The organism is Trueperella sp. (assembly GCF_043424875.1).
Taxonomy (GTDB): Bacteria; Actinomycetota; Actinomycetes; order Actinomycetales; family Actinomycetaceae; genus Trueperella.
Genome location: NZ_JBHWPL010000074.1, coordinates 1 through 57,174 on the forward strand (window position 1 = coordinate 1; position 57,174 = coordinate 57,174).

Annotated in this window: 58 protein-coding genes (1 of these 58 only partly in view); 9 read left to right on the plus strand and 49 right to left on the minus strand. The window is 63.5% G+C overall.

Features of this window, described 5'->3' with window-relative positions; all coding sequences use genetic code 11:
* Positions 1-239: hypothetical protein (locus ACHFFR_RS06670; protein WP_394263485.1), on the plus strand; the 239-nt coding region annotated here is incomplete at its 5' end.
* Positions 240-513: 274 nt separating this feature from the next.
* Here ACHFFR_RS06670 and tyrS read toward each other — a convergent pair.
* The 3 genes from tyrS to argH form a co-directional block, all read right to left on the minus strand.
* The gene (gene tyrS, locus ACHFFR_RS06675; protein ID WP_394263486.1) at positions 514-1,773 is read right to left on the minus strand and encodes a tyrosine--tRNA ligase; all 1,260 of its coding nucleotides are present in this window, start codon (positions 1,771-1,773) and stop codon (positions 514-516) included.
* Positions 1,774-1,849: 76 nt separating this feature from the next.
* The gene (locus ACHFFR_RS06680; protein ID WP_394263487.1) at positions 1,850-2,293 is read right to left on the minus strand and encodes a hypothetical protein; all 444 of its coding nucleotides are present in this window, start codon (positions 2,291-2,293) and stop codon (positions 1,850-1,852) included.
* Positions 2,294-2,301: 8 nt separating this feature from the next.
* The gene (gene argH / locus ACHFFR_RS06685) at positions 2,302-3,723 is read right to left on the minus strand and encodes an argininosuccinate lyase (RefSeq protein WP_394263488.1); all 1,422 of its coding nucleotides are present in this window, start codon (positions 3,721-3,723) and stop codon (positions 2,302-2,304) included.
* A gap of 84 nt (positions 3,724-3,807) precedes the next feature.
* On the opposite strand from argH, the gene galE reads away from it, so the two are divergent.
* The 3 genes from galE (at position 3,808) to ACHFFR_RS06700 (ending at position 7,208) form a co-directional block, all read left to right on the plus strand.
* Positions 3,808-4,860, plus strand: coding sequence for a UDP-glucose 4-epimerase GalE (gene galE, locus ACHFFR_RS06690; protein WP_394263489.1), 1,053 nt, complete (start codon positions 3,808-3,810; stop codon positions 4,858-4,860).
* Between the two features lie 73 nt (positions 4,861-4,933).
* Positions 4,934-5,935 carry an ornithine carbamoyltransferase gene (gene argF, locus ACHFFR_RS06695; protein WP_394263490.1) on the plus strand — a complete coding sequence of 334 codons (1,002 nt, stop codon included), beginning with the start codon at positions 4,934-4,936 and terminating at the stop codon, positions 5,933-5,935.
* A 1-nt stretch (position 5,936) separates the two neighbouring features.
* Positions 5,937-7,208, plus strand: coding sequence for an MFS transporter (locus ACHFFR_RS06700; protein WP_394263491.1), 1,272 nt, complete (start codon positions 5,937-5,939; stop codon positions 7,206-7,208).
* Between the two features lie 9 nt (positions 7,209-7,217).
* Here ACHFFR_RS06700 and ACHFFR_RS06705 read toward each other — a convergent pair whose 3' ends face one another.
* The 7 genes from ACHFFR_RS06705 to argC are packed head-to-tail and all read right to left on the minus strand — an operon-like array spanning position 7,218 to position 13,600.
* The gene (locus ACHFFR_RS06705; protein WP_394263492.1) at positions 7,218-7,523 is read right to left on the minus strand and encodes a hypothetical protein; all 306 of its coding nucleotides are present in this window, start codon (positions 7,521-7,523) and stop codon (positions 7,218-7,220) included.
* Positions 7,524-7,528: 5 nt separating this feature from the next.
* Positions 7,529-8,764, minus strand: coding sequence for an argininosuccinate synthase (locus ACHFFR_RS06710; protein ID WP_394263493.1), 1,236 nt, complete (start codon positions 8,762-8,764; stop codon positions 7,529-7,531).
* 10 nt (positions 8,765-8,774) lie between these two features.
* Positions 8,775-9,278, minus strand: a complete 504-nt coding sequence (locus tag ACHFFR_RS06715) for an arginine repressor (protein WP_394263494.1) — start codon at positions 9,276-9,278, stop codon at positions 8,775-8,777.
* Positions 9,275-10,417, minus strand: coding sequence for an acetylornithine transaminase (locus tag ACHFFR_RS06720; RefSeq protein ID WP_394263495.1), 1,143 nt, complete (start codon positions 10,415-10,417; stop codon positions 9,275-9,277). Before ACHFFR_RS06720 ends, ACHFFR_RS06715 begins: the two co-directional genes overlap by 4 nt.
* Positions 10,414-11,370 (minus strand): acetylglutamate kinase, encoded by a 957-nt coding sequence (gene argB, locus ACHFFR_RS06725; protein WP_394263496.1) that lies wholly within the window; start codon positions 11,368-11,370, stop codon positions 10,414-10,416. Before argB ends, ACHFFR_RS06720 begins: the two co-directional genes overlap by 4 nt.
* On the minus strand, positions 11,367-12,554 hold the full coding sequence (argJ, locus tag ACHFFR_RS06730; protein ID WP_394263497.1) for a bifunctional glutamate N-acetyltransferase/amino-acid acetyltransferase ArgJ: 1,188 nt from the start codon (positions 12,552-12,554) through the stop codon (positions 11,367-11,369). Before argJ ends, argB begins: the two co-directional genes overlap by 4 nt.
* Positions 12,554-13,600 carry an N-acetyl-gamma-glutamyl-phosphate reductase gene (argC, locus tag ACHFFR_RS06735; protein WP_394263498.1) on the minus strand — a complete coding sequence of 349 codons (1,047 nt, stop codon included), beginning with the start codon at positions 13,598-13,600 and terminating at the stop codon, positions 12,554-12,556. The genes argJ and argC overlap by 1 nt, the downstream gene beginning before the upstream one ends.
* A 189-nt stretch (positions 13,601-13,789) precedes the next feature.
* On the opposite strand from argC, the gene ACHFFR_RS06740 reads away from it, so the two are divergent.
* Both ACHFFR_RS06740 and ACHFFR_RS06745 read left to right on the plus strand, forming a co-directional pair.
* On the plus strand, positions 13,790-14,737 hold the full coding sequence (locus ACHFFR_RS06740) for a sugar-binding transcriptional regulator (RefSeq protein WP_394263499.1): 948 nt from the start codon (positions 13,790-13,792) through the stop codon (positions 14,735-14,737).
* The gene (locus ACHFFR_RS06745) at positions 14,737-15,798 is read left to right on the plus strand and encodes a 2-dehydropantoate 2-reductase N-terminal domain-containing protein (protein ID WP_394263500.1); all 1,062 of its coding nucleotides are present in this window, start codon (positions 14,737-14,739) and stop codon (positions 15,796-15,798) included. The genes ACHFFR_RS06740 and ACHFFR_RS06745 overlap by 1 nt, the downstream gene beginning before the upstream one ends.
* Before the next feature lie 103 nt (positions 15,799-15,901).
* On the opposite strand, the gene pheT is transcribed toward ACHFFR_RS06745, so the two are convergent.
* From pheT to hrcA, 35 genes are all read right to left on the minus strand, one after another.
* A complete protein-coding gene (gene pheT, locus ACHFFR_RS06750; RefSeq protein WP_394263501.1) occupies positions 15,902-18,487 on the minus strand; it encodes a phenylalanine--tRNA ligase subunit beta in 2,586 nt (861 codons plus the stop codon).
* Positions 18,487-19,572: a phenylalanine--tRNA ligase subunit alpha gene (pheS, locus tag ACHFFR_RS06755; RefSeq protein WP_394263502.1), complete on the minus strand. Its 1,086-nt coding sequence runs from the start codon at positions 19,570-19,572 to the stop codon at positions 18,487-18,489. The genes pheT and pheS overlap by 1 nt, the downstream gene beginning before the upstream one ends.
* Positions 19,573-19,718: 146 nt before the next feature.
* Positions 19,719-20,546 (minus strand): SGNH/GDSL hydrolase family protein, encoded by an 828-nt coding sequence (locus tag ACHFFR_RS06760; protein WP_394263503.1) that lies wholly within the window; start codon positions 20,544-20,546, stop codon positions 19,719-19,721.
* Positions 20,547-20,568: 22 nt separating this feature from the next.
* Positions 20,569-21,666 (minus strand): NADH:flavin oxidoreductase/NADH oxidase, encoded by a 1,098-nt coding sequence (locus ACHFFR_RS06765; RefSeq protein ID WP_394263504.1) that lies wholly within the window; start codon positions 21,664-21,666, stop codon positions 20,569-20,571.
* Positions 21,667-21,669: 3 nt separating this feature from the next.
* Complete coding sequence (locus ACHFFR_RS06770; protein WP_394263505.1) at positions 21,670-23,328, minus strand: NAD(P)-binding protein; 1,659 nt, start codon at positions 23,326-23,328, stop codon at positions 21,670-21,672.
* Positions 23,325-24,407: a thiamine pyrophosphate-dependent enzyme gene (locus ACHFFR_RS06775; RefSeq protein ID WP_394263506.1), complete on the minus strand. Its 1,083-nt coding sequence runs from the start codon at positions 24,405-24,407 to the stop codon at positions 23,325-23,327. Before ACHFFR_RS06775 ends, ACHFFR_RS06770 begins: the two co-directional genes overlap by 4 nt.
* Positions 24,408-25,667 (minus strand): pyruvate ferredoxin oxidoreductase, encoded by a 1,260-nt coding sequence (porA, locus tag ACHFFR_RS06780; protein ID WP_394263507.1) that lies wholly within the window; start codon positions 25,665-25,667, stop codon positions 24,408-24,410.
* Positions 25,660-26,238 (minus strand): 2-oxoacid:acceptor oxidoreductase family protein, encoded by a 579-nt coding sequence (locus tag ACHFFR_RS06785; protein WP_394263508.1) that lies wholly within the window; start codon positions 26,236-26,238, stop codon positions 25,660-25,662. Before ACHFFR_RS06785 ends, porA begins: the two co-directional genes overlap by 8 nt.
* Before the next feature lie 168 nt (positions 26,239-26,406).
* The gene (locus ACHFFR_RS06790) at positions 26,407-27,267 is read right to left on the minus strand and encodes a TrmH family RNA methyltransferase (protein WP_394263509.1); all 861 of its coding nucleotides are present in this window, start codon (positions 27,265-27,267) and stop codon (positions 26,407-26,409) included.
* 32 nt (positions 27,268-27,299) lie between these two features.
* Entirely contained in the window at positions 27,300-27,848 is a 549-nt protein-coding gene (locus ACHFFR_RS06795) for a dTDP-4-dehydrorhamnose 3,5-epimerase family protein (RefSeq protein WP_394263510.1), read from the minus strand.
* 111 nt (positions 27,849-27,959) lie between these two features.
* The gene (rplT, locus tag ACHFFR_RS06800; RefSeq protein WP_394263511.1) at positions 27,960-28,340 is read right to left on the minus strand and encodes a 50S ribosomal protein L20; all 381 of its coding nucleotides are present in this window, start codon (positions 28,338-28,340) and stop codon (positions 27,960-27,962) included.
* Between the two features lie 19 nt (positions 28,341-28,359).
* On the minus strand, positions 28,360-28,554 hold the full coding sequence (rpmI, locus tag ACHFFR_RS06805; RefSeq protein ID WP_394263512.1) for a 50S ribosomal protein L35: 195 nt from the start codon (positions 28,552-28,554) through the stop codon (positions 28,360-28,362).
* A 62-nt stretch (positions 28,555-28,616) separates the two neighbouring features.
* Entirely contained in the window at positions 28,617-29,252 is a 636-nt protein-coding gene (gene infC / locus ACHFFR_RS06810; RefSeq protein WP_394263555.1) for a translation initiation factor IF-3, read from the minus strand.
* Positions 29,253-29,520: 268 nt separating this feature from the next.
* The gene (locus ACHFFR_RS06815; RefSeq protein ID WP_394263513.1) at positions 29,521-29,766 is read right to left on the minus strand and encodes a hypothetical protein; all 246 of its coding nucleotides are present in this window, start codon (positions 29,764-29,766) and stop codon (positions 29,521-29,523) included.
* Positions 29,767-29,854: 88 nt separating this feature from the next.
* Positions 29,855-30,586, minus strand: coding sequence for an SseB family protein (locus ACHFFR_RS06820; RefSeq protein WP_394263514.1), 732 nt, complete (start codon positions 30,584-30,586; stop codon positions 29,855-29,857).
* Positions 30,576-31,316, minus strand: a complete 741-nt coding sequence (priA, locus tag ACHFFR_RS06825; protein ID WP_394263515.1) for a bifunctional 1-(5-phosphoribosyl)-5-((5-phosphoribosylamino)methylideneamino)imidazole-4-carboxamide isomerase/phosphoribosylanthranilate isomerase PriA — start codon at positions 31,314-31,316, stop codon at positions 30,576-30,578. The genes ACHFFR_RS06820 and priA overlap by 11 nt, the downstream gene beginning before the upstream one ends.
* A gap of 16 nt (positions 31,317-31,332) precedes the next feature.
* Positions 31,333-31,956, minus strand: a complete 624-nt coding sequence (hisH, locus tag ACHFFR_RS06830) for an imidazole glycerol phosphate synthase subunit HisH (RefSeq protein ID WP_394263516.1) — start codon at positions 31,954-31,956, stop codon at positions 31,333-31,335.
* Positions 31,953-32,477 carry a hypothetical protein gene (locus tag ACHFFR_RS06835; RefSeq protein WP_394263517.1) on the minus strand — a complete coding sequence of 175 codons (525 nt, stop codon included), beginning with the start codon at positions 32,475-32,477 and terminating at the stop codon, positions 31,953-31,955. The genes hisH and ACHFFR_RS06835 overlap by 4 nt, the downstream gene beginning before the upstream one ends.
* Complete coding sequence (gene hisB / locus ACHFFR_RS06840; protein ID WP_394263518.1) at positions 32,474-33,073, minus strand: imidazoleglycerol-phosphate dehydratase HisB; 600 nt, start codon at positions 33,071-33,073, stop codon at positions 32,474-32,476. Before hisB ends, ACHFFR_RS06835 begins: the two co-directional genes overlap by 4 nt.
* Positions 33,070-34,182 carry a histidinol-phosphate transaminase gene (locus tag ACHFFR_RS06845; RefSeq protein ID WP_394263519.1) on the minus strand — a complete coding sequence of 371 codons (1,113 nt, stop codon included), beginning with the start codon at positions 34,180-34,182 and terminating at the stop codon, positions 33,070-33,072. Before ACHFFR_RS06845 ends, hisB begins: the two co-directional genes overlap by 4 nt.
* Entirely contained in the window at positions 34,179-35,564 is a 1,386-nt protein-coding gene (gene hisD, locus ACHFFR_RS06850; protein WP_394263520.1) for a histidinol dehydrogenase, read from the minus strand. Before hisD ends, ACHFFR_RS06845 begins: the two co-directional genes overlap by 4 nt.
* 46 nt (positions 35,565-35,610) lie before the next feature.
* Positions 35,611-36,372 (minus strand): polyprenyl diphosphate synthase, encoded by a 762-nt coding sequence (gene uppS, locus ACHFFR_RS06855; protein ID WP_394263521.1) that lies wholly within the window; start codon positions 36,370-36,372, stop codon positions 35,611-35,613.
* Positions 36,369-37,106: a DNA repair protein RecO gene (recO, locus tag ACHFFR_RS06860; protein WP_394263522.1), complete on the minus strand. Its 738-nt coding sequence runs from the start codon at positions 37,104-37,106 to the stop codon at positions 36,369-36,371. Before recO ends, uppS begins: the two co-directional genes overlap by 4 nt.
* Positions 37,107-37,190: 84 nt before the next feature.
* The gene (gene leuA / locus ACHFFR_RS06865) at positions 37,191-38,921 is read right to left on the minus strand and encodes a 2-isopropylmalate synthase (protein WP_394263523.1); all 1,731 of its coding nucleotides are present in this window, start codon (positions 38,919-38,921) and stop codon (positions 37,191-37,193) included.
* 279 nt (positions 38,922-39,200) lie between these two features.
* The gene (locus tag ACHFFR_RS06870; protein WP_394263524.1) at positions 39,201-40,826 is read right to left on the minus strand and encodes a serine/threonine-protein kinase; all 1,626 of its coding nucleotides are present in this window, start codon (positions 40,824-40,826) and stop codon (positions 39,201-39,203) included.
* A complete protein-coding gene (locus ACHFFR_RS06875; RefSeq protein ID WP_394263525.1) occupies positions 40,826-41,527 on the minus strand; it encodes a hypothetical protein in 702 nt (233 codons plus the stop codon). Before ACHFFR_RS06875 ends, ACHFFR_RS06870 begins: the two co-directional genes overlap by 1 nt.
* Position 41,528: 1 nt before the next feature.
* The gene (locus ACHFFR_RS06880) at positions 41,529-42,290 is read right to left on the minus strand and encodes a PP2C family protein-serine/threonine phosphatase (protein ID WP_394263526.1); all 762 of its coding nucleotides are present in this window, start codon (positions 42,288-42,290) and stop codon (positions 41,529-41,531) included.
* 68 nt (positions 42,291-42,358) lie between these two features.
* Positions 42,359-43,864: an alpha/beta hydrolase family protein gene (locus tag ACHFFR_RS06885; protein ID WP_394263527.1), complete on the minus strand. Its 1,506-nt coding sequence runs from the start codon at positions 43,862-43,864 to the stop codon at positions 42,359-42,361.
* Positions 43,861-44,778 (minus strand): GTPase Era, encoded by a 918-nt coding sequence (era, locus tag ACHFFR_RS06890; protein ID WP_394263528.1) that lies wholly within the window; start codon positions 44,776-44,778, stop codon positions 43,861-43,863. The genes ACHFFR_RS06885 and era overlap by 4 nt, the downstream gene beginning before the upstream one ends.
* Complete coding sequence (locus ACHFFR_RS06895) at positions 44,771-46,039, minus strand: hemolysin family protein (RefSeq protein WP_394263529.1); 1,269 nt, start codon at positions 46,037-46,039, stop codon at positions 44,771-44,773. The genes era and ACHFFR_RS06895 overlap by 8 nt, the downstream gene beginning before the upstream one ends.
* Positions 46,036-46,548: an rRNA maturation RNase YbeY gene (gene ybeY / locus ACHFFR_RS06900; RefSeq protein WP_394263530.1), complete on the minus strand. Its 513-nt coding sequence runs from the start codon at positions 46,546-46,548 to the stop codon at positions 46,036-46,038. The genes ACHFFR_RS06895 and ybeY overlap by 4 nt, the downstream gene beginning before the upstream one ends.
* A gap of 9 nt (positions 46,549-46,557) precedes the next feature.
* Positions 46,558-47,511 carry a PhoH family protein gene (locus tag ACHFFR_RS06905; RefSeq protein ID WP_394263531.1) on the minus strand — a complete coding sequence of 318 codons (954 nt, stop codon included), beginning with the start codon at positions 47,509-47,511 and terminating at the stop codon, positions 46,558-46,560.
* A gap of 10 nt (positions 47,512-47,521) precedes the next feature.
* On the minus strand, positions 47,522-48,250 hold the full coding sequence (locus tag ACHFFR_RS06910) for a 16S rRNA (uracil(1498)-N(3))-methyltransferase (RefSeq protein ID WP_394263532.1): 729 nt from the start codon (positions 48,248-48,250) through the stop codon (positions 47,522-47,524).
* Entirely contained in the window at positions 48,247-49,359 is a 1,113-nt protein-coding gene (gene dnaJ, locus ACHFFR_RS06915) for a molecular chaperone DnaJ (RefSeq protein WP_394263533.1), read from the minus strand. The genes ACHFFR_RS06910 and dnaJ overlap by 4 nt, the downstream gene beginning before the upstream one ends.
* An 8-nt stretch (positions 49,360-49,367) precedes the next feature.
* Entirely contained in the window at positions 49,368-50,384 is a 1,017-nt protein-coding gene (gene hrcA, locus ACHFFR_RS06920) for a heat-inducible transcriptional repressor HrcA (RefSeq protein ID WP_394263534.1), read from the minus strand.
* Positions 50,385-50,490: 106 nt separating this feature from the next.
* Between hrcA and ACHFFR_RS06925 the strand changes: the two genes are divergently transcribed.
* A complete protein-coding gene (locus ACHFFR_RS06925; protein ID WP_394263535.1) occupies positions 50,491-51,357 on the plus strand; it encodes a DUF3097 family protein in 867 nt (288 codons plus the stop codon).
* A 3-nt stretch (positions 51,358-51,360) separates the two neighbouring features.
* Here ACHFFR_RS06925 and ACHFFR_RS06930 read toward each other — a convergent pair whose 3' ends face one another.
* From ACHFFR_RS06930 to lepA, 4 genes are read right to left on the minus strand one after another with little or no spacing between them, the layout of a single operon-like run.
* The gene (locus ACHFFR_RS06930; RefSeq protein ID WP_394263536.1) at positions 51,361-51,963 is read right to left on the minus strand and encodes a hypothetical protein; all 603 of its coding nucleotides are present in this window, start codon (positions 51,961-51,963) and stop codon (positions 51,361-51,363) included.
* 42 nt (positions 51,964-52,005) lie between these two features.
* Positions 52,006-53,172, minus strand: coding sequence for a radical SAM family heme chaperone HemW (gene hemW, locus ACHFFR_RS06935; protein WP_394263537.1), 1,167 nt, complete (start codon positions 53,170-53,172; stop codon positions 52,006-52,008).
* Entirely contained in the window at positions 53,165-53,941 is a 777-nt protein-coding gene (gene trmB, locus ACHFFR_RS06940) for a tRNA (guanosine(46)-N7)-methyltransferase TrmB (RefSeq protein WP_394263538.1), read from the minus strand. The genes hemW and trmB overlap by 8 nt, the downstream gene beginning before the upstream one ends.
* Positions 53,938-55,797, minus strand: a complete 1,860-nt coding sequence (gene lepA, locus ACHFFR_RS06945; RefSeq protein WP_394263539.1) for a translation elongation factor 4 — start codon at positions 55,795-55,797, stop codon at positions 53,938-53,940. The genes trmB and lepA overlap by 4 nt, the downstream gene beginning before the upstream one ends.
* Before the next feature lie 105 nt (positions 55,798-55,902).
* Here lepA and ACHFFR_RS06950 point away from each other — a divergent pair, with 105 nt between their 5' ends.
* Both ACHFFR_RS06950 and ACHFFR_RS06955 read left to right on the plus strand, forming a co-directional pair.
* A complete protein-coding gene (locus tag ACHFFR_RS06950; RefSeq protein ID WP_394263540.1) occupies positions 55,903-56,523 on the plus strand; it encodes an HAD-IA family hydrolase in 621 nt (206 codons plus the stop codon).
* Between the two features lie 12 nt (positions 56,524-56,535).
* Positions 56,536-57,174: the 5' portion of a hypothetical protein gene (locus tag ACHFFR_RS06955; protein ID WP_394263541.1), read on the plus strand. It continues 6 nt past the right edge of the window; the window shows 639 of its 645 coding nt (coding positions 1-639); the start codon lies at positions 56,536-56,538; the stop codon falls past the right edge of the window.

Genomic DNA, 57,174 nt, shown 5'->3' on the forward strand with positions numbered 1-57,174 from the left:
GATCAAACTCTCCACAAAAAAATAGAACCACCAAACAAAAGCCCGGCAGCCCCACAATCAATAGAGAACCTGAAAAACAAGCTCTTCAAAAACCAGAACAAACTGGCAACCACAACCAACACCCCACCCAAAGGCAGAACACCAGCCATGGCCATAAAAAGATCCAACCAACCCCCCAAAAAAAGGAAAGCCAGCCAAACCAGAAAAAAATACAACATAAAAAGCTGACACACTATTGAGATATCAAACAACACACCCACATTCGAAAGAACCCGACTTTCTCGGGTCAATCCGAAAGGGAGGGACTCTCAATCTTAGAGTCCGTATTGCCAATTGTCAAAGGTCGAAATCGACCTTTTCAGAGCGCACGATATCGAAGAAATAATTTCTAGGATCTCGTTGGCACTCCTTGGCAACGGATATTTACTTTACGCAGTTCGCCCACCGACGTCAAACTATTCAGCGGTGTCGCTGGTCACAGCCACTTTTCGGCGGAATTCCGCCGGTCTCTCGTTAGCTCACGTGCACGACAGTCAGGTTTTTGCGGCCCTTGCGGATCAAGATAACGCCGCCGGCCAGCACGTCGCTTTCTTCAAGCACGCGATCCTCGTCGTCGACCTTCACGTTGTTGATGTAGACGCCGCCGGACGCGATGGTTCGCCTTGCCGCTCCCCTGCCCTTTTCCAGGCCGAGCTCGACGAGCACGTCTTGGATGTCGCTGCCAAGCGTTGCCTGGGCGGACGGAAGCTCCGCCGTCGCGTCCAGAAGCGTTCGCTCGTCCAACCCGGTGGGCTCGGCGCGCCCGAACAGCACAGCCGAGGCCTGCTTAACCCGCTCGGTGTTCTCGGCGCCGTGTACCCAGGTCGTCACTTCTTCTGCGAGCAGGCGCTGGGCTTGGCGCGCCTGCGGGCGCTCGTGAACCATCGTCTCGAGCTCGTCGATCTCTTCCTTACTCAGGAAGGTGAAGACCTTGAGCATGTTCACGACGTCCTCGTCCGCCGTGTTGAGCCAGAACTGGTAGAACTTGTACGGGCTAAGCATGTCGGGGTTGAGCCAGATCGCGCCGCCCTCGGACTTGCCGAACTTCGATCCGTCGGACTTGGTGATGAGCGGATTGGTCAGCACATGGACGGACGTGCCCTCAACCTTGTGGATGAGGTCCATGCCGCCCACGAGGTTGCCCCACTGGTCGTTGCCACCCACTTCGAGCGTGCAGTTATAGCGCCGGTATAACTCGAGGTAGTCGTTGGCCTGAAGGATTTGATAGGAGAACTCCGTGTAGGAGATGCCCTCGTCGGATTCCAGCCTGCGCTTGACGATGTCCTTGCTCAGCATCGTTCCCATGCGGAAGTGCTTGCCGAGATCGCGCAGCAGGTCGATGGCTGACAGCTCGGACGTCCAGTCGAGATTATTGACGGTCCGCGCGGGGTTCTCGCCCTCAAAGTCGAGCAGCGATTCGAGCTGACTCTTGAGCGAGAGCGCCCACTGGGCCACCGTGTCCTTGGTGTTGAGTGTGCGTTCGCCCTTGTCGCGTGGATCCCCGATGAGCCCGGTTGCTCCGCCCACGAGCACGAGTGGATTGTGGCCGGCAAGCTGAAGATGACGCATGACCTTCACGGCAACGAGGTGGCCGTGGTGAAGAGAGGGAGCGGTGGGATCGAAGCCGCAATAGAACGTGATCGGACCCTCGGCAAGATCTGCGCGCAACTTGTCAATATCCGAGTGCTGGGCAATGAGCCCGCGCCATTCAAGTTCGTCGAGGACGTCGCTCACGTCGTTTCCCTTCTATCTTCTTTCGCTCACGTCGAGCACGGTCACATTCTGCCTCATCGTTTCGGCAAATCCGAATCTATTCAGCCTCCGAGACCTCCCGCAGCAAGGCCTCCACCCGGCTGGCAGGTAGCGCGGTTGCCGATTGGCGCGGAGTCCAGTTCACGTCGGGAATGTTCCACTGCAGGACCTCGAGGGGTACAGGTTCGTCGATGGGCCAGAGCTCAGTGAGTTCAAGATCGACGTAGCCGGTTTCCGGCGTCTTCGCGAGCGGATTCCAATGAGGTCCGACGACGACGGTGCTCGCCACACGCCCAGCGCCCACCAGGCCGCGGGGTTCCACTCCGACTTTTACGATGACGGCAAGGTCGCCGATCTCCATGCCGTGGCGGCGGTTTCCCGTGTTCCACGTCGTCGTCGCTGTTTTTCCACGCTCGAGCGCGGGGATCCACCTCGCCCAATCCGGATACGGATCGTAGGCGAGCGTCGGGTTCACCAAAAACAGGAACGCGCCTGCGCTCATGCTCGCGGCTATCGCGCCTCGACGCGGGAGTCGGTGAAGGCGCGCAGATCCGTGATTCGCGTGCGCGCTTCGGCCTTCTGCTCGCGCACGCGATCGGGCGCAGTTCCGCCTCGCCCAGCCCGAGCGGCCACCGAGCCGTCAACTGTGAGCACATCTCGAACCTCGGGCGTCAGGCGCTGATCGATTGCCGTGAACTCGGCGTCGGTCAGGTCCCAAAGCTCCTTGTCTTGCTTCTCGCACTCCGCCACGCAGGCGCCCGAGACCTCGTGCGCCTCACGGAAAGGAACGCCCTGGCGCACGAGCCATTCGGCAATGTCCGTCGCGAGCGAGAATCCCTGAGGGGCGAGCTCGGCCATGCGCTCGTAGTTGAGCACCATCGTGTCGATCATGCCGGAGACCGCGGGCAGCAGGACGTCCAGGGTGTCGATCTGGTCGAAGACCGGCTCCTTATCCTCTTGCAAATCGCGGTCGTACGCGAGCGGGAGACCCTTGAGCATGGCCAGCAGCCCGGTGAGGTCGCCGATGAGCCGGCCGGCCTTGCCACGCGCCAGCTCCGCCACGTCGGGGTTCTTCTTCTGCGGCATGATCGAGGATCCCGTCGAAAACGCGTCGTCGAGGGTGACGAAGGAGAATTCCTTCGTGTTCCAGATGATGATCTCCTCCGAGATCCGGGACAGATCAATACCGATCTGAGCCATCACCCAGGCGAATTCGGCGGCCAGATCGCGAGCCGAGGTCCCATCGATCGAGTTCCACACCGACGTCGTGAAGCCAAGATCCTCGGCAACCGCCTGCGGATCCATCCCGAGGGTGTTGCCTGCCAGTGCGCCGGAGCCGTAGGGACTCTCGGACAGGCGCGCGTCAAGATCGACGAGCCGATCGACGTCGCGGATCATCGGCCACACGTGCGCGAGCAGATGGTGGGCCACGAGGATGGGCTGGGCGTGCTGGAGGTGGGTGCGCCCGGGCATGATTGCCTCCCCCGCGCGCTCGGCTTGCGACAGCAGGGCGTCGGCGACGTCGAGCAGCTTGCCTCCGATGATGCGCGACTGGTCGCGCAGGTACATGCGAATGAGAGTGGCGATCTGATCATTGCGGGAGCGGCCGGCGCGAATCTTTCCGCCCAGCGCCTGACCGGCTCGCTCGAGGAGTCCGCGTTCGAGGGCGGTGTGAACGTCCTCGTCGTCGGGCTGAGGAACGAAGGCTCCCGAGACGACGTCGTCGTCAAGCTGCGCGAGCGCCGTGAGCATGTCGGAAAGCTCGCCGTCCGTGAGCAAATCGGCGGCGTTCAGGGCTCGCGCGTGTGCCCGTGAACCGGCGATGTCGTAACGGGCGAGCCGCCAGTCGAAGTGGGTTGAGCGTGAGAGTTCCGTCAGTGCGTCGGCGGGTTCGCCGCTAAAGCGTCCGCCCCAAAGTGCCACATGTTCCATGCCCTCGATTGTGCCAAAGTATTGGCCTACGCGGAAAACGAGTCCACCCCTGTATACTTTCTTCAAAACGAGCGAGGAGTGTTCATGAAGGTATTGGTTGCTGGCGGCGCAGGGTACATCGGCTCTCACACGGTGGTTGAGTTGGTGAAGGCAGGCCACGAACCGGTCATTGTTGATAACTTTTCGAACTCGAAAGAAACGGTCATTGACCGCCTCGAGGAGATCACCGGCACTCACCTCACGTGGTACAGGGCAGACCTCGCCGATCAGAGCCTCACGCGCGCGATCTTCGAGAAGGAAACGCCAGATGCCGTCATTCATTTTGCGGGATACAAGGCCGTCGGCGAATCCGTCGAACAGCCACTGGACTACTACGAGAACAACCTCAACACGACCTTCTCGATCGCCCGCGCGATGATCGCCTCGGGATGCGACACGATCGTCTTCTCCTCCTCGGCCACCGTTTATGGCGACGCCGAACTCCCCCTCACCGAGTCCGAGCCGCACCTCGATTCCCTCTCCCCGTACGGGTACACGAAGGTGGCCGGCGAACGCATCCTCACGGACATCGCGCAGGCGCATGACCTCAAGCTTGGCCTACTGCGGTACTTCAATCCCGTCGGGGCGGATGCCTCGGGCCGTATCGGCGAGAATCCGCTTGGCCGGCCGAACAATCTCATGCCGGCGGTCGCGAAGGTGGCCGCTGGGCGTCAGGACAAGCTCCTCATCTTCGGCGATGACTACCCCACACGCGATGGTTCGGCGATCCGCGACTACCTGCACGTGACCGACCTCGCCAAGGCGCACGTCGTCGCGCTGGAAAAGCTGGGCGGCTTCGACTCGAGCGTGAAGATCTGGAACCTCGGAACCGGCAAAGGAACGTCGGTCTTCGAACTCGTGGCCGCGTTCGAACAGGCGTGCGGCTTCGAGCTGGCCAAAGAGGTGGCGCCGCGCAGAGCGGGCGATCGCGCGGAAATCTACGCCACGCCAACGCTCGCGCTGGAGGAACTTGGCTGGCAGACCGAATTGACGATCGAGGATATGTGCACCGATACGTGGCGGTGGCAGTCGAATAATCCGGACGGCTATCCCGACGGCGAGGCGCAGTCCACGCCGTCGTCGGTCAATGCCAGCTGACGCGGTGCACGCGCCCGCGTCCTTAACGCGAAACGCCTATTCCGGCGCGGGTGGTCAGGGCTACAATTCCCACATGAATGAACTTGTTGGACGCTCATTACTCAAAGAAGCTGACTTCACGCCCACGCAGTGGGAAGGTCTCATCGATCTGGCTGCGTGCCTGAAGCGCGACCGCAGGGAAGGCCGCGAGGTCCAGTACCTCGCGGGCAAGACGATCGCGCTGATTTTTGAAAAGACGTCCACCCGCACCCGCACGGCGTTTGAAGTCGCCGCCTACCACCAGGGCGCGCACGTCACGGTGCTCGACGGATCGACGTCGCAGATGGGCCACAAGGAATCGTATGCGGATACCGCGGCCGTGCTCGGCCGGTTCTACGACGCGATTCAGTTCCGCGGCTCGTTGCAGGCCGATGTTGAGACGCTCGCGCAGTGGGCCGGAGTGCCGGTATACAACGGTTTGACCGACGACTGGCATCCCACTCAGACCCTCGCCGATGCGTTGACGATCAAGGAGCATGTGGCTAAGCCGCTGTCCGATGTGGTGAACGTCTACGTGGGCGACGCTCGGTTCAACGTGGGGCGCTCCTTCCTCGTATCCTCCGCGATGCTTGGCATGGACGTGCGGATCATCGCTCCTACGGCGTATCAGCCCGACGACGAGGCGCTCGAGATCGCCGAGGCGTTCGCGGATGAAACCGGCGCGAGGATTACCATCACTGAGGATCTAGGCGCGGTCGACGGCGCTGACTCGGTATCGACGGATGTGTGGGTATCAATGGGCGAATCGAAGGACGTGTGGAACGAGCGCGTCGAAGCGCTACGGCCCTATCAGGTCAATGCCGATCTCATGGCAGCCACCGGCAACGAGAGCGCCATCTTTATGCACTGCCTGCCAGCCTTCCACGATCTCAACACCACCGTGGGGCGCGAGGTGTACGAAGCGACGGGCATGGACGCGCTCGAGGTCACCGACGAGGTGTTCTCCTCGGCGCAATCCGTGGTCTTCGACCAGGCCGAGAACCGAATGCACACGATCAAGGCCGTCATGGTGGCCACATTGAGCGAAGATCTCTAGTTTGGCGGCCCGTTTCCTCGAGAAAAACCCAATCACTCGACTCATCCTGCCGATCTACCTACCCGCGCTGATTTTTGCGATCGGTGGCGGTGCGGTGCTACCGGTGCTCGTGCTTGCGGCACTGAGCGTGGGCTTTGACGAGGCCGGATCGTCGGCCGCGGTAGGAATCTTCGGGTTCATCGCGATCCTCATCTCCCCGATCATCGGCCGGGTGATCTCGCGAATCGGCGATCGTTCGGCGCTCATCGGCGGCTCCGTCATCGCCTTCGTTGCGCTGGGTGGCTTCCTGTGGACGTTGCAGTTCCCGGGTACGCCGACGGCGCAGATAGTTTTCGTTCTCTCGATCGTGTTGCTAGCGATCGGCGCGAACACGTGGTCGCTGGCGCGCCAGGCGTACGTCGCCGAATCCGTGCCGGCAATATGGCGAGCCCGGAGCCTATCCACGCTCGGCGGAATGATGCGGATCGGCCAGCTCATCGGGCCGCTGGTCGCCACTGCGCTGCTGGCGGTCTGGGCGTTGCAGTCCGTCTTCGTGATCAACGTTGTGCTCGTGGCGCTCGCGCTCGCCCTGATCATTGCCTACGTTCTACCCGAACCGGTGGGAGCGCGAGAATCCGACCGCGGTCCCGCCCGTCGTCCAACGCCACGCGACGAGCGCGGCACCTCCGAACGCGCCGTAGAGCACAGGTCAAAACTCTCGACGTTCATCCTCGGTTTCGCCCTCAACTGCCTGAACGTCATGCGGGCAAATCGCAACGTCATCGTTCCCCTGTGGGGCACGTTCCAGGGATACGAACCCACCTTCGTCACGGCAACATTCGCGGTGACCGCACTGTTCGACACCGTCATGTTCGTGGTCTCGGGATCGCTTATGGATCAGCGCGGCCGGCACTGGGCTCTCTTGCCGTCGCTCATTTTTATGCCGATCGGCATCATCGTGATGATTGTGTTCACGACGCCGGTGGGTTTCGTTATCGGAGCAGCCATCCTCGGATTTGGAAACGGCTTTGGCGCGGGCATCGTCATGACGATTGGAGCGGACCTGTCCCCTACCACAAACCGCGCGAGCTTCCTCGGAATCTGGCAGTCAATCGTGGCTATCGGAACGGCCGCCGGCCCGTTCGTTATTTCGGGCATGACGCGGCTCGTCGATTTACGCGCGGGCCTGTGGGCGACGGTCGCGATCGGAGTTCTTGGCCTCATCTGGTCAGCGGCGCTGCTCCCGCTCGCCTACCGACGACTCGGCACTGACCTGCGTGGCAATCGGCTGTAGTGCCAGCTGCTATCTCAAGCCGCCGGCACTCACCGGTAGTTCCACCCACGTGCTCATGCCGGAATCGGCCAGCAGGTCGGCAGACTGAATGAGGTCGAGAGCCGCTCGCCGATTGAATCCGAATGTCTTGCGCAAAATCGGCATGGGTTCAGGTACGGTGAGCCGCTCAACCGGGCCGTCGTCGCCTCCAATGAATTCCAGTTCGTAGGACCGGTTCGACGGGATACGCATTGCCGTGCGCGCGATCTCGTTTATCCCGCACATGCGCACGCCAGAAATTCGGCGCAGGCGCAACGTCCCCGTCGGTGTGTCCATGACCACTAGGACAGGTTGAGCTTCGGCATGGCCTCGCCCTTGCCGAACTCGACGTCGCGTGCGGCGGCAAGCTTCGAGGTCAGACCCGTCAGCTCGATGAATCCGCGCGCGTGCGACTGGTTGAACGTATCGCCCTCGTCGTAGGTGGCGAGGTTGAAGTCGTAAAGCGACGTGTTCGAGCGGCGGCCCGTCACCTCGGCGCGGCCACCGTGGAGCGTCATGCGGATCTCGCCCGAAACGTATTCCTGGGTGTCAAGAATGAATGCATCCAGCGAGCGCTTGAGCGGCGAGAACCACTGGCCCTCGTACACGAGCTCGGACCAGCGCAGCGCCACGCGCTGCTTGAAGCGCGCCTGCTCGCGGTCCATCGTCACGCGCTCGAGTTCCTTGTGCGCGGTGATGAGTGCCATCGCGCCCGGAGCCTCGTAGATCTCACGCGACTTAATGCCGACCATGCGATCCTCGACGATGTCGATCCGGCCGATACCCTGTGCACCGGCGCGGCGGTTCATCTCTTCAATGGCCTGCAGCGGCGTGACGTCCTTTCCGTCGATCTTCACAGGGATGCCCTTGTCGAACTCGATAACGACCTCGTCGGGAAGCGGCGGGTAGGCCGGGTCATCGGTGTAGGAGTAGACGTCCTTGGTGGGCGCGTTCCACAGGTCCTCGAGGTAACCGGTCTCAATTGCGCGTCCCCACACGTTCTGATCGATTGAAAACGGGTTCGACTTCGTCGTCTCGATGGGAAGGTCATGCTTTTCCGCGTACGAGATCGCGAACTCGCGCGTCAGAGCGAGGTCTCGCACGGGCGCGAGGCAACGCAGGTCCGGGCCGAGCGCCGTGATGCCGTTTTCAAAACGCACCTGATCGTTGCCCTTACCAGTACAACCGTGAGCGACCACGGAGCCACCGAATTCGCGCGCTGCCGTCACCAGATGCTTAACAATCACGGGCCGCGAAAGCGCGGAGACAAGCGGATATGCGTCCATGTACAGGCCATTGGCCTGAAGGTCGAGCATGCAGTATTGCTCGGCGAACTCGTCGCGAGCGTCAGCCACGTAGGATTCCACCGCGCCGCAGTCGAGTGCGCGCTGGCGGATGACCTCGAGATCTTCACCGCCCTGGCCGACGTCGACAGCCACGGTCACAACCTCTGCACCGGTCCGTTCGGCGATCCAGCCAATTGCGACGGAGGTGTCAAGACCTCCAGAGTATGCGAGTACTACGCGATCCTTTGCCATGTTTCTTCCTTTATTCCTCGTTGTTTGACGTTTGTGCTTGGGCGATGTCGATCAGGTCCTTCAATAACCTCTCGGCTCGCTCCTGGTTCTGGGTGATAACAAGTACGGTGTCGTCGCCGGCGATGCATCCAAGGACGCCCTCGAGCACTGCCCGATCGAGCGCGGATGCGAGGAGCTGCGCGGCTCCTGGCGGGGTTCTGAGCACGAGCTGGTTCTGCGCCGATTGGGCGGAGACCATGACCTCGCGCGCCCAGCGTTGCAGGTTACCATCGGCGGCGCTCTCCTGCTCGCCGGCCACTCCGGGCGATGGGATGCGGTACGCGCGCCCGCCGTCGGGCGTCGGCTCCTTGCGCGCCTGCAGTTCGTCAAGGTCGCGCGAGAGCGTTGCCTGCGTGACGTCAATGCCCTCGTCCGCGAGCAACTGACGCAGCTCGCCTTGCGATGAGATTGGTCGCGATTCAACGATCGCAATGATCCGCGCCAAGCGCGCCGCCCGGGTCGATATTGTGCTCATGACAACTCCTTCATGACGTCAACGAACGGCTGAAGCTCCTCGCGCGTGATCACGAGCGGCGGCGCCACTCGGATCGTCTCGGCATTTGGCGCGTTGACGATGAATCCGCGCTCGAGGAGTTCTGTATGTACCGTCGGGGCGTCCTCCACAGCGACGCCGATCAGCAGGCCAGCGCCACGCGTGTCGTAACCGATGAGGTCCAGTTCGCTGCGTAACCACTCGCCGGTCGAGGTGACGTGGCCGAGCAGGCCTTCCACCTCGTCCATGACCGCCACCGCGGCAGCCGCGGCGAGCGGGTTGCCACCGAAGGTGGTGCCGTGGCTTCCCGGGCTCATGAGGCGTCCGGACTTTTCGACGCCGATCACGGCGCCAATCGGGACGCCCCCGCCGAGGCCTTTCGCTAGCGTAATGACGTCCGCCTTCACGACGTCGGAGTGCGCAAACCAGCGCCCGGTGCGGCCCATGCCCGTCTGGACTTCGTCGACGACGAGGAGTGCGTTGCACCTATCGGCCACACCGCGCGCCCGGCGCAAGAACTCCTCGGACAGCGGATGGATCCCGGCCTCGGCCTGAATGGTTTCGACGAAAATCGCCGCGACGTCGTCGTTCGCCGCCGCGTCCAACGCGTCGACCGTGGGCTCGATGAACAGCACATTGCCACCGAGCGGCTCGAACGGTTCGCGGATCGCCGGCTTGTGGGTGATCGATAGCGAGCCGAGGGTGCGCCCGTGGAACCCGTGCTTCAGCGCGATGATCGTACCCTTCGGCTTGTGCATGAGGGCCATCTTTATCGCGGCTTCGTTGGCTTCGGTGCCCGAGTTGCAGAAGAACACGCGCGCGGATGCGCCGACGTACCCCTCGGCCGACAGCGCGTGCTGAAGCTTGTCGGCGAGCTTGATCTGCGGGACCGTGGCGAAGAAGTTCGAGGTGTGCGTGACTTTCTTGGCCTGCTCGCTCAGTGCGTTGACGATCGCCGGATGCCCGTAGCCCAGCGCGTTCACCGCGATTCCCGCGAGGAGGTCAAGGTACTTTGTGCCGTGTGTATCCCACACGTACACGCCCTCGCCGCGCTCGATCACGAGCTGTGGCGGGCCAAAGGCATTCATCATCGTCTGCCGGTACAAATCCTCGTAGTTCACTGGCCGTCCTCCTCTGTGGTGGTGGTCATGGCCGTGCGCGCTGGCATCCGGGCGGCCGACTCGGCCACCTGCGTGCCGATGCCGGCGTCGGTAAAGATCTCGAGCAACATCGAGTGTGCCATGCGCCCGTCGATAATGTGCGCCTTGGGCACACCGTGGTAAATCGCATACAGCGCCGCTTCCATCTTCGGCCTCATGCCCGAATCCAGGTGCGGCACGAGCTTCCGGAGGTCGCCGGGATGGATTTCCGAGACGAGCGACGACTTATCGGGCCAATCCAAGTAGAGGCCCTCGACGTCGGTCAGCATGATGAGCTTGTCCGCGCCGGCTGCTTCGGCGATTGCGCCGGCCGCAGTGTCCGCGTTGACGTTTAACACCTCTTCGGGGTGATCGACGTCCACCGCGACGGTCGAGACGACCGGGATCATTCCGGCGGAGAGCATCTGGTTGAGCGAGTTCGTATTGACGTCCAGGATGTCGCCCACGTGACCGATGTCCACGGCCGAACCGTCGATCGTCGCGGTCCGACGACGCGCGGTAAGCAATCCCGCGTCCTCGCCCGAGATTCCCATCGCGTAGGGTCCATTCAGGTTCAGGAGCGAGACGAGCTCGCGCTGGACCTGGCCGGTCAGCACCATGCGCACGACGTTCATCGTTTCCTTGTCCGTCACGCGCAGGCCGCCGCGGAACTCCGAGACGATCCCAACCCGCTGGAGCATCGTGTTGATCTGCGGGCCACCGCCGTGCACGACGATCGGGAGGAGCCCGACCGAGCGCATGAAGATGATGTCTTTGGCGAACGCGCGCTTGAGTTCGTCGTTGATCATGGCGTTGCCGCCGTACTTGATCACCACGCGCTTGCCCGTGAATTCCTTGATCCACGGAAGCGCTTCGATGAGCGTTTCCGCCTTAACTTGAGCTCCTTGGAGCCGTTCGAGAATGGTCTGGTTCATGTCGAGTACGCCGAGTTCTCGTGGACGTAGTCATGGGTGAGATCGTTGGTCCACAGTTCAACGACCTCCTGCCCAGCGTGCAGGTCGATCTCGATCGTCACGTCGCGGCTCGAGCCGAGATCCACCAGCGAGCGGTCATCGCCGACCCCTCCTGAACGGCACACGGGAACGCCGTTGAACCATACGTCGAGGGCGTCAGGATCGAACGGCGCGACGTCGGCCGGGACGGTTCCGGCCTGAGCAATGACTCGACCCCAGTTCGGATCGTTGCCGAAGATCGCCGTCTTCAACAAATTGGAGCGCGAAATTGCACGTGCGACGGCGAGGCCAGCCTCCTGCGAGCTGGCTCCGCTGACGCGGATGAGGACGTCGTGGGAGGCTCCCTCGGCGTCGCCGATGAGCTGGCGAGCGAGTGACTGAGCCACGGCCGTGAGGTTCTCGGTGAAGTCGGCCGGTTCAACGCCGGAGGCGCCCGATGCCATGAGAATCACGGTGTCGTTGGTGGACATCGCGCCATCGGAATCGATCCGGTTAAAGGAATATTCGACGGCGATATCCAGTGCGCGCTGGGCCTGCGCCTGAGTGAGTACCGCGTCGGTGGTGATCACGCACAGCATCGTGGCCATGCCGGGGGCGAGCATGCCCGCGCCCTTGACCATCGATCCGATCGAATACTCCCCTGCGATACCCGCCTGCTTTGGCCGGGTGTCGGTGGTCATGATGGCCAGCGCGGCGTCACCTCCCCCGTCGCGGCTGAGTAAGTCAATAGCCTCCTCGGCGCCAGCGCGGATCTTGCCCATCGGCAGCAATTCGCCGATGAGTCCGGTCGAGCACACGGCCACCTCGGCGGGTTCCACGCCGAGCTTGGTGGCCACGAACTGAGCCGTCTCGACGCTATCACGGTAGCCGCGCTCGCCGGTTGCGGCGTTTGCACCGCCCGAGTTGAGGATGACCGCCCTGTAGTTTGAGCCGGTTGTTTCTTTCATCCACTGGACGGGCGCGGCGAACACGCGATTTTGCGTGAGCACATGAGCCGAAACGACCTCCGGGCCATCGTTGACGACGACGGCGACGTCCTTGCCAGCGCTCTTGATGCCGGCAGACACTCCCGCAGCTCGAAAGCCCTGCGGAGCCGTAACGCCGAGCTCGGTATCGACCGGAATCGTGTTGCGTGAAAACAGCATTAGGGTGCCACACCTACCTGAGATAGTCCGGTGGTTTCATCGAAGCCGAGCGCGAGGTTCATTGACTGTACCGCGGCGCCCGCCGTTCCCTTGACGAGGTTGTCGATCGCGCATATTGCCGTAATTCGGCGGCCGTCGCGATCGAGCTCCGCGTGGACGAGTGCGAGATTCGATCCGACTGTGGCGCCCGTGGTCGGCCACTGCTCTGACCACACGACGAACGGCTCGTTCGCAAGCGCGCCCTGGTAGGCGTCGAGTACCTCGCCGGCGTCCGTGCCATCCACAACGGGAATCGACACGGTGGCCAGAATGCCTCGCGACATCGGAACGAGCACGGGTGTGAAAGACATCGACACCGTCGCGGCACCAGCAGCCTGAAGGTTCTGCGTGATCTCCGGAATGTGCCGATGCGTACCTCCGACGGCGTACGGCGCGGCCGACTCGCTGGCTTCAGCTGCGAGCAGGTGCGTCTTCGGGCTCTTGCCCGCGCCCGAGTAGCCCACCGCAAGTGTTGCAACGATGTCCTCGCCGGTCGCAAGCCCGGCGACGACGGCGGGTTGCGCTGCGAACGTGACCGCCGAGGCGTTGCATCCGGGCGCGGCGATCCGGGTGGCGCGGGCGAGCAGCTCGCGCTGGGTGGGACCGCTCGCCCGAATGAGTTCAGGCATGCCGTACGTCCACGGCTCAGCGGCCTCGGAGCCGTAGTACTCCTGCCACGCCTGTGCACTTTCGAGCCGGTGATCGGCGCCGAGGTCGACGATCAGGGCATCGGGATTAAGCGCTTCGATTTCGACCGTCATCGCGGCCGACGCCCCGTGGGGCAAGCCGAGCACGACGACGTCGTGATGTGCGAGAACATCGGCGGATAACGGCTGGATGTCACGATCGCGCAGGGGTCTCAGGTGCGGTTGATGCTCCCCGAGCTTCCCGCGCGAGGAATGCGCGCTCACGGTGCGAATATCCGCCTCCGGATGGGCGAGGAGTACGCGCGCAACCTCGCCACCTGCATAACCGGTGGCTCCCGCGATCGCTACTGTGAATGTCATACGCATAACTATACGCTCGGCCGCATGAATTGGGAATTTAGTCCACTGTGAGTACAGCCACCGGCACTGAAGCCATGGGATTCAAGAGCACAGCAGCGGTACATCATCCACAACATGTCCGCCTATGCACTTATGAGCGCTACTGAGATTTTTCTTCAACATAAGTTGCACACATGGCAGAATGTCCTTATGGCAACAGGATCAGGCGCATCGCGAGACGACCTCATGTTCGAGGCTGCCTACCTGTATTACATGGAGGGCCTCACCCAGCAGGCCATCGGCACCAAACTTGGCTATACGCGCTGGACGATCGGACGCCTCATCGACGAAGCTCGCGAGACTGGGCTCGTCTCTATCTCCATTAATCACCCGCGCGCGCAGACTCACCACCTCGAGCGCCAGATCACGGCCGAACTCGGTGTCCAGGCGATCGTCGTTCCGGGGAACAATACCGACGGCGTGGCCGCAGCCGCTCGCGCGGCAGCTAAATACCTCGTCAACCGCTCTCCTCGAACCCTCGGCATTTCGTGGGGACGCACCATGAGCGCCATTGCCGCGGCGCTGAACGAGAACTGGGCAAACGGCGTCGTCGTCTATCAGACGAACGGCGGGCCCACGCACGCGGGTGATAACGAAGTCTCCTCCTCCGTCTCGGCCATCGCGCATAAGGGAAACGGCACGGCGTACACGCTTCCGGCTCCCGCGCTCGTCGGGAATCCGGATCTAGGACCGCACCTCATGGCTGAGCCGTCGGTTGCCCACGTGCTCGAGGGCGCACACTCCGCCAATGCGATCTTTTACTCACCGGGAACCGCCTCAACGGATTCGGTGCTCGTGAAGTCGGGCTTCCTCACCTCCGACAGCATCGACAGGATTCGTGACATGGGAGCGGTCGGTGACATCCTCTCCCACTTCGTCGACGCCGACGGCGAGCCGATTGCGGCTGAGCTTGAGCGTCGCACCATCGCCCTACCGCTGAGTCAACTGGCCAGCGCTAAGCATAAGGTCGCCGTCGCCGGGGAGCCCGCCAAGGCTCAGGCGCTCGTCGCGGCTGCTCGCGCTGGTCTTGCAGACCTCATCATCATTGACACCCCAACGGCCGAGCGCGTCTTGGCTATCACCTCGAAGGAGACATAATGGCTACCATTGCAATTCTTGGCGCTGGCATCATGGCCACCGCACTGACGTTCCCGCTGACCGAAAACGGCCACAAAGTGAACCTCGTGGGCACTCACCTTGACCGCGACATCATCGAGTCCATCCAGACCACCGGCGTACATCCGGACCTCGACCTCAAGGTTAACGACAAGGTTGTCGCCTACCAGCTCGAGGACGCCGCCGAGGCATTCGAGGGCGCGGACGTCGCCATGTCGGGCGTCAACTCCTTCGGCGTGCACTGGGTCTCCGAACAGCTCACCAAGCTCGTCAAGCCTGGAATGAAGGTCCTCATCATCACCAAGGGCATGGAAGCCGACGAAGACGGCAACCTCTACCTGCTTCCGGAGGTCATGCAAAGCTACTTCGACGAGGATCTCAAGAACTCCGTGACGTGGTCGGCCATCGTCGGTCCGTCGATCGCGGGCGAGGTCGCCGTTCATCACGACACGTCGGTCATCTTCGCCGGCGAGGATCAGGAATCCCTCGACTACCTCGCAGACCTCTTCCGCACGGACTACTACCACGTGTGGACGTCCACGGACTTCCGCGGATGCGAGATCGGCGCTGCCACGAAGAATATTTACGCGTTCGCCGCCGGCCTCGGGCAGGGGCTGCTGCGCAAGGAAGGCAAGCAGGATGACCGCTACGTGCGGCACAACTACAACGCCGCGGTGTTTGGCCAGGGCCAGACCGAGATCCGCAAGTTTATGAAGCTTCTGGGTGGCGAGCCGGAGACCGCCGACGGCCTGGCGGGCGTGGGCGACATGTACGTGACGTCGGCCGGTGGCCGCAACGTCCGCGCGGGCACCTTCGTTGGCGAGGGCGTGCCGTTCTCCGAAGTTCGCGACTCACTCATGAAGGGCGTGACGCTCGAGGGCGTCAACGCCATTCGCGTGATCGGCGGAGCGATGGAGCCGCTAACCGAGCGTGGCGTCATTGAGCCGGAAGATTTCCCGCTGTGCCGCTACCTCTACCAAATCATCGAGCACGACGCTCCGCTCGACATGCCGTTCGAAACCTTCTTCGGTGGCATGAAATAGGACTCCTTCCCTAGGAGCGTCTCCTTCTCGAAGGATCACAGGTCCCCCCCCCTAGGAGTCGCGTGGGCGGGCCGTACGTTTTCGTACGGCCCGCTTTCGCGTATCAGGCTCGCAGCTCGGCCCCGAACGCCTTACGGGCTGCCTTGATGACCTTGTTGCGAACCGCGGAGATTTCCTCGCTGTTCAGCGTGTGGTCGGCGCGCAAACGCAGGGCAAAGGCGAGCGACTTCTGTCCCTCTGGGATTTGGTCGCCGGTATAGACGTCGAACAGGCGGACATCTTCGAGCACCGCGCCAGCCGCGTCCCTGATGACGTTTGTGACGGCAGCGGCGTTGGTCGAGTCCTTGACCACGAGCGCGATATCTTCCTTCGCCGCCGGGGTGGTCAGGACAGGCTGGATCGCAATCGGCTCTGAACCGCGGGCCGCAACCAGCGCGTCCAGGTCGAATTCGAATGCCACCGAGCGCGCCGGAAGCTCGAAAGCCTTGCACACCCGCGGGTCGAGCTCGCCGGCATAACCGATGACCTTCTTACCCAGCTCAACCGATGCGCATCGACCCGGGTGGAAGGGCGCGTACTCGGCATTCTTCACCGTCAGCTCAAGATCGATCGTCCGGCCCGCCACCTTGACTGCCTCAATCGCATCGCGCCAATCCCAGATCTGCTCGGGGAAGCCTGCAACGGCCTGAGTGGCGCTCGGGATCGCCACACCCGCAACGTGGTGCGGCTGGTTCGGAATCGTCCGAAGCATCGTCGTCAACGCCTCGTCGCTCGGGCGCTCGCCCACCCCCGGCGTCTCGCCCGGCTGAATACCGGCGGGACGCGTCACGAGGCCGGCCTCGAAGATCGCCACCGATGGGTTACCGCGCGCGACGTTGATTCGCGCCGTCTCCAGCAGCGAATCGAGGAGCGACGTGCGCATGTACGGAGCGTCGTCCTGCAACGGGTTGGTCAGGCGGATGGCGAGGCGGCGATCGTCGTCGTCGGCAATGCCCTGCTTGGCGAACGCATCTGCGGAAATGAACGGGTAGGACAGCACCTCGGTCCACCCTTGCTCGGACAGCGCGCGGGCGATGTCGCGGCGGTTGCGCTGGGCAGTCGTCAGCCCCTCGCCGGCGGGCGCAGTCGGAAGCGTGGACTCGATCTCGTCGTATCCAACGAGACGCGCAATTTCCTCGACGTAGTGAGCCGAGCCGGTCAGGTCCGGGCGCCACGTGGGAGGCGTGACGGTCAGGTTGACCCCGTCCGCCGCCTCGTCGACGACGCACCCGATCGCTTCCAGCACGGACACGATCTGAGGCGTCTGAAGATCAAGACCGGTCAGGCGGCCCACCTCGCGCACGTCGAAGGTAACCGACGCCGGAGTCTCGGTGACGTTGTAGTCAAAGTTCGCCTCGTCGATCGTTCCGCCGCCGTATTCGACGAGGAGGTCAGCCACGCGCTGGGCGGCGATCGGCGCGATTCGTGGATCAACCCCGCGCTCGAACCGCTTCGACGCCTCGGACGGCAGGCGGTGCTTGCGAGCCATGCGGGCAACGGAAACCTGATCGAAATGCGCGGCCTCGATCATGACGTTCGTGGTCTCGGCGGTGATCTCGGTGTCAAAACCACCCATCGTTCCGGCAAGGCCGATTACGCGCTCGCCTTCGCCACCCTCGGAATCGGTGATGAGGAGGTCGTCGCCGCCAAGGGTACGCTCTTGTTCATCGAGGGTCACGAGGGTTTCGCCCTCGCGCGCACGGCGCACGACGATCGGCTCCACGAGCTTGTCGAGGTCGTAGGCGTGCAGGGGCTGACCGAGGTCGAGCATGACGTAGTTCGTCGCGTCCACAGCGAGTGAGATTGGGCGCATGCCGGCCTCCGTGAGGCGCTCCTGCATCCACGCCGGGCTCGGGGCCTGCGGATCAACATCGCGAACGATCCGGGTGACGAATCGATCGCAGCCGGGAACGCCGTGAATCGGCGCCTCGTCGTCGACCTTCACCGCAAAGCCCTCACCGTTGACCGGCGGCAGGCCGTTCGCCAAATTCTCCTCGAGCCCGCGATCCACAAATGCCGCTCCGGTCGAGTGCGAGTACTCGCGTGCCACGCCGCGCATGGCGAAGCAGTAGCCGCGATCCGGGGTCACGTTGATTTCAAGCACTTCGCCGGACAGGCCGAGGTAGTCGAGCGCGTCGTCGCCCACGGCCGGCAGGCCCTTCTCGGCTGCCTCCTCGTCCGAGGTTGCCAAAACGATGATGCCCGAATGGTCGTCGCCCAAGCCAAGCTCGCGCTGGGAACAGATCATGCCGTCGGAAATGTGGCCGTACGTCTTGCGTGCGGAAATCTGGAAGTCGCCGGGCAGGATGGCACCGGGAAGCGCGACGACGACGTAGTCGCCCACCTCGTAGTTGTGCGCGCCGCAGATGATGCCGCGCGAGTCAATATCGGAGGTCTCCTTGCCCTCGCCGGGCGCGTCATTGTGCGAACCGACGTCCACGCGAGAGTAGTTGATGGTCTTGCCGTTCGACTGCTCTTCCTTGACATTGGTCAGGACTTTGCCGACGACGATCGGCCCGGTGACGTCCGAGCGATGAATCTCTTCTTCCTCGAGGCCGACCTTGACGAGGTCTGCTGCGAGTTGCTCTGCTGTGAGGTCGGCGGGTACCGCGACATGATCAGCGAGCCAATCGATTGGAATCCGTGGCATTATGCGCCCCTTCCCGTGGTACCGAACTGAATGGAGAATCGAACGTCGCCTTCAACCATGTCGCGCATGTCGTCGATCGAGTTGCGGAGCATGAGCGTGCGCTCGATGCCCATGCCGAAAGCGAAGCCGGTGTATTCAGCCGGATCAATACCGTTGTTGCGCAGAACCTCGGGGTTGACCATGCCGCAGCCGCCCCACTCGATCCAGCCGGCGCCGCCCTTCTTCTGCGGGAACCACAGATCCATCTCGGCGGACGGCTCGGTGAACGGGAAGAACGACGGGCGCAGGCGCGTCTTGGCCTCCGGGCCGAACATCGACTTCGCGAAGTGATCGAGCGCGCCCTTGAGGTGCTCCATCGTGAGGCCCTTATCCACGGCAAGTCCTTCAATCTGATGGAAGACCGGGGTGTGGGTGGAATCGAGTGCGTCGGTACGGAAGACCTTGCCCGGGCACACGATGTAAATCGGCGGTTGATTGTCGAGCATGATGCGCGACTGCACGGGCGAGGTGTGGGTGCGCAAGACGAGTCCGGACGTGTCCGCTACGCGTTCGACCTCCTCCGATCCCACGCGCTCCACGGCCTCCACGTAGAACGTGTCCTGCATCTGACGCGCCGGGTGATCCGGCCCGAAGTTCAGCGAATCAAAGTTAAACCACTCGTGCTCGAGTTCCGGCCCTTCGGCGACTTCCCAACCCATCGCCACGAAGACGTCGGAGATATCCTCCATAAGGACGGGCAGCGGGTGGCGTGCGCCCTGCGGATCGCGGCGGGTCGGAACCGTGACGTCCACGCGCTCTTCGCGCAGAACCCGCGCCTGATCCTCGGCTTCGAGACGCTCCGTCGCCTGCGCGAGAGCCGCCTGGATCTCCTTGCGCGCTCCGCCTAGCAGCTTACCCGCCGTCGGCTTGTCAGCCTTATCGAGATTGCGGATCTGCATGTTCGCGTACGTGATGGGCGCGTTGTCACCGCTGTGCGCGAGACGTGCCTCTTTCAGTTCCTCGAGACTTGCCGCGGTCGAAAATGCCACCTTCGCATCATCAACCGCCCGGGCAATTCCAGCCTCGTCGAGTGGATTGAGAGTCATGTTTACCTTTCACTTGCCCGGCACGGATCTCGCCTACCGGGTGTCCGGTCATAGTCTAATCAACTGGCACGGCCGGAGCGATTCGCGACCAGTGTGCGATCGCCGACCCGTGCGCACGCACGACGACGGCGCCCCGACCGGTCCGCCTAGAGGTCGTTGTCGATAGGAATCGGCCCCGACCACTCCTCGAGGGTGGCCACGTCGATTCTCGGCCAGCCGCGCGCGTCGCAGATGACGTTCGTAAACTCTTGCGCCCATACCTCGTACCAGGGCGAGTTCGGGTGAAACATGTCCGGTGCGTGGTAGCTGAACATGTAGGTGCGAATCGGCATACTGCGCGAGATTGTGCGGATATCCACGACGTGGTGGCCCGCCTCCGCCGCCCGCGCGTCAATGATCGACGAAAACGCCGCCGCCCTCTCCTCGGCCTCCAGCAAGCCAAAAGAAGGCACGTTGAGCACGAAGCTCTCCGCCGGCAAGGCCTCCACCATAAAGCGGTAGGACTCGGTGAACGATTCCGTACTCACCCACGCCTGACCGACGTCGTTACTTCCGATATCGACCGTGACGACGTCGGGGCGAATCGGCTCTCCCCCGATGCGCAGACCAGCAAGCTGCGGGATCTGCGTGCCGAGCACCGAATGTACGGTTCCGCCGGACAGCGACAGGTTCAAAAGCGCGACCTCGCGTCCGCTCCCGCGCGCCAGCGCTTGGGCAATGCGCGGCACGTAGCCCTCGGTAATCGTTGCCGCGCCAAGCCCCTGCGCGGCCGAGTCGCCGAACGCCACATAGATCAGTGGCAGCGGCTCCCCCGCTCGCGCGCGTGCGTCGAGGTTGGCGAGGGTGGCCACCAAGTGGCGCTCCCAGTACCTGCGAAAGGGCGAGTTCTGGCGGCGCACCGCCCGCGTCTTGCGGAGTACAGCCATGCCCGCGGCACCTGTTGAGGCAGCAGCAATGTATTTCGGAATACTCATTATTCCACCCTATCCGCGCAGGTCAGCGTTCGCCGAAGCCCCTCAGATACTGGTTGGGCCACGGGATATCCTCGTCCAACTGCGTCGCCCAGTGGCGTGGTACGTACGGATCGTGGAGCGCCACGCGCCCGATGTAGACGACGTCCGCGTGCTCGTCGTGGACGACGACGCTCGCCTGAGTCGCGTTCGCGATAAGCCCGGCGACGCCGGTCACGGCTCCCGTCTCGTCCTTGATTCGCCGGGAGAAGGGCACCTGGTACCCCGGACCGGTTTGGATCCTCACCGGAATGTTGCCTCCACTCGAGACGTTCCACAGGTCGATCTCCGGGGACTCTTGGACGAGCCTAATCGTGTCCTTGATCGTCCAGCCGTACCCGCCGTCGCGCTCCTCGAAATTCTCTGCGAGCCAATCGGTGGCGGAGATGCGAGCAAACAGCGGAACATCACCGATTGCTGAGCGCACCGCACGCACGACCTCCTTGAAGAAGCGCGTGCGGCCCTCGTAGATCCCACCCCACTCGTCGTCGCGATGATTCGACGCGGGGGTGAGGAACTGGTGAATGAGGTAGCCGTGGGCGGCGTGCAGCTCGATGGCCTTAAAGCCGGCTCGCACAGCGAGCTCAGCCGAACGGGCGAACTGCTCGATCGTCTGGCTGATCTCCTCGCGCGACATCTCCCGTGGCACGCCAAGGTTCTCGTCATAGGCGATCGCGCTCGGCGCGATGGTCTGCCAGCCGCCGGCCTCCTGTGGCACGTAGGAGCGGCCTTGCCAAGGCACCTGCGTGGACGCCTTGCGCCCGGCGTGACCAAGCTGGATCGCCGGCAGCGCACCGTGCTCAGAAATGAGCTGAGCAAGGTAGCCGAAGGCCGGGACGTCGTCGGCGCTATTCAGCACCAGGCAGTGCGGGGAGATTCGTCCCTCGGGCGTGATGCCCGTGGCCTCCACCGTGACCACGCCGAACCCGCCGAGGGCGCGCGAGGCGTAGTGCTGGAAGTGCCAGGTGTTCGGATGGCCGAGGTCGCGCCCGTCGGACGCGGCCGAATACTGGCACATCGGAGGGAGCCAGATCCTGTTGCGGATCTCGATCCCGCGGATCGTGATGGGATCAAACAGATGCACTCGCTAGATCTCCTCGGGAACCATCGTGATGGCACCGCACGGGCACTCTGCGGCACACACGCCACAGCCCTTGCAGTAGTCGTACTTGAATTCGTAAACACCGGATGCGATCTTTTCCACCGCGTTGTCCGGGCAGACGCCGAAGCAATTATCGCATCCGAAGCAGTTGCCGCAGCTCATGCAGCGGCGCGCTTCGAAGATCGCCGACTCCTCGTCCAGGCCAATGACCACCTCGTCGAACGTCGATGAACGGCGGGCACCCTCGAGCCGCTTGCGAATCTTCGCCGGTGCGTCCGAGTAGTACCACGTCTCCATCCGATCCAGCGTGGCATCGCCATGCTTTTCCGGTGGGGTGTAGGTTCCGCCACGGAGCCAGGAATCGATGTAGCGGGCGGCCTTCTTGCCATGACCGATGGCCACCGTGACGTTCTTCTCCGATGGCACCATGTCGCCACCTGCGAAGACTCCCTCACGGCCGGTCATCATTTGCGGGGAAACCTTGACGTTGCCCCACTCGATCTCGATTCCCTCCACGCCGTCGAGCAGCGAAAGATCGGACTCCTGGCCGAGCGCCATGATCAGCGAATCTGCGGCGAGCTCCTCGTATTCGCCCGTGGGCTGGGGGAAGCCATTCTCGTCGAGCTCCATCTTCTCGATCTTGATCGTTTCCTCGTCCACGTGGTTGACCGTGGAGAGCCAGCGCATCGTGATGCCCTCTTCCTCCGCCTCGGTCACTTCGGAATCGTGTGCGGGCATGCGGTCACGTGTGCGGCGATACAGGATCACAGACTCGGTGGCGCCGAGGCGCTTAGCTGTGCGGGCGGCGTCGACGGCGGTGTTGCCGCCACCGTAAACGACCACGCGGCGGCCAAGGAGCGGACGCTCGTCGCCAGTTGCAGTTCCGCCTTCTTCCACGTCACGCAGCACGTCCACGGCGTCCATGATCTTCGACGCTTCGGCGGCAGGGACGTTGACGTTCTTACCGATCTGGGCGCCCACAGCAGTGAAGACGGCGTCGAATTCCTCGAGAGCCTCTTCGACGTCGGTCACGAGCGTTCCCTGCTCGAAGGTGACGCCCATATCTGCAATCCGCTGGATCTCGGCGTCGAGGATGTCGCGCGGGAGTCGATAGGACGGGATGCCATAGCGCATCATGCCGCCGGGCTTATCGCCCTGATCGCGAATCGTCACGTCATGGCCAAGAAGGGCGAGGTGATAGGCGGCGGACAGTCCCGAGGGGCCGGAGCCAACCACGAGCACCTTCTGGCCCGTGGGCTCGGCATTAATCTCGACCTTCCAGCCCTCCGAAATGGCCTTGTCACCAAGGAACCTCTCCACGGAGTTGATGCCCACGGCCTCATCGACCTGGGCGCGGTTACACGCCGTCTGGCACGAGTGGTAGCACACGCGCCCCATGACGGCCGGAAGCGGGTTGTTGACCATGATCTCGCGCCAGGCTGCCTCGTAGTCACCCTCTTCCGTGTGATAGAGCCACTTTTGAATGTTCTCCCCGGCCGGGCACTGCTTGTTACACGGCGGGAGCAAATCCACGTAAATGGGCCGCTCGGATCGCCACGTACCCGTGAGGTTGTCCATCGACGAGCCGACCTCGAGGGTGATGGCGAATGGGCGCATCTCTTCTGCGCCTTGGGTGGTTGTCATTGGTCGTCTCCCTCGTACTTCACGAATTCATCCAGTGATTCTTCATCGATGAGGTTGTAGCGGCGGATGTTGCGGTCAGCCATCGCCTGGACGCGTGCGATGACCGACGGGTCCGAGCCCTTCTTGAACAGGTGGGCGAATCGGCGCTGCGGCTTGAGGTAGTCCTCCACCGGCACGGGCCGGCGTATCTTCTGCACGGAGGTCACCTCTCCATTCTCGGCTTCGAACACTGGGAACAGGCCGGTCTGGGTCGCCAACCGCGCGATCTTGATGGTGATATCCGAGGCGGTGCCCCAGCCCAGCGGGCACGGGACGAACACGTGGATGTAGCGCGAACCGTGCATGCCCATCGCCTTCGTCACCTTGTACTCGAGGTCGCGAAGATCCGCCACAGTCGCCGTGGCCACGTAGGGAATCTCGTGAGCCATCGCGATGCGCGGCAAATCCTTGCCCTGACCCCAGTTGTTTCCGGGTTCGGGGCCGACCGGCTGGGTGGTGGCCGTGCGCGCTGCCGGAGGCGTCGCGCCCGAGCGCTGCACGCCCGTGTTCATGTACGCCTCGTTGTCGTAGCAGATGTAGAGCACGTCGTCGTTGCGCTCGAACATGCCAGACAGTGCGCCGAAGCCGATGTCCACGGTGCCGCCGTCGCCACCCTGTGCCACGACTCGCACGTCCTTCTTGCCGAGCGCTTTCAGGCCGGCCTGCGCGCCGGTCGCCACCGCGGGCGCGTTTCCGAACAGCGAATGAACCCACGGGAGGTTCCACGAGGTCTCGGGATACGGGGTCGAAAAGACCTCCAAGCAGCCCGTGGCATTGACGGCGATGACGTTGTTATCCGTGGCCGCCATGGCCGCATCGAGCGCGTAGCGCGCGCCGAGCGCCTCGCCGCAGCCCTGGCAGGCGCGGTGGCCGGAGGTCAGCGAGTTGAATCGGAACTTGCCGGACTGAACGGACTGATACTTGTCATCCACCAGGCGGTTTCCGACGGCGAACGAACCGACTTGGTAGAACTTGACTTCTTCACGCGAGGGAATGGCCGTCTGGCGGTATTCCGGCGTGGGCAGATCGACGGATGTCATTTACGCCTCCTTGGTTTCTGCCAGACGCTCCGCGTAGTCGCGCAGCATGTTTTCGGGAATGGCACCCGACTTACGAATGTTCGCCTCGCGGTCGAGCTCGCGCTGGACGAGATCCTCATCCAGATCGAGGAACGTGAGGTTCTCGACCTCGTTCTTCACGGCCTTGTCGAGATACCTGTGCAGCGACTCGACGGTGATGTCACGGCCGCCGAGCCCGGCAATGAGCTCGTGGCACTCGAACCGTTGCCCGCGCAACGCCGCTCGGCAGTGCGAGGAGACGATGCCGCCGATTCCCACCGAGAACGCCTTTTCGAGGACGACGAAGCGATCCGCCTTTTCCAGCACGCGCCGAACCTCGGCCGAGGGGAACGGGCGGAACGCGACGAGCGAGAGCACGCCGATCTTCTCCCCGCCCTCGCGGCGCTGGTCGACGACGTCGCGCAGGGTTCCCGTGATGGAACCGAGGCATACAACGATCGTCTCGGCGTCATCGCACTTGTACTCGTGCATGAGGCCACCCGAATCGCGCCCGAAGACCTCCTTGAACTCCTGCTGAACCTTCGGGATCAGCTCCAGTGCGTCGAGTTGCTTGTGGTGGGCGAGGTAGCGGACTTCGGTGAACGCCTCGGGGCCGACCATCGCGCCGATGGAAATCGGGTCGGCCGGGTCGAGGACCTGGCGCGGCTCGTACGGCGGCAGGAAGCGATCGACGTCGTCTTGGTCCGGAACGTCCACCTGCTCCACGGCGTGGGTGAGGATGAATCCGTCCATGCACACCATGACAGGGAGCGAGAGCTCCTCGGCGATGCGGAAGGCCTGCACGTGGAGGTCGGCGGCCTCCTGGTTATCCTTGGCATAGAGCTGGAGCCAGCCCGAATCGCGCTGGGACATCGTGTCCGAATGATCGTTCCAAATGTTGATCGGCGAGCCGATCGCGCGGTTCGCCACCGTCATGACGATCGGCAGACCGAGGCCGGAGGCGTTGTAGACCGCCTCCACCATGTAGAGAAGTCCCTGAGACGCCGTCGCCGTGTATGCGCGTGCGCCCACGGCGGATGCGCCGATCGAGGCGGACATCGCGGAAAACTCAGATTCGACGTTGATGTACTCGCAGTTCTCCAGCGTCCCGTCCTTGACGAGCGCGGACAGGGCCTCCACGATGTGCGTCTGCGGCGAAATCGGATAGGCGGCGACGACGCCCGGGCGGCACGCCGCAACAGTCTGCGCGACCGCTTGCGAACCTTCAATTTGCTTAAGCATGGAGCGCCTCTCTCTTCGAGTTCACCAATTCGTATGCTTCCTGTGCGGCGGCGACGTTCATCTCGCCCACCTTGCCGGGGAATCGCTCCATGATCGCGTGGGTGACGGATTCCATCTTGTACAGGCCCGTCAGTGCGGCGGCGGCGCCGAGGAGCACCGCGTTCGGAACGGTTCGACCCGTGTGCTTGCGGGCGATGTCGGCTGCCGGGATCGTCATGAAGTGGCCCTTTGGCATCGATTCCTGACGCTCGGTCAGTCCGAGCTCGGCGCTGCGCTTGGAGGAGTTGATCAGCACGTAACCCTGCGGATTCAGGCCCGAAAAGACGTCGATAATGCCAAGGAGCGTCGGATCCTGAACGATGAGTAGATCGGGCTCGAGCACGGGCTCGCGCGTGCGGATCTCTTCTTCTCTGACTCGGCAATAGGCGACGACGGGCGCTCCCGTTCGTTCCGATCCGAAGGATGGGAAGGCTTGGGCGTGGCGGCCTTCCGCGAATGCTGCCATGGCGACGAGATCGGACGCTGTCACAACGCCCTGTCCGCCTCGGCCATGAATGCGAATCTCTACCATGACTTTCATCATAGTGTCGGCCCGAATGAGACGTGCGACACTTTTCGTCACGGTCCGCTTTTCTAATCCCGGAACCGTAAAAAATTGTTCAGGCGGCGAGCTGTTTGGGACTAACGTCCCTATGCGCCGCGGCTTGGCCGGCGTCGGGCGCCGAGGTGTCGCCTCGCCTTATTCGATGCGTTGGGCGGAGGCTCCCCGCTGGGCCGACGCGCTGGCATACACGCACAGGCTTGCGGCCACCGCCGCATTCAGTGATTCCGCCGGCCCCCACATGGGGATGCGGATCGCGTGGTCGGCAAGGGCCAGCTGCTCGTCGGTAAATCCATGTGCTTCGTTGCCGATCAGCCACATCGTGGGTGCGCTGAGAACTGGGGCTTTCGACCCCTCGCCGCCGCTTCCGTGAATATTCGCCAGATCGAACAGGTCTGCGCTGCCCGTCCCATCCGCACACAGAATCTGAAGGCCGGCGTTCTGCGCGAGTGCGGCCACATGTTCGGGGTCGACGCCGGTCATGATTGGCAGGTGAAAAACGGAGCCAACGGAGGACCTGACGACCTTGGGATTGAACAGCTCCACGCTCCCCTGCCCGAGCAGGATGCCATCAGCGCCGGCGGCGTCTGCCGTTCGAATGATGGTCCCGAGATTGCCCGGGTCGTCTGATTCGACAAGGCAGACGACGAGCCGCGAACCGGCGTCGAAAAAGTCCTCGACGCGCTGAGCGCTCGGCGTGTTGATAACGGCGAGCCAACCCTGGGCATCCTCGCTCATCTGCGCGAAGATTCGGGGGTCGACGACGTGCGTATACGGGTCAAGCCGCTGCGCAAGTCCATCAATATCGGGGTGATGCGCAAGGCCCGCATCGGTGACGTACAGATCCCGGATGAGATCAGGCGCGTGGATGAGCACCTCGCGCACGGCCTGTGGGCCCTCAATGAGCGCCTGCCCGAAGCGCTCGCGCTGACGGCGCTGGTGCAGGCCAATCACCTTTGCTATCTGGCCTGTTCGTTCGGCAACGTACTTTCGTGGCACCTGTGAGTCCTTCGGGTTGCGCGGGCGGTGGGTTAGAGATCCTTGAGCCGAGGGGCGTTGAGATCCTTCTCAGAAATCATTGCGCGATTATCGGTATCCACCGGAATGGGCCAGTCGATGCCGAGGTCGGGATCGAGCGGGGCGAGAGCCGATCCGGGCATGCCGGGCTTCCATTCGCGATCGAAGAAGTACAGGTACTCGGTGTTATCGCGCACGGCCTGGAACCCGTTGCACACTCCCTGAGGCACGAGAACCATGACGCCCGGGGTGATGTCCACGGTTACCACGCGGCCATAGGATTCCGAGCCCTCGCGAATGTCGACGTACGCTCCGAAAGCCTCTCCGGATACGACTGTCACGAGCTTCGTCATCGCCTCAGCGTGCAGGCCGCGCAGGCCTCCCTTATGGGTGAGGGTGTTGTTCGCCTGCTCGAACTCAGAAACAAGACCGTGCTCTGCGAGCCACGAGCTGCGAACAAGCTCGCGAATCGTGCCGCGCTCATCGGTCACCTGTTTCGGTGTGATCACCACGAGCCCCTCGATGTCCGTCTGCTTGATCTGCGGCTCTACAATCTCCACCACGCTATATCCCTCTCCTGTGGCCGTGAACAAACTGTCCCGTCAACGAATGCTATCAGCGCAACGCAAAGCGGAGGATTCCCACATGGGAATCCTCCGCTTGGTGCTCGCCATTTAGGCGGCAGGTGCGTTGACGTCCTCCGGGAGGGCGTTCTTCGCGGTCTCAACGAGCGCTGCGAATGCGGTCGGGTCGTTCACGGCGAGCTCGGCGAGCATGCGGCGATCAACCTCAACACCAGCGAGCTTCAGGCCCTGCATGAAGCGCGAGTAGACCATGCCGTTCTGACGAGCGGCGGCGTTGATGCGCTGGATCCAGAGCTTGCGGAATTCGTTCTTGCGGACCTTGCGGTCGCGGTAGTTGTACACGAACGAGTGCGTGACCTGCTCCTTGGCCTTGCGGTACAGGCGCGAGCGCTGGCCACGGTAGCCCTTGGCGCGTTCGAGAGTAGTGTTGCGCTTCTTGCGCGAGTTAACGGCGTTCTTTACGCGTGCCATCTTCTAGTTCTCCTACTATTTACAGGCCAAGCATGCGCTTGACAGGCTTGACGTCGGCCTTTGCAACAGGCTGGTCCGAGGACAGGCGGCGGGTACGACGCGAGGACTTGTGCTCAAGCAGGTGGCGCTTGCCTGCCTGCTGACGCATGAGCTTTCCGCTTCCGGTGACGCGGAAGCGCTTCTTGGCACCCGAGTGGGTCTTCATCTTTCCCATTGGAATATCCCTCTGTTTCTGGCCGCTTTCGCGGCGTTTACGCTCCGAGGTGGAGCACGTTCTTAGTTCGTCTCAGGCGACTTGTTGGCAACGCGGTCCTGATTCTTGTGCGCGCGCTTGGCTTCTTCAGCCTTGCGGAGCTCGCGCTCTGCCTCGCGGCGTCGGCGCTGATCGGACTTCGTCTGGGCCTTACGGCGAATCGGTGCAAGCACCATCACCATGTTGCGGCCGTCGACGCGCGGTGCGGACTCAACGGTGGAGTTTTCTGCGGTGTCGTTGGCGATACGCTCCATGAGACGGACGCCCATTTCAGGACGAAACTGCTCACGACCCTTGAACCGAAGTTGGATCTTGACCTTGTCTCCGTGGTCAAGGAACTTCTTGGCGTTGTTCACCTTGGTCTCGTAGTCGTGCTGCTCGATCTTCAAGCTGATGCGGATCTCCTTGAGCTGCGCATTGGCTTGGTTGCGGCGCGCTTCGCGTGCCTTCTGAGCTGCTTCGTACTTGTACTTGCCATAGTCCATCAGCTTGGCAACTGGCGGATTGGCCTTGGGCGCCACCTCAACAAGATCGAGATTAGCTTCCTGGGCAAGACGCAGTGCGTCCTTGACGCGTACAACACCGACCTGCTCACCGCTAGGCCCGACAAGACGTACCTCGGAAACAGTAATTCGATCGTTGACTCTTGGCTCGTTGATAACGGCTCCTCTTCATCCTTCGACGTGCAATGCGCACGGAGGTCCAGAGGGCACACGGGCACCGCCCGTCTTCACTCTTTAACCCGGTCCCCAATTTCGGAAACTCAAGGTGGGATTTCTCCGCTTGCATCCCGGCAGGTCTGCCGGTGGTGGTCGATAGACAACCTTACCAGTCGCGCCAGCGCCTTTCTAGGCGCGACGCCGTGGAGCGGCACACGTTTTTAGGCACGTGTGCCGCTCCACGGTAATAAAATGTGAGGCTGGCGAGTTAGTTCAGCTCGCGACGCGCCTGCTCGCCATCGAGTGGGAGGCCAAGAACGAGGTTCGTCGGGCACTTGTCCGCCGCCGCCGTTCCGCCAAGGATGCCGGCCACGGCCAGCTGCGAGAGGCCGCCGAACACCTGACCCTCCTTGATCGCCTTGTTCGCGTTGCCCACGAAAATTGCGGCGACGACGCCCTTGGCAATCCTGAAGGCGGTCGAGTTCATGATCCGGCCGATTTGCTGGGTATCCATGTCCATGTGTCTCTCCTTTGATCTACGTCGACTCTACGTGCGCCATCAGCCCGCGGTCAGCATCTTCATTGTCAGCGAAACGCGTTAGTTACGCGCCCGCGTAGAAGGGTCTGATTTCGACGACGTCGAGGCGCGCCTTCACGTACTCGTCGGTCGCCATAACGGCAGAGACGGTTTGCGCAATGTTCATGACGTTCTCGCGGTCCGCGGGCGGGATGAGGTAGAGAACGACGACGGCCGTGCCGTTTGGTCCTGGCTGGATCCCAATCTTCTCGAGTCCGGGCAGGTAACCATCGAATCCGTGCGTGATGCGCTCGACGATCGCGGGATCATCCCAGGGCCCGGTCCAGTCGGTGTCCGTGGCGAGCGCGGCGACCGCCGAGCGCCCGAGCCACGTGACGTTCGTCGACCCCTCGTCGAGGGTCAGTACGCCGTCGCCACGCTGGAGGGCCGCGCTGGCAACCCGCGTGATGTCGATGGGCACCGGCCGCGCCTGGGCATTCCACGCCACGAGCGCGTCGACGCTCGAGAAGATCGGGAACGCCTTGCGGCCACCCGGAAAGTCGACCGTCACGAGCTCATCATCCGGGCACGCCAACGGGTCCTGCTTGTTGTCACGAGAGACGTGATCGCCGATATGGCCGTCCTCATCGCGGCCGGGATGCGCATGCGGAAGCACGGGCATGAGTACGCGCCCGAGCGCGTTGACGATCGACTCCGTGCGCAAATGCTCGGGATCGGCGTACGCCGCGGCTAGCTCGGGAGTGATCCGACCGTCGTCGTTGGAAAAGGGATTGGGCGCAAATATTCTATCGGGCATCGCCGTCCGCAATCTCGAGCGCCTCGGGCAGCGTGAACTTGCCGGCGTACAGGGCCTTGCCCACGATCGCGCCTTCCACGCCGATGTCGGTGAGGGTGCGCAGAGCCGCGATGTCCTCGAGAGCGGACACGCCGCCGGAGGCAACGATCGGACGGTCGGTGCGCTCGCAGACCTTGCGCATGAGCTCGAGGTTCGGGCCCGAGAGCATGCCGTCGGTCTTCACGTCCGTCACCACGTAGCGCTTGCATCCATCTTCGTTCAGGCGGTCGAGGGTCTCCCACAGGTTCCCGCCCTCTTTCGTCCAGCCGCGCGCCGAGAGGGTCTCCCCGCGCACGTCTAGGCCAACGGCGACCTTCTCGCCGTACTCCTTGATGGCAAAGCGAGTCCACTCGGGATCCTCAAGCGCTGCCGTGCCGAGGTTGACGCGCGTGGCGCCCGCCTTTATCGCGCGCTCGAGCGACTCGTTATCGCGAATGCCGCCCGAGAGCTCGATCTTCACGTCGCGCTGGTTGTTGACGATCGAGGCGAGCAGATCGTAGTTCGAGCCGCGGCCAAACGCCGCATCCAAATCCACGAGGTGAATCCACTCGGCTCCCTGCTCAACGAACGCGGCAACCGCCTCGGCAGGATCGCCGTAGACCTGCTCGGTGCCGGCCTCGCCCTGATTCAGACGAACGGCCTTGCCGTCCACAACGTCGACGGCGGGAAGCAATTCAAGACGCTTGCTCATGGTGTCCTTTCTTGGGCTAGATCGAGCCTAGCCAATTGCGCAGGAGTTCAAGCCCTGCGTCTCCTGACTTTTCTGGGTGGAACTGGGTGGCCGAGAGCGGCCCGCTTTCGACAGCCGCCACGAATCGTGTGCCGTGCTCGGCGAATGTCACGAGTGGCGGATCGAAGAGCTCTTCCGTGAGCTCCGCGGCCGGGTCCGACTGCACGGCGTAGGAATGCGCGAAGTAGAAGCGCTCGCTATCAATGCCGTGAAAGAGCGTGGAGCCCGGGGGCACGTCAACCGTCGACCAGCCGATGTGCGGAACGATGGCCGAGGGCAGCCGATCGACGACGCCGGGCCACTGCGCCAAGCCCGCGGCTCCCCCGTGTTCGGTACTCGAGTCGAACATGACCTGCAGGCCGACGCAGATGCCGAGGACCGGGCGCCCGCCGGCGACCCGGCGTTCGATGATCCGATCCGCGCGCGCCGCCTTGAGGCTATTCATGACCGCGCCCATCGCACCCTGGCCGGGCACCACGAGCCCGTCGGCTTCGCGTAGCGCATCCGGATCCGAGGTCAGCTCGGCGTTCGCGCCGAGCTTGTGCAGCGCGCGGACGACGGATCGGACGTTACCGATCCCGATGTCAAGAACTGCGATCACTCGTCGTCCTTCGTGATTCCGAGGTACTTCTCGACATCCTGGACGGACAGGTCGCTTGTCAAGATCGCATCTTTGCCGAGGTCAACCGTGCCAATGATCAGGTGCTCCACCTTGGGATCCACCACGTTGAGCAGGGTGCCGGCCTGGACGTCCTCGCCGCGTTCGCCCTTGAGATACCGAACGGCCGTGACCATGCCCGAAACTCCGGCTTCGCCACCGACGTCGTCGCCGAGCTCGGCGGTCAGGACGACGACGCCGTAGTCCGACAGCTCCGACAGCGGGCCGGCAATGTTATCCGGGTTATCCGAGGGGTTCTCCTGCTCGGGCGCGGCGTCCGGTTCGCCGCCGAGGAGCTCGGCGATGTCCCAGTCGGTGAACGTGGGCTTGTCGACGTCGCGGACCACGCACACGCCCGACTTCGTCCCCACCACGTAGGCCTCCAGGCCGCGCAGGCGAAGCGTGCCCGCCACGATCTCGGGGCGAGCAAACGGCGTCAGAACAACGTATCTGCGCTTGCTCACAGGGCGCCCTTCGTCGAGGGAACGCCCTCAACTCGCGGATCCTTCTCGACGGCTGCGCGCAGCGCACGCGCGAGCGCCTTGAACTGCGCTTCAACGATGTGGTGCGGATCGCGGCCATAGACGAGCTCGACGTGGAGGCAGATGTCGGCATTGAGCGCGAAGGATTCGAAGACGTGGCGCGTCATCGAACCGGTGAAGTGGCCGCCGATGAGGTGGTATTCCTGACCCTCGGGCTCGCCGCGGTGGACCACGTAGGACCGGCCAGACACGTCGACGACGGCGCGCGCGAGCGACTCGTCGAGCGGCACGAGCGCATCGCCGAAGCGGGCGATACCGCGCTTGTCGCCCAGCGCGATCTTGAGCGCCTGCCCGAGGCAGATCGCCGTGTCTTCGACAGTGTGGTGGACGTCCACCTCGATGTCGCCCTCAGCCTCGATCGTCATGTCGATGAGCGAGTGCTTGGACAGTGAGGTCAGCATGTGGTCGTAGAACGGCACGCCCGTGCTGATCGTCGACTTTCCGGTGCCGTCCAGATCGATCTCAACCTTCACAGTCGATTCCGCCGTGGTGCGTTCGACCTTTCCTACTCGACTCACTTCATGGCCTCCTTCAGCCCTGCGACAAACGCGTCGTTTTCCTCGCTCTTACCAACACTCACACGAAGCCAGCCCTCCGGCCCAACTTCGCGAATCAAAATCCCTTGATCTAGAAGCTTTTGCCACGTCGCGTGGCGATCGGCAAACGTTCCAAACATTATAAAGTTTGCGTCCGACGCCGCGACGTTCAGCCCCATGTCCGCCAGCGTGCTCGCCAGCGCGTCCCGGTCAGCCCGGATCTGTCCCACCTGCTCCATGAGCGATTCCCTGTGTGCCAGCGCTGCCAGCGCGGCCGCCTGGCTGACGGCCGACAGGTGGTAGGGCAGGCGCACGATTCGCACCATATCCACGATCTCCTGGCTCGCTGCCATGTATCCGAGCCGCAAGCCGGCGGCGCCAAACGCCTTCGACATCGTGCGCGTGACGATGAGGTTGGGGTATTCGGCGAGGAGCTCGAGCGCGCTGGGAACGCCGTCCCTCCGGAATTCGCCGTAGGCTTCATCCACGACGACGATCGCGTCCGTCTCCCGTCCGTCCACCTGCGGCCCGGCGCCGGCGCTCGCCTCGAGCAACGCTCGCAGGTCATCCGGATCAAGCGCGGTGCCCGTGGGGTTATTCGGGGACGCGAGCAGCACCACGGATGGGCGATGCTCAGCGAAACTGGCCGGGACGGCGTCGACATCAATCCTGAAATCGTCTCCGCGGGGAACGGCCACGAAGTCGGCGTAGACGTTGCGCGCGTACTCGGAGTACATCGAGTAGGACGGCGTGAAGGTCATGACAACGCGACCCGGGCCGGAAAAGGCCTGAAGGATCTGGAGCATGATTTCGTTCGAGCCGTTCGCCGCCCACAAGCGAGAGGCCGGTAGCTCGACGCCGGATTCGACCGCGAGGTAGTCGGCGAGGGCGTGCCGCAGCTCCATGAACTCGCGATCCGGATAGCGGTTGAGGCCCGCACTGACGTCGCGCACGCGCGCGGCAATGTCCTCGACGACGGCCGGGGCGGGCGCGTACGGATTCTCGTTCGTGTTCAACACGATCGGCACATCCAACTGCGGGGCGCCGTACGGTTCCTCGCCGAAGAAGTCGGGGCGAAGCGGAAGTGTCACTGCGCCTCCGTTTCGGGTTGCGGTTGCGTTTCGGGCTGCTTTTGCGTGTCGGCCTGCCCAATGCGCACGGCAATCGCATCGCCGTGGGCTGGGAGATCCTCGTCGTTAGCAAGCGTCGTCAGCGACCCCTGCACGGAGGCGAGAGCGTCGCGCGTGTACTCGATTTCCTGGACGGGCTTGATGAAAACCATAACGTTCAAGCCGGCGGCGAAGCGCGCCGTCCCGCCCGTGGGCAGCACGTGATTCGAACCGGCCACATAATCCCCAAGTGGAACTGGCGTGTACGGGCCCACGAAAATCGCGCCCGCGTTGCGAATGCGCGAGGCGACGGCGGCGGCATCGCGCGTGTGAATCTCGAGGTGCTCGGCGCAGTAGGCGTTCGCCACGTCGATCGCGGCGTCGATGTCATCGACGAGCACGATGCCAGACTGCGGGCCGCTCAGGGCGGTCTTCACCCGCTCGGAGTGCTTGGTCGTCTCGGCCTGCGTGGCGATCGCGGCGTCGCACGCGTCGGCGAATTCTTCGGAATCGGTAATGAGCACCGACGCCGCGGCCGGGTCGTGCTCGGCCTGCGAGAGCAGGTCCGCCGTCACGTACTCGGGATTGGCGCACGCATCGGCGATCACGGCAATCTCCGTGGTCCCAGCCTCCGCGTCAATTCCGACCACGCCGTGCACGGCGCGCTTGGCCGCGGCCACGAAAATGTTGCCAGGGCCAGTCACCACGTCCACGGGTTCGCACAGCACGTCGCCGTCGGACGTGCCCGGCTCGCCCGCGGCGCCGTAGGCAAACATGGCAACGGCCTGCGCGCCGCCCACGGCGTACACCTCGGTGATGCCGAGCAACTTGCACGCGGCAAGAATCGTGGGATGGGGCAGCCCGCCGAATTCCTTTTGCGGCGGCGAAGCGAGAGCGACGTCGGCAACGCCGGCCGACTGCGCGGCGACGACGTTGTGAATGACCGAGGAGGGGTAGACCGCAAGCCCACCGGGCACGTAGAGCCCGACGCGCTCGACGGGGATCCAGCGCTGGCGCACGACTCCCCCGGGCACGATCTGGGTCTGCGTTGGCGTGGGAAGCTGGGCCTCGTGGCCAGCTCGGATGTGCTCGATAGCCATGGTCAGGGCCTGGCGTAGCTCGTCGCTCAGGTCGGCCTCGGCGCGATCGATCGCCTCCTGCGGCACGCGCAGGTGCTCGGGCCGCACGCCGTCGAACGTCTCAGCCAGTGCGCGCAGCGCGCTCGCACCCTCGGTTCGCACGCGATCGATGATCGGGCGAACGGATTCGAGGGCCACATCGATGTCCACCTTGGCGCGCGGAAGCTTGTGGGCTAATTCGGTGCGCGTAAGGCTACTACCACGAAGATCAAGACGTTGGAACATGGATCACATTCTACGCAAGCCACGAGAAAACCGCGGGGGCGCCCACTTAGCGGTCGGCCACCGCGTCGGTAGCGCTGCCAAACCGGCGCTCGCGCGTGGCGTAGCGTTCCAGGCACTGCCACAATGCGCGCCGATCGAAGTCCGGCCAGGCTAAGTCAAGGAACATGTACTCGGCGTAGGAGGACTCCCACAGGAGGAAGTTCGAGCTTCGCTGGTCCCCGCCAGTACGGATGAAGAGGTCGACGTCGGGCAGATCCGGCTGGTACAGGTACGTGCCGAAGAGGTCCTCGTTGATCTGAGACGGCCGGACTCTGCCTCGCTGGACGTCGAGTGCGAGCTCAGCCGCGGCGTCGGCGATCTCGGCGCGCCCGCCGTAGTTCACGCAGAAGTTCACGGTGATGGTCGAGTTGGTGCGGGTCAGGCGCTCAGCTTCCTTGAGTTCCTTGAGAACCGAGCCCCACAGGCGAGCCTGGCGGCCAGACCACACGATTTTTACGCCCCACGAGTTGAGCTCCTCGCGGCGCTTGCGGATGACGTCGCGGGAATAGCCCATGAGGAACGACACCTCGCGCGGCGAACGCTTCCAGTTCTCCGTGGAAAACGCGTAGACCGAGAGAACCTTGACGCCGGCGTTGATCGCTCCCGCAATGACGTCCATAAGCGCGTCCTCGCCGGCCTTGTGGCCCTCTGTGCGCGGGAGATTTCGGGCGTTTGCCCACCGGCCGTTGCCGTCCATGACGATCGCCACGTGATCGGCACCGTGGCCGGTTGGCACGTGATCGCCAACCGGTTCGCCTGGTTCATTCATGAGCGCTCCTCCCCTACGCGCACCATGCGCAACGATTTCACCTTGGTCTCTAGCTGCCATTGCACGAAGGCTGACACCAGCGCGCCGGCCGACTTTCGCGCGCCGTTGACGGACTGGTCCGCAATCTTCCAATCGCCCTCATTGAGCGCGCCGATCAGCTGCCAGGTATCCACCGTGGGGATCGTGGATCCGGGCGGGCGGCAGTCATCGCACACCGCTCCACCGGATTGGACGTGGAATGCCTCGTGCGGGCCGGGCACGCCACAGATCGCGCAGTCAAACACGGCCAGCTCCCAGCCCGAAAGAGACATGGCTCGCAGCATGTAGGACCCGAGTACGAGATCGGGCGGGTGCGCGCCCGTCGCCGCCGCGTGAAGCGCCCCGTGCAGGAGCTGGAATTGGGCGGGGTCCGGGTCGTCGCCCGTCAACCGGTCGGCAAGCTCGAGCATCGCCGACGCCGTGGTGTAGGCGTCGTAGTTGGCCACGAGCGTTCGCCCGTACTGGTTGCGGGATTCCACCTGGGTGATCGTATCGAGATTGCGCCCCTTGTAGAGCTGCACGTCGATCATTGAAAACGGTTCGACGCGCGAGCCGAATCGTGATTTCGTGCGCCGCACGCCCTTGGCCACCGCGCGGACCTTGCCGTGCTGGCGCGAGAGCATCGTGATGATGCGATCGGCTTCGCCCAAGTCATGGCAGCGAAGCACGATGGCATCATCACGGTAGGTCTTCATTCGGTCATTATCTCACCTTGGCGTGGCGATCCCGTGAGGTCCGTGGGTGAACCTCACCGCGCGCCGGAAAGCGAGCGCCGCCCGCTAGCGAATCGCGCGGTTCACGGCGGAAATGATGGCCTTGAAGCCCGAGGTCATCGTCGACGGATCGATACCCACGCCCCACAGGACCTGACCGTTGACGTCACACTCGACGTACGATGCCGCCGTCGCGTCGCCACCCTCGGACAGGGCGTGCTCCGCGTAGTCCAGCACGTGCACGTCGAGGTCGAACTCCTGCAGCGCCTTCGTAAATGCGTCGATCGGGCCGTTGCCCCGGGAGGCCACGGTGTGATCGGTCTGATCGCCATTCGCGTCGCGCTGCGAGAGCGTCACCGTCAGCACAGTTTCCTTGCCCTCGTCGGCCGTCGTCGCTGTGATGCCGCGAAGCGCGAATCGGCCCCACGGCTTGAGCCCGTCGGCGTGCGTGTAGGGCAGGTACTCGTCTGCGAAGATCTTCCACAGCTCGTCGGCCGTCACCTCGCCGCCGATCCGATCGGTGCGATGCTGAACGAGGTTCGAGACCTCCACCTGCAGGCGCCGCGGCAGATCCAGATGGCGCGTGGACGAGAGCAGGTAGGCCACGCCGCCCTTGCCGGACTGCGAGTTCACGCGGACCACGGCCTCGTACGTGCCACCCACGTCCTTCGGGTCGATCGGCAGGTAGGGCAGCTCCCACAGCACGGCGTTCTCGTCGCCGCCCGCTTCGGCCACCTTCTTCGCGCGGTCGGCGAAGCCCTTCTTGATCGCGTCCTGGTGCGAGCCGGAGAACGACGTGTAGACGAGCTCGCCGCCGTAGGGAGCGCGCGCCGGCACTTCCATGCCCGTGCAATACTCCACCACGCTGCGGATCTTCGGAAGATTCGACAGGTCAAGCTCGGGATCGATGCCGTCCGAGAAGAGGTTGAGGGCCACGGTAATGATATCCACGTTGCCCGTGCGCTCCCCCTGCCCAAACAGACAACCCTCAACGCGGTCCACGCCCGCCATGAGGGCGAGCTCCGTCGTCGCCACGCCGGTGCCGCGATCGTTGTGGTTGTGTGCGGACAGCGCAATGTGCTCGCGACGCGAGAGGTTGCGACTCATCCACTCGATCTGGTCCGCGTACACGTTCGGCGTCGAGCGCTCCACCGTCGTCGGCAGGTTCAAAATAATCTCGCGGTCCGGGCCGGGCTCCCATACGTCCATGACCGCCTCGCACACCTCGAGCGCGAAGTCGAGCTCGGTGTCCACGAAAATCTCCGGCGAATACTCGAAGCCGACCACGGTCTCGTCGCCAAACGACTTTTCCATGTAGGCCACGAGCTCCTGCGTGCCCGAGATGGCCAGCTGCTTGATCTGCTCCCTGTCCATGCGGAAAACAACGTCGCGGAACACGGGTGCCGTCGCGTTATACAGATGCGCGGTTGCGCGCGGCAGGCCCTGGAGAGCATCGACCGTGCGGTGAATAATCTCGGGGCGCGACTGCGTGAGCACCGAAATCGTCACGTCCTCCGGCACGGCGTTGTCGTCCACAAGCGAGCGCACAAAATCGAAATCTGCCTTCGACGCGGCGGGGAAACCTACCTCGATCTCCTTGACGCCGATCTCCACGAGCAGATCGAACAGCTTCCGCTTCTTCTCGGGATTCATCGGGTCGATCAGTGCCTGGTTGCCGTCGCGAAGATCGGTGGACAGCCAGCGCGGCGCTTTCGTAATGCGGTTATCGGGCCACGTGCGATCCGGCAAACTGACCGGATTGGATTCGAGGAAGTGCCGGTACTTTGAGATCGGCATGGTCGAAGGCTGCTGTCGCGTGCTAAAACCGTCAGTTTTCATCAGGGGTCTCCCAGTCATTCAGTGTGAATAGTCTCAATTGCCAACACAGATACCCGCGGGGAGGTGTCAGCAGGTGACCTCGCCGCGGCGACTAAGGAGAAGCGCCTTGTGCATACGGATAGATTACTCTCGATTTCCGATTTGTCACGCACGGCGTCCATCTTGTGAACGGGCGCGCCACCTCAGTAACGCGACAGTTAGACACGACGACGTCGGGGCGCGGCCTGCGCGAAAGGCTTAGCTCGCCGGGATTTCGAGTTCCGTCACGGGCTCGCCGAGCGCCTGCTGGATCGCTTGGAGTGAACGTCCGATGTCGGCGACCGAAGGGGTCCGGTTCGCCTGCTCGCGCTCGAGTGCTCCACGAAGCGTGGCCGTCAGGGTCTCCTGGATGTCCGGGCTCAGGCCGTCGATATCGGCGTAGTGAATCTCCTCCTCGAGCGCTCGCTCGATGTAGGCCGTCCTGCCAAGGCCCTTGCCCGCGAAGGGTGCGCGCCCGTAGAGCGCGGTGAACAGCGTGGCGCCCACGGAGTAGACGTCGGCAAGGTGGGTGCACTCTTGGCCTCGAAGGGCCTCCGGCGCCGCCCATGGCAGGGACATGCCGGCGACCTCGGTGCCGGACGTGCCAACGAGCGCCGCGATGCCGAAGTCGCCGAGCTGATATCGCCCGAACTCGCTGGCGAGCACGTTCGAGGGCTTGATGTCGTAGTGGACGATGCCGAGCATGTGCGCCGTGTGAACCGCAGAGCACAGCTGAACGCCGATCCTTAGGAGGTCGGTGATGGGAAGCGGGCCGTCGATGAGGCGCTCAGCCAGCGAGGCACCCGGGCAGTACTGCATGACAATGTAGGGCTGGCCGGTAGCCGTCACGTCGGCGTCGTAGATCGACACGATCGAGGGGTGCCCGCCGAGCTGACCCATGACGTCAATCTCGGCGCGGAAGTCGGCGCGCCGCGATCGTTCTTGGCCCGAGCGCAAGACCTTAATGGCGACGAGGCGCTTCGGGGTCTGCTCCTCGTAGACGAAGACGTCTGCAAAACCGCCGGAGCCGAGATAGGAGACGAAGACGAAGTCGTCGAGCTCCGGGGGTGTGAGTCGGCGGCCCGGGTCCTTACGTGCAGACTCACCAAAGCCCAGTGCCTTCAGCGCCCAGTCGGCGCTCATGCTGTCATCAACCGCCGGTTCCTCCTGGAGGTCGCCCGGCAGCAACGTCTCGGGGAACTCGAGGGCGGCGATTGAGGCGGAATCGTGGACGTCGACGACGAGGGCGGTCGACTCGTCACGCTTGTGCTCGGGCGTGTTTGCCACGAGTACCGCCGCAGCGCGCTGGGCGCGCGGAAGCTGCGAGACCACGTTGGTGATCCGGCTTGCCGAGTGGAAGGTCCGAAGCGCGCGGGTCACGAGCACGAAGCGATCCCCGTAGCTGAGCGGGACGAAGGTAAACTCGCCGCGCTTGGGCAGCACCGTGTCGTCGTCGTGGAAGAGGATCACCAAGTCGCCCGATGTGTGAACGAGCCAGCTCCACTGCCCGTCCGCGGCCGGATCCTTAACGACGGCGAGGAGCGCGGCGTGCACCTCGGGTGTTGGCAGGTCGGCGTCCGTGGCCATCATCGTGATCGTGGCGAGGTCTTCCTCGGCGGCCATCATCGCGTCGTCCCACACGCGCCGAATCTGGTCGGCCTTGATGTCGGGGGTCGACCTGGCAAGTGCACCGAAACCGTCGAGGAGTCGGCGGCCAAACACCCGCGCAGCGGGATCGTCTGCAGGATCGGTCAGCAAGAAGATCGGAGCTTCGGCAACCGCATTGACGTAGTTGCCGCCAATCGACCACCGGAGGTTAAACTGCCCGACGTTCGCTTCCTGCATTAGTCGTCGAAGTCCATTGGCCGATCGAGCATTCCCAGATCATCGGCCGTGACGAGCCGGGTAGCCACCGCGTATTCAACGAGACGCGCACGGCGGTTGACGGCCAGACGATCGGGGCCGCCGTGCAATCCGCGAACACCGTGGCGTGTGAGGCGCTCACACACGTGGTCGAGCTTGCGGTTGAACCTCGTCAGCGGCCATCCCAGACGCTCGGCCGCGATCTTCGAGGACGGGATCGACGACGTCGTGCCCGTCCCTGTCAGAACCGGCTGCGCGAGGGCGACGATAAGGAGCTTCTGCGAGGGCGTGAGCTCGACCGGTCCGATCGTCGTCTCCCCCGTCGCCTCATCCTCGTTGACCACGTTCGCCGGGCTGTAGGGCGGCTCGTCGTTAACGATCGTCATCTCGTACGTCGTGGGCCCAGCGGTGAACAGAAGCATCGTGCGCGCATAGACGAGCGGCAACCGCGCACCGGGCGCAAGGTAGGCCTGCGTTTGCCCATCCTCGTCCGCTAGCGTGGCCGACAGGCGCGAACCAAGGTTGTCGATCCAGTACATGCCATCTTGATGGGTGATGACGAGGAAGCGCCGGTGCAAATAGGGATTGTCGTCCAGCTCGAGCGGGCCTTCGCGCCCGATGAGGAACGGCTCGTTGGGGTCGATAGTGAACCATTCGCCCACGAAATCGATCGCAAGTGTCACGTCATTCTCCTATGTGTGCAAGAACGATTGAGATGTTGTCGCGGCCCCCGGAGGCGAGGGCTTCCGAGACGAGCCGATTGATCGCCTCGTCCATGTCGATTGCATCGCGAAGGATGCGCGTCATTTCGGCGTCCGTGAGCTCGTCGGTGAGCCCATCTGAACACAGGATAACGAAATCGCCGACCTTTAGATCGACCTCCGCGAAGTCGACGGCGGGCGGTCCGTACGTTCCGATGGCTCGGGTGATGATACTCCGGCGGGGGTGGGTGTGCGCTTCGTCGTCGGTGATCTCACCGGCGTCGACCATCTCTTGAACGAGCGAATGGTCGCGGGTAAGCCGGCTCAGTTCCTGATCGCGGTACAGGTAGACCCTGGAATCGCCAACGTGGAAGACGAGCGGGCGCTCCCCCAGATGAAGGCCGGCCACGGTTGTGCCGGCGGCTTGGCCGAAGTTGAGGATGCGAGTTTCCGTGCTGCCCGGCAAGACCCCATCGAGGTGGCGGCAAATCTGGTCCGCCGCTTCGATCAGTGCGATCTTGATCGCCGACTTGCGATCCTCGACCGAATAAGAATCGAGGTCTTGTTCGATCGCCGCCACGGCGTCGATCGCGCACTGGGCTGCCACGTCCCCGAGCGTATGCCCACCCATGCCATCGGCCACGACAAAGAGGCGCTCCGAGGTGAATATCCGATCTTCGTTGCGCGCTCGCACGCGGCCGGTGTCTGACACCGAAACCGCCTGTGCACTAAGTATTTTGGCCACGAGCCCCCCTTGCAGGTCGAGCACCATCCTACGCGCGCGCCTGAAGTTTTGCCGGGGAGAGCCCTACCCTAGACGGAGAAGAGGCTCGGGTACACGCCCCAATAGGCAAGGGCGAACAACAGCAGGATCTGCCCGGTGAACAGCACTCGAAGATTCGCCCCGGCTTCGCGGGTGAACATGGGCTTGGTCCGCCAGATTCGCATCGCGCGCACGAGCAGATACACGGCCCCGAGCGCGAGGATCTGAACGAAGAGCCACCCGCCTTGTACCACCCAGCGGTTGGTCTCATAGGACAGCGCGAGGTTGGCAAGCGCCACGATGTAGGCGAGGAACGCCACCCAGGCGAGGATGACGACGATCGAACTGGCAACGATCGGCCGGCCCACGCCGCGGTACGTTTGCTGGTGGCCAAGGATCGGCGTTCGACCCACGATCGTCATCGTTGCCCCGACGACGGTCAGTAGCACGCCCGCGGCCAGCAGCGTGATCATCGCGTCGCCCGAGCCGAACCAGCGCGGCGTCGCTACGGTTTGCGCCACGTAGTCTTGGCGGGGCTGGGCGCCGGCCACCTCGTTGCTCATCTGCACCGAGCTTGGCAACCCGTTGATGAAGTCGGAGATGTCCTGATACGCGGCCGGCTGCAGTTCCCCGTCGATACGCAATCCGTGATCGGCGCCGTCGTAGTAGCGAAGGATGAGGTCGGAGTTACCCGCCTCCGAAAGATCCTCGGCCATCATGATCGGCCCCTGAACGATGGGCATCGACAAGTCGTTCGTGCCATAGGCCATGAGCACCGGCACGGTGATCTGCCGGTGATAGGGGCTCGGATCGAAATTCGCGTACAGGAAGTTGCCGTCGGCAAGCGCTCCGGAAATCAGGCGCGGGATGGCGTTGTAGATCTGCCCGGGCGCATCGAGTTCGCGCAGGTACGCGTCGGCCGCCAGCGCGCCCTGATCGCGGATCGGCATGACGGGGTCCGACACGAGGATTAGGAAGGCCGTGCGCTGATCTCGCACCACGGAAATCGGCGCCACGAGCGCACCTTCCGACTCGCCGTAATAACCCACGTCGCGCTGATACACCGAGGCTTGCTCGCGCAGCCAATCCCCCACGATGTGGTATCCCTCAGCGAGTTCTTCGTAGTTGCGCGAGAGGGTCGTGTACTCGTCCAAAAGCTTGTCCGGCACCGCCGTCACGATGCCGGCCGACGCCAGCCAGTGCGCCTGCTGGGTGAAGGCTTGGTGCGTGGACGTTCCGGTTCCGTGGAGGAACACGACGCCGGGGCGCTGCCCATCAGCCCCCACGGGTTCGCGCAGGGTCACCTTGATCGTCTGCCCGTTCGGGCCCTCGACCTCGTGCACCGACTCTTGAACCTCGTACGTTTCTAGGTACGGGGTGGGAACGGCGGAGGTGATGTGAGTGGAGGACGTCGTGGGAATAATGAGGTTCGTCATCGGCTGCGGATTCCAGCCCGGCCCGGCCCACAGACCCCAGACGCCGAGGATGAGGACGGCAACGAGCCAAGTGACTACCAGCGGCAACCGCCGCCGCGGCGCCCTCTTAGCCTTGCTCAAAATCCAAGTCGCCCCAACATCTTTGGATCGCGCTGCCATTCCTTTGCCACCTTGACGTGCAGATCGAGATAGACGGGCTGGCCGAGCAATCGTTCGATCCCCTCGCGGGCCTGCTGGCCAACGCGCTTCATGCGCTGGCCTCCCTTGCCAATCACGATACCCTTCTGCGATTGGCGTTCAACGAACAGATGCGCGTTGATCGCCATGACTGGCGGGCGGTCATCGCCCTTCTTGCGTGGCCGTTCGTTCATTTCTTCGACGACGACGGCGATCGAGTGCGGCAGTTCCTCGCGCACGCCCACGAGGGCTGCCTCGCGGATGAGCTCTGCAATGAGTTCTTCTTCCGTCTCGTCGGTGATCGTGTCCTTCGGGTACAGCGGCGGGCTTTCCGGCATGCGCTCAATGAGCAGATCGGCAAGAAGCTCGACCTGCTCCCCCGCGACGGCCGAGACCGGCACGATCTCGGCGAACTCGTGCATCTGCGAGACCTCGACGATGCGTTCGGCGAGCGCGTCACGCGTGACCCGGTCCGTCTTGGTCAGCACGGCAAAAATCGGCGCGCCGGTCTTGGCGACGGCGTCGAGGATGTAGCGGTCTCCCGGGCCTGCCGGCTCGTCGGCGGGCATGCACAGCACGACGGCGTCCACGTCCGACAGCGCCTGGCCCACCATGTCGTTCAGGCGTTCGCCAAGGAGCGTGCGCGGGCGGTGCATGCCGGGGGTATCCACGAGGATGAGCTGGCCGTCGTCGCGATGCACGATGCCGCGAATGACGCGGCGGGTGGTCTCGGGCTGATCCGCGGTAATCGCGATCTTCGTGCCGACCATCGCGTTCATCAGCGTGGACTTGCCGGCGTTCGGGCGTCCGACGACGGACACGAAGCCCGCCCGGAAGCCGTCAGGGTACTCATTCATCATCGTCGGCGTCCTCCACCTTCGGGGCTTCTTGCACAATGACCGTCGATAGGCGCTTCTTGCGCCCCTCGAACCTGTCGGCCTTGAGTAGGAGGCCTGCGGCCTCGGTCTCCGAGCCGCGGATCGGTATCCGGCCCAGACTCTTGGTCAGGAGGCCGCCAATCGTGTCGACGTCGTCGTCGTCGAAATCAATGTTGAATAGGTCCACGATGTCGTCAATCGGCATGCGGGCAGGCACGCGATACGTGCCCTCGTCCAGCTCCTCGATCTCGGGCTGGGCGGGATCGTGCTCGTCGACCATCTCGCCCACGATCTCCTCGACGATGTCCTCGATCGTGACCATGCCGGCGATGCCGCCGTACTCGTCCACCGCGAACGCGATGTGGTTCTGGTTGATCTGCATGAACTCGAGCAGCTCGTCCGCGAGCATGAATTCGGGCACGAACTGGGCCTCGCGCATGACGTCGGAGGTCACCAGACCCTCGGTATCCGTGCGGCGATGGGTGCGGCGGATGACGTCCTTCATGTAGAGCACGCCCTTGAGGTCATCCACGTTCTCGCCGATCACGGGGATGCGCGAAAAGCCCGAGCGTGTGAACAGCGAGATCGCCTTCTCCAGCGACTGGTCGTCGTCGATCGTCACCATGTCGGTACGCGGGACCATGACCTCGCGGATGATCGTGTCAGAGAGCTCGAAGATGTTTTGGAGCATCGAGCGTTCGTCGTCTTCGAGAACCTCCGACTCGGACACGCGCTCAACCATGACCTGCAGCTCGCGTTCGTGGCGCGATTCGCGCTCCTCCTCGTCCGGCTCGCGGCGGGTCACGAAAATCGACCCGATGCGGGTCAGCGGCCACACGAACCAGGCCGTCCCGTTGAGGATCTTGACCGAATGCTTGTGGCCAAGGTCGGCGGGAAGCAGGATGGCGCCGAGCATGAAGAGCGCGGTTGCCACGGCGAGCGTGATGAGCCAGACACTCCACAGCGTGTGCACGTAGTCGGCCACGAAGGTGCTCACACCGAGAGCCACGATCATGACGAAGAAGTTGCGGACCGCGGACACCGAGGCCAGCGCGGCCGGCCGGCGATCGTAGATCTTGTCGAGTCTGCGCTCGCCCGCGTCCTCCTCCACGATCTGCTTGATGCGCATGCGGGAAACGGAGTTCAGCGCCTGAATGATGATGCCGGCGAGAACGGCCAGCAGCAGCGCAATGGCGGTGAGGACTCCAATAAGTACGGGGGAAACTTCAGCTTCTATCATTCGTCATCCATGACCGGTGCGACGTCGTCGATATCGCCCGAGCTAGCGGTGTGCGGTTTGCGTGCGAGGAACGTCAGTAGGAGGCGACGTTGCAGGTCGAACATCTCCTTCTTCTCCTCTTCTTCTGCGTGGTCATAACCAAGCAGGTGCAGCATGCCGTGCGTGACCAGCAGGAGGATCTCCTCCATCGTCGCGTGGCCAGATTCGAGGGCCTGACGGGCTGCCACCGCCGGGCACACGACGATGTCGCCGAGCATGCCGGGCTTTGGTTCCGTGCCCACGGGGGCTGGGCGCAGCTCGTCCATGGGGAACGACATGACGTCGGTCGGCCCGGGCAGATCCATCCATTCCTTGTGCAGAACTTCCATCTGCGCCTCGTCGACGAGCAGGATCGACAGGTCTGCCTGCGGATGGACGCGCATCTCATCGAGCACGTAGGCCGCGAGTTCTGAGAGTTCGACGGCGCCTACCGCCGGCTCGAACCCGGATTCGTCATTAACCTCAATCATTAGGCTCCCCTACTCTGCATCGAACCGCGCGTAGGCGTCGATAATATCGGCCACGAGGCGATGGCGAACGACGTCCGCCGAGCCGAGCTCGATGAACTGGATGCCGTCCACATCTCGCAGGATGCGGCGCACGAGCCCCAGGCCAGAGGTCTGGTTCTTCGGCAGATCCACCTGGGTCAGATCGCCCGTGACGATCATCTTCGACTTGAAGCCGAGGCGGGTCAGGAACATCTTCATCTGCTCGGGCGTCGTGTTCTGCGCCTCGTCAAGGATGACGAACGCGTCGTTGAGCGTGCGCCCGCGCATGTAGGCCAGCGGCGCCACCTCGATCGTTCCCGCCGCAAGCAGCTTGAGGATGGCGTCCGGGTCAATCATGTCGTACAGCGCGTCGTAGAGCGGGCGCATGTAGGGATCGATCTTGTCGTTGAGCGAGCCTGGCAGGTAGCCAAGCGATTCGCCGGCTTCGACCACCGGGCGGGTGAGGACGATGCGCGAGACTTCCTTCTTTTGAAGCGCGACGACGGCCTTGGCCATGGCGAGGTATGTCTTGCCCGTGCCCGCCGGGCCGATACCGAAGACAATCGAGTTCGCGTCGATCGCATCCACGTACGCCTTTTGCCCCAGGGACTTCGGGCGGATGGTCTTGCCGCGATTGGTCAGGATGTCCGTGTTCAGCAGATCGGTCGGCTTGGCGAGTCCGGAGCGCAAGATCGTGATCGCACGTTCCACGGCATCGACAGTCAGGTGCTCGCCGGTGCCTGTCACGGAGATGAGTTCCTGCATGAGGTCCGAGGCGAGTGCGACATCGGCTTCCGGGCCAGACAGCGTCATGTCGTGCCCGAGCACGTGGATCTCAACGGGGTCGAGGCCCTTTTCGAGGGCGCGCAATACTTCGTCGCGGTGTCCGAGGATGTTAATCATCGGAATACGATCCGGGACTGTCACGGTTGCCTTAGATTCCATCACTGCCATACTAACTGAGCCTTGCCCTGACCACGGCGCTCGCCCATGCGCCTGCCGTAGCTGAGCGCAACACGTGCTCGCCAAGGAGCACGCTGTGTGCGCCGGCGCCGTTCAGCGCCTCGACCTCCGCGCCGCTGATGCCGCCCTCGGGGCCAACGATCACCATGATCTGCTCGGCCGAGTCGTCGAGAATATCCACGAGTCGCTCGCTTGCCTCCTCGTGGCACACCAAGACCGCGCCTGGAAACTCGCGCACGCGCTCCACCAGCTGTTTGGTCGTCACCACGGGCTCGACGCCCGGCACGAACGCACGCCGGGACTGCTTGGCAGCCGCCCACGCCGTGTCCGCCAGTTTCGCGCGCCCCTTCTCGGCACGCTTGGGATCCGACCAGCGCACGATCGTCCGCTCGGACATCCACGGGATAAACGCATCGGCGCCGAACTCGGTGCAGGTTTCGACCGCCTGCTCATCGCGCCCGCCCTTGGCCAAGGCCTGGACGATGACGAGGCGCGGCCGCGCGGCCTCTTCCTCGACGGAGGCGATGACCGGGCCGGCGACGTCGTCCTTCGACACGTGGTCGACCTCAATCGTCAGCCGCAGCCCGCGGCCATTCGCGATATCGATCTGATCGCCCACCTGCGTGCGCCGAACTGTCGCCGCGTGGCGCCCTTCGGCGCCGCCAAGACTCACGTAGCCAGACTCGGCGAGGTCGGGATCGAGGTAGAGAGCTCGGGTCATCGGCCGGTGAAGCGTTCCTTGAGGCGGGAGAAAACCGACGACGACGTCTGGACGAGCAAGCCACCGTTGTCCCCGCGGGCCTGTGCGAACTCCTCGAGGAGCTCACGCTGGCGCGAGTCGAGCTTCGTCGGCGTCGTCACCTGAACGTGAACCTTGAGATCGCCGCGGCCGTTGCGGTGAAGCCTGCCCACGCCAAGCCCGTCGAGACGCTGGACGTGACCAGCCTGCGTGCCGGGCTCAAGTTCGATGGCCTGCTCGCCGTCGAACGTCTCGATGTTGATCGTCGTGCCGAGCGCAGCGGAGGTCATCGGAACCTCGAGCGTGCACAGCAGATCATCACCCTCGCGGGTGAAGACGGGATCGGAGGCCACGCGCATCTCGACGAACAGATCCCCCGGAGGGCCGCCGGCGATTCCGGCGTCGCCGCGCCCCGCCATGCGAATCCGCATGCCGTTTTCCACTCCCGCGGGAACGTTGACGGACACCGACTGCGAGGCGCGAATGCGCCCCTCTCCCGAGCACTCGCCACACGGCGTGACGATCACGGTGCCGTAGCCCTGGCACTGGCCGCACGTCGTCTGAGCCATAACCTGCCCAAACAGCGACTGCGTAAGGCGCTGGGTGGTTCCCGTGCCATCGCAGTTCGTACACGGAACCGGATCCGTGCCCGGCTCTGTCATGTGGCCGTGGCAATGCGGACACTCGATGACGGCGTCGTGCTTGAACTCCTTCTCCACGCCGAACACGACGTCCTGAAGCGAAAGGTCGAGGCCGACGAGGGAATCTTGGCCGCGGCGCGTGCGCGAAGCCGGGCCCCGGCGCGTGTTCCCGCCACCGAAGAAGGTATCGAAAATATCTTGGAATCCGCCGAACCCGGCGCCTGCGAAGCCGTTGCCAGACAGCGCGTCTTCGCCGCCCAGGTCGTAGAGCTGGCGCTTCTCGTCGTTCGAGAGCACCTCGTATGCCTTGTTGACTTCCTTGAACTCTTCGGGCGAGCCACCGCCCGCCTCGTCGGGGTGAAGTTCGCGCGCCTTCTTGCGGTACGCCTTCTTAATTTCGGCCGAGGTCGCATTGCGCGCCACGCCCAGAATGTCGTAGTAATCAGCCACGTATGTCCTCAATTTGCTGAAAGAATGTCGGATAGGTACTTCGCGACGGCGTAGACGGAAGACATCGTCGCGGGATAGTCCATTCGCGTCGGTCCAATAATGCCAAGTCGCGCAACAGTTTGCTGGTCTGCGCCCACATAGTTGGTGGACACCACAGAGGTTTCGCTGAAAGCATCACTCACGTTCTCCGAACCGATGCCAACGTGCAGCCCGTCCTCCTTGTGCGCGAGCATCCGCAACAGCACCACCTGCTCCTCGATCGCGTCGAGGATTGGATAGATCGTCCGCTCGAAATCGATGTCGTATCGGGTCAGGTTTGCCGTTCCAGCCACGACGACGCGCTCTTCAGCCTCGTTGCGCAGCGTATCTTCGAGTGCGCGCCCGACGGTGCGCGCCGCGGGGCGAAGCTCGTCGGGTAGGCGGGCCTCAACCCGCGTGAGCGCGTCGGGTAGCTCGGCCAGCTGGTGGTCCGAGATTTCCTCGTTGAGCGTTGCTCGCAAGGTGGCGAACTGCTCGTCCGAGAGGCCGGATTCGGTGGTGACGATGCGCTGCTCCACACGGCCGGCGTCGGTGATGATGACGACGAGCGCTCGGGTTTCGCTCAGCGGCACGAGCTCAATGTGGCGCACGGCCGTACGGCGCAGGGACGGGTACTGGACCACGGCCACCTGGTCCGTGATCGAGGCGAGGAGGCGGACGGAACGCGCGATGACGTCGTCGAGATCCACTGCCTCGGAGAGCATCTTCTCGATCGCCGCACGCTCCCCGCGGGTCAGCGGTTTGAGCTCGGCGATCTGGTCCACGAACTTGCGGTATCCGGCGTCAGTGGGCACGCGGCCAGCCGACGTGTGCGGCTGCGCAATCAGGCCCTGCTCCTCGAGGGCGGCCATGTCGTTGCGAACCGTCGCCGGGGAAACGCCAAGGCGGTGTCGTTCGACGACGACGCGCGAGCCGACCGGCTCACCGGTCTTCACGTAATCCTGCACAATCGCGTTGAGAACCAACGCTCGCCGATCGTGAGCCACACACACCCCTTTCAGTTCCCGGAGATAGCACTCTCCACTTCCGAGTGCCAATTCTACGCCGTGTCTGGTAAATATCCAGTTCCAGAAGTTGGCTACGCTAATGGCTATGCCCACATCTGGAACTCATGGTTTTTCGATCGATCGATACGGTCAGGACGTCCTGTCCGGTGATTCACGCGCACCGAAGCACCGAACGCTGCCCGTTGAGGTCGGCATGGTACTCGAGGAACCCGCATCGGGATTCGTGGGCGAAGTAATGGCCGTGCGCAAGGTGGCGGGTCAGTGGCAGATGGAGCTCGAGGACGGCGACTTCGCGCGCCGATCCTTTCCCCTCGGCCCTGGATTCTGGCTCGAAGGTCAGGCCGTGAACCTCGTGCCGCCCGCGCCGAAGCAGGAGCCTGCTGGGAGGAAGATCACCGCTTCCGGATCATTTCACGTGGACCACGAGGCGCGCGTGGCCAAGGCGTCTCGCATCTGGGTGGAGGGTAAGCACGACGCCGAACTCATCTCGAAGATCTGGGGCTCCGACCTCGCCTACGAAGGCATCATGATCGAAGAGCTCTTCGGCGCCGACAACCTCGAGGAGATCCTGAGCGCTTTCGGGCCGACGAACGACCGCCGGGCCGGCATCATGCTCGACCACCTCGTTGCCGGATCAAAGGAGTCTCGCATTGCGGCCAGGGTGCAGGCGATGCCCGGCGTGCTGGTTCTTGGCCACCCGTACGTCGACATTTGGCAGGCAATCAAGCCGTCCGTGATCGGGCTCGGGTCATGGCCGAGCGTTCCGCGCGGCGAGGACATCAAGGTGGGCACCCTCGCCCGCATTGGCTGGCCGCATGAGACCCAGGAGGACGTCGGCTTGGGCTGGAAGCGAATCTTGGATTCGGTGCGCGACTACCGCGACCTTGAGCCCGCGTTTTTGGGCCGGATGGAAGAACTCATCGACTTCGTCACCGCGCCGAGCGGCGTGTAAGGCCTACTTCCAGGCGGCGTTCGGGATGAGCCGGATAATCTGGCTCGCCTTGGCTTCGATCGTCTTGATACGTTCGACCTGATCCTGGCGCTTCCCGTCGAACATGTAGGTAATCGTGTCTCCCCAAAAGTGCGTGGCCTGCAAGCCCGGCCACTCGAGGAGGAACCTGCGCACGTCAGACGTGAGGTAGGCCGGCACGTCTCCGGCGCCTTCGTAGGTGAGGTCGCCGTCGTCGTCGAGCCGCACAAGCGCCTCCTCAAATTCCGCTTCGCTGCCGTCCGAGCGCTGCGGAAGCTCGATCGTGAAGAACATGTGCGTACCGACCGAGGGCGCAACGAACGAACCTGCTCGCCACATCGGCGTGCTCCGCCGTGCGGTGATGGCCTCGATTCCGGCCGCCTTTTCAGTGATGGGCCAAAAACGTGGGAGCTCTTTGGAATTGAGAAGGAACATCGCGAGGTTGTCCACGGTGTCCTGAACTCGCCAGCCCTCCGAGCGCATGCGGCCCTTCAGTCGCGATGCTTCATCCCACGTGCCCTGCGTGTTCTTCGACAAGAGCGTGTGGAGTGTATAGACGAGCGGAATGCCAACCAGCAAGAGGAGCATTCCAATAACTATGTAATCGCGAAGAATAATGAGTCTCTCCGATCAGGTATCCCACAGCGTACGAATCACTGTGTCTGCCAGAAGTCGGCCACGCCGTGTGAGGCGGATTCGCCCGGTGAGTGCCGCTCGCCCGTCAATGAGCTCGTCGGCGATCAACGATGCGATGACGTCACTGGGCGTGTGGTCAGGGACGAGGATGCCATCGTTGAGACGAATGCCGAGCATGATGTCTTCCTCAGCTCGTTCAATATCCGAGAGCGCCTCGCCGCCGCCGATCGGGAAATCTCCGCCTTCGAGCTTGCCAGTATAGGCGATGGGGTGCTTGATATTCCAGAACCGGGAGCCGTCAATATGCGAGTGCGCGCCCGGCCCGAATCCCCACCAGTTGGCGTTTGTCCAGTATGCGCGATTGTGTTGAGACTCCTTGCCGGGCTTGGCCCAGTTGGATACCTCGTACCACTCATATCCGGCGGCACTGAGGGCCTCGTCTGCCATCTCGTACTTCGCGGCGAGTTCGTCTGGATCGGGCTCGGGCAGTTCGCCGCGGCGCACCTGAGCGCCCATCTTCGTGCCCTCTTCGATCGTCAGGCCGTAGGCGGAAATGTGGCCCGGCTCGAGCGCGATGGCCGCCTCGAGTGAGGCCTGCCAGTCCTCCAGCGACTCCCCCGGCGCGCCATAGATGAGGTCCACGGAAAACTCGAGATCGAGCTCGCGTGCCCAGTGCGTGACGGCGTCGACCTGACCGGGTGTGTGCAGGCGGTCGAGGACCTCCAGCACATGCGGGCGCGCGGACTGCATGCCGAAGGAGACGCGCGTGAAGCCGGCAGCTTGTAGCGCCGCGAGATCCGCCTTCGTCACCGATTCGGGGTTCGCCTCCGTAGTCACTTCCCCGGTGGGGGCGCCGAACGTCGCGCCCAGCGCCTCGAGGATGAGGGCAAGGTCCGTAGCCGGTAGCAGGGTTGGCGTGCCCCCGCCGAAAAAGACGGTCTCAAGCGGCGCGGCCGGTTCGAGGATCTGGCCCGCCATCTCGATTTCCCGCACGATCGTCGCGGCGAAGCGGTTCGCACTCGCTCCCCCGCCAAAATCGACGTTCGTGTACGTGTTGAAGTCGCAGTACCCGCACCGAACGGAGCAGAACGGGATGTGGACGTAGGCCGATAGATCGTTGACGGGCCCGGCGATGCGTGCGAGCTCGAAGGGGTTAGCCACTAACGCGGATCGCTTCGATGTCGTAAATCTTGCGCCCGGCCTCAATTCCTCGCCGCTCAAAGCGCGTCATGACGCGCCCATTCCAGCGGTCGGCAAAGCCGCCCTGGTACTGGCCCTGATCGGCGGGATCGTGGTTCTTCTGCGAGAACGGGTTGCGGAACTGCGGGCTGTTTTGCACGACGTCGCGCATCTGCCACGCGTAGTCCGCCCAGTCGGTGGCCATCCGCCACGTGCCGCCCGCCTGGAGGACCAGCGCGGCCGTCGCGGCAAATTCATCGCTGACGAGGCGGCGCTTGTGGTGGCGCGTTTTACGCCACGGATCGGGGAAGAACGTCCACAGTTCCACCGCGCGCGGATTCGCGCCTTCACCCTCGCGGAAAAGGATGGGCAGCGCCTGGGCGGCGTCGACTTCCATCAGCCGAACGTTGCGCACGCCCTCGCGCACGGCCGCGTTCACGCAGCGCGCGACGCCGGGAGCCCACGCCTCGATCGCGAGGAAGTTCCACTCCGGGCGGGCAAGCGCGGCTGCGATTGTCTGTTCGCCCGAGCCAGGGCCGATTTCGACGACGAGCGGACCCGGCCGGCCAAACTCGGCGATGAGGTCGATGTGGGCGTCGTCGGCAATGGTCGTCTGCGCGGGCCCCTCCGGGTAGTCGATGACGTACCGCGAGCCGTACTCGGCCATGACGGCCTCGTACTTATCCCCCAGACGCGAGCCGCGCCTGGTAAATGATCTAATTCGCCCGTAGTTCGGGTTCTGCTCGGTCATTTCTTCTTCGATTCCGGCATGTCTGAGGACAGCGCCGCCACGAAGGCCTCCTGCGGCACGTCCACGCGCCCGATGGATTTCATGCGCTTCTTTCCTTCTTTCTGCTTCTCGAGGAGCTTGCGCTTACGAGAGATATCGCCGCCGTAGCACTTGGCGAGCATGTCTTTGCGCAGCGTGCGAATGGTCTCGCGGGCGATGATGCGAGTGCCGATCGCCGCCTGAAGCGGGATCTCGAACTGTTGCCTCGGGATGAGTTCCTTGAGTTTGCCCGTCATCTGCACGCCGTAGCGATAGGCGTCATCGCGGTGAACGATCGCGGAGAAGGCGTCGACCTTCTCGCCGTTGAGCAGGATGTCCACCTTCACGAGATCGGCCTCTTGCTCGCCCTCTTCCTTGTAATCGAGGGAGGCGTATCCGCGGGTGCGGGACTTGAGCTGGTCGAAGAAGTCGGTGACGATCTCGGCCAGTGGCAGGCGGTAGCGCAGCTCCACGCGATCCTCGGACAGGTAGTCCATGCCCTGAAGGTTTCCGCGGCGCTGCTGGCACAGATCCATTGACGCGCCCACGTAGTCCGACGGCGTCAAGATCGTCGCGTTGACCATCGGCTCAAAGATCGTTTGGATCTTGCCTTCGGGGAACTCCGACGGGTTGGAAACGATGTGCTCGTCCCCGCCCTCGGCGATCACCCGGTAGACCACCGACGGCGCGGTGGCGATGAGGTCAAGATCGAACTCGCGCTCGAGGCGCTCGGTGATGATTTCGAGGTGGAGCAAGCCAAGGAATCCGCAGCGGTAGCCAAAGCCAAGTGCCACCGAGTTCTCGGGTTCGTAGGTCAAGGCCGCGTCATTGAGCTTGAGCTTATCGAGGGCATCGCGAAGGCCCGGGTAGTCCGAGCCGTCGATCGGATAGATGCCGGAAAACACCATCGGCTTCGGATCGCGATAACCGGCCAGCGCCTGTTCGGCGGGCTTTTGCGCGTCGGTGACCGTATCGCCCACGCGCGACTGGCGCACTTCCTTCACGCCGGTAATCAGGTAGCCGACCTCACCGGCGCCCAGGCCCGCGGCCGGTTTCGGCTCGGGCGAAATGACGCCGATCTCCAAGAGCTCGTGGTCGGAGCGTGTGGACATCATCTGCACCTTTTGGCGAGGCTCGAGATTGCCATCAACCACTCGCACGTAGGTGACGACTCCGCGGTAGGAGTCGTAGACGGAGTCAAAAATCATGGCGCGAGCTTCGCCGTCGGGCTGGCCTGTGGGCGCAGGAATCTCTTCGATGATCCGGTCGAGAAGCTGCTCGACGCCGTCGCCGGTCTTACCGGACACGCGCAGGACGTCGTCGGGATCCATACCCAGCAACCCGCCGATCTCGGCGGCGTACTTCTCCGGATTAGCAGCCGGAAGATCAATCTTGTTCAGCACCGGGATGATCGTGAGGTCGTTTTCCATTGCCATGTACAAATTGGCAAGAGTTTGAGCCTCGATTCCCTGCGCCGCGTCCACGAGCAGGATTGCTCCCTCGCACGCGGCGAGCGAGCGCGAGACCTCATAGGCGAAATCGACGTGCCCAGGCGTGTCAATCATGTTGAGCACGTAGGCCTGGCCGTCCACTGACCACGGCATGCGCACGGCCTGCGACTTAATGGTGATGCCGCGCTCGCGCTCGATATCCATCCGGTCCAGATACTGTTCGCGCATCTCGCGAGCTGTGACGATGTCAGTCAATTGCAACATTCGATCGGCAAGGGTGGACTTGCCGTGATCAATGTGAGCGATGATGCAGAAATTGCGGATCCGCTCTTGGTCCGTGGTGGACGGCTGAATCTCTTTCAGCTCAGCAGCGTTAGAAACTGGCACGAAACTCCTTATAAGAAATAGTCGTCCTTAACGATACCAGCGCGCCCGAGGCACAAGCGCTTTGAATCGTGTGAATTTCTCCCGTCACGTGACACACTTGTTTCCATGTATCGACACATCATTTGGGACATGGGCGGCACGCTCGTTGACACGTACCCGCAAGTCGACCACATGCTTGCGCGAGTTGGATACGCAACCGACCAACCGTCGTCGGCGCAGCTGTCGGAAGTTGCCAGATTACGCACGACGTCGATCGATCACGCCATGGAGACTCTTGCGCGAGTGTACGGGGCGGATATCGATGAGATGCGCCGCGAGTACGCGGCGTTGAAAGAGTACTGGAAGACCCATCCGGCGCCCGTCATGGGCGGTGCCACCACGGTGATGGATGCCGTGCACGAGGCTGGTGGCCTGAACCTCATTGCGACGCACCGCGATCGCGAATCCGCCGAGACGCTGCTCGCCGGCCTTGGACTCGACGTCGACGACATGGTGTGTGCCCCCGATGGGCTGCCGCGTAAACCGGATCCGACGATGTTGACCACCCTCATGGAACGGCACGATCTCAATCCCGCCACCGTGATCTGCGTGGGCGATCGAGAGATCGATATCGAGGCGGCCAAGGCAGCCGGGTGCCGGGCATTCCTCCTCGACCACAGGGGCGAGGAGCCGGGCACGATTAAGGTTCTTAGCGAACTGATTCCGGTTCTCGACGGGCGGGCGTGACACAATACGACCATGAGTCTTGGCGCCGGATCAATGAATCTGTTCCTCCCCGCGATTGAGCGGCTGTCTCGCCTGCCTGGAAAGGTGCTCGTGGCGATGTCGGCCGCAGGCAACGCGTTGTTGCTGATCACCGGGTGGATGGCCGGGCAGCGGCACGGCGGAGTCGGTGGATGGTTGCCCTTCGGCGTCGGCGTGGTTCTGACGGCCGTGCTGATCTTCTTCGCGGTGCGCCGCCAGCGGCTCGAGAGCCGCCTTGACGCGTATTCCGCGCAAGCCATCGAGCGCTACAACCGCATCATGAACCCTCCCCAGAACGCCGGCGAGATCAGCGCGGGCGGCGGCGAGGGTGTTGTGATTGACGAACAGGGCGTGGTCATTCCCGGCCCGAACTCCGAGGCGATGCGACACGAGGCTGAGCTACTCAAGAGCCGCGAACGTCAGCGCGCCGCCGAGCTTGAGGCGACGAATCGGAAGAACACCTTCATGTCGCGCCTCGAGGCCGCGCAACGCGCAGCGATTGCCTCGGCGGGCGGCATAGAGAACGTCCCGCACCTCAAGGATGATCTGCGCTGGACGATCGTCAGCGCTGGAATCACGTTGGTCTCGATCCCCGTGATCGGGTTCCTCATCATCGTCGCGTTGCTGCTGTGG

Bases quoted from the DNA above. Each gene is read 5' to 3' on its own strand.
- ACHFFR_RS06680 (WP_394263487.1), bottom strand. From the start codon at position 2,293: ATGAGCGCAGGCGCGTTCCTGTTTTTGGTGAACCCGACGCTCGCCTAC.
- argH (WP_394263488.1), bottom strand. From the start codon at position 3,723: ATGGAACATGTGGCACTTTGGGGCGGACGCTTTAGCGGCGAACCCGCC.
- galE (WP_394263489.1), top strand. From the start codon at position 3,808: ATGAAGGTATTGGTTGCTGGCGGCGCAGGGTACATCGGCTCTCACACG.
- argF (WP_394263490.1), top strand. From the start codon at position 4,934: ATGAATGAACTTGTTGGACGCTCATTACTCAAAGAAGCTGACTTCACG.
- ACHFFR_RS06705 (WP_394263492.1), bottom strand. From the start codon at position 7,523: ATGGACACACCGACGGGGACGTTGCGCCTGCGCCGAATTTCTGGCGTG.
- ACHFFR_RS06710 (WP_394263493.1), bottom strand. From the start codon at position 8,764: ATGGCAAAGGATCGCGTAGTACTCGCATACTCTGGAGGTCTTGACACC.
- ACHFFR_RS06715 (WP_394263494.1), bottom strand. From the start codon at position 9,278: ATGAGCACAATATCGACCCGGGCGGCGCGCTTGGCGCGGATCATTGCG.
- argB (WP_394263496.1), bottom strand. From the start codon at position 11,370: ATGAACCAGACCATTCTCGAACGGCTCCAAGGAGCTCAAGTTAAGGCG.
- argJ (WP_394263497.1), bottom strand. From the start codon at position 12,554: ATGCTGTTTTCACGCAACACGATTCCGGTCGATACCGAGCTCGGCGTT.
- argC (WP_394263498.1), bottom strand. From the start codon at position 13,600: ATGACATTCACAGTAGCGATCGCGGGAGCCACCGGTTATGCAGGTGGC.
- ACHFFR_RS06740 (WP_394263499.1), top strand. From the start codon at position 13,790: ATGGCAACAGGATCAGGCGCATCGCGAGACGACCTCATGTTCGAGGCT.
- ACHFFR_RS06745 (WP_394263500.1), top strand. From the start codon at position 14,737: ATGGCTACCATTGCAATTCTTGGCGCTGGCATCATGGCCACCGCACTG.
- pheT (WP_394263501.1), bottom strand. From the start codon at position 18,487: ATGCCACGGATTCCAATCGATTGGCTCGCTGATCATGTCGCGGTACCC.
- pheS (WP_394263502.1), bottom strand. From the start codon at position 19,572: ATGACTCTCAATCCACTCGACGAGGCTGGAATTGCCCGGGCGGTTGAT.
- ACHFFR_RS06760 (WP_394263503.1), bottom strand. From the start codon at position 20,546: ATGAGTATTCCGAAATACATTGCTGCTGCCTCAACAGGTGCCGCGGGC.
- ACHFFR_RS06770 (WP_394263505.1), bottom strand. From the start codon at position 23,328: ATGACAACCACCCAAGGCGCAGAAGAGATGCGCCCATTCGCCATCACC.
- ACHFFR_RS06775 (WP_394263506.1), bottom strand. From the start codon at position 24,407: ATGACATCCGTCGATCTGCCCACGCCGGAATACCGCCAGACGGCCATT.
- porA (WP_394263507.1), bottom strand. From the start codon at position 25,667: ATGCTTAAGCAAATTGAAGGTTCGCAAGCGGTCGCGCAGACTGTTGCG.
- ACHFFR_RS06785 (WP_394263508.1), bottom strand. From the start codon at position 26,238: ATGGTAGAGATTCGCATTCATGGCCGAGGCGGACAGGGCGTTGTGACA.
- rplT (WP_394263511.1), bottom strand. From the start codon at position 28,340: ATGGCACGCGTAAAGAACGCCGTTAACTCGCGCAAGAAGCGCAACACT.
- rpmI (WP_394263512.1), bottom strand. From the start codon at position 28,554: ATGGGAAAGATGAAGACCCACTCGGGTGCCAAGAAGCGCTTCCGCGTC.
- ACHFFR_RS06815 (WP_394263513.1), bottom strand. From the start codon at position 29,766: ATGGATACCCAGCAAATCGGCCGGATCATGAACTCGACCGCCTTCAGG.
- ACHFFR_RS06820 (WP_394263514.1), bottom strand. From the start codon at position 30,586: ATGCCCGATAGAATATTTGCGCCCAATCCCTTTTCCAACGACGACGGT.
- priA (WP_394263515.1), bottom strand. From the start codon at position 31,316: ATGAGCAAGCGTCTTGAATTGCTTCCCGCCGTCGACGTTGTGGACGGC.
- hisD (WP_394263520.1), bottom strand. From the start codon at position 35,564: ATGTTCCAACGTCTTGATCTTCGTGGTAGTAGCCTTACGCGCACCGAA.
- uppS (WP_394263521.1), bottom strand. From the start codon at position 36,372: ATGAATGAACCAGGCGAACCGGTTGGCGATCACGTGCCAACCGGCCAC.
- recO (WP_394263522.1), bottom strand. From the start codon at position 37,106: ATGAAGACCTACCGTGATGATGCCATCGTGCTTCGCTGCCATGACTTG.
- leuA (WP_394263523.1), bottom strand. From the start codon at position 38,921: ATGCCGATCTCAAAGTACCGGCACTTCCTCGAATCCAATCCGGTCAGT.
- ACHFFR_RS06870 (WP_394263524.1), bottom strand. From the start codon at position 40,826: ATGCAGGAAGCGAACGTCGGGCAGTTTAACCTCCGGTGGTCGATTGGC.
- era (WP_394263528.1), bottom strand. From the start codon at position 44,778: ATGAATGAGTACCCTGACGGCTTCCGGGCGGGCTTCGTGTCCGTCGTC.
- ACHFFR_RS06895 (WP_394263529.1), bottom strand. From the start codon at position 46,039: ATGATAGAAGCTGAAGTTTCCCCCGTACTTATTGGAGTCCTCACCGCC.
- ybeY (WP_394263530.1), bottom strand. From the start codon at position 46,548: ATGATTGAGGTTAATGACGAATCCGGGTTCGAGCCGGCGGTAGGCGCC.
- ACHFFR_RS06905 (WP_394263531.1), bottom strand. From the start codon at position 47,511: ATGGAATCTAAGGCAACCGTGACAGTCCCGGATCGTATTCCGATGATT.
- ACHFFR_RS06910 (WP_394263532.1), bottom strand. From the start codon at position 48,250: ATGACCCGAGCTCTCTACCTCGATCCCGACCTCGCCGAGTCTGGCTAC.
- ACHFFR_RS06925 (WP_394263535.1), top strand. From the start codon at position 50,491: ATGCCCACATCTGGAACTCATGGTTTTTCGATCGATCGATACGGTCAG.
- ACHFFR_RS06930 (WP_394263536.1), bottom strand. From the start codon at position 51,963: ATGCTCCTCTTGCTGGTTGGCATTCCGCTCGTCTATACACTCCACACG.
- trmB (WP_394263538.1), bottom strand. From the start codon at position 53,941: ATGACCGAGCAGAACCCGAACTACGGGCGAATTAGATCATTTACCAGG.
- ACHFFR_RS06950 (WP_394263540.1), top strand. From the start codon at position 55,903: ATGTATCGACACATCATTTGGGACATGGGCGGCACGCTCGTTGACACG.